52 protein-coding genes (1 of these 52 running past the window's edge) are annotated in these 56,324 nt (G+C 60.2%); 29 read left to right on the forward strand and 23 right to left on the reverse strand.

The features are described 5' to 3' along the window. On the forward strand, positions 1 to 228 hold a 228-nt coding region (locus KGA83_RS28870), incomplete at its 5' end, for a DUF523 domain-containing protein (protein ID WP_223531448.1). Positions 229 to 368: 140 nt separating this feature from the next. Here the strand turns inward: KGA83_RS28870 and KGA83_RS28875 are convergent. Further along, entirely contained in the window at positions 369 to 953 is a 585-nt protein-coding gene (locus KGA83_RS28875; protein WP_223531449.1) for a transporter substrate-binding domain-containing protein, read from the reverse strand. Positions 954 to 1,088: 135 nt separating this feature from the next. On the opposite strand from KGA83_RS28875, the gene KGA83_RS28880 reads away from it, so the two are divergent. Further along, on the forward strand, positions 1,089 to 1,511 hold the full coding sequence (locus KGA83_RS28880; RefSeq protein WP_108217113.1) for a DUF4399 domain-containing protein: 423 nt from the start codon (positions 1,089 to 1,091) through the stop codon (positions 1,509 to 1,511). A 61-nt stretch (positions 1,512 to 1,572) separates the two neighbouring features. Here the strand turns inward: KGA83_RS28880 and serA are convergent, their stop codons facing one another. Further along, positions 1,573 to 2,802, reverse strand: a complete 1,230-nt coding sequence (gene serA, locus KGA83_RS28885; RefSeq protein ID WP_108217112.1) for a phosphoglycerate dehydrogenase — start codon at positions 2,800 to 2,802, stop codon at positions 1,573 to 1,575. A 204-nt stretch (positions 2,803 to 3,006) separates the two neighbouring features. Here serA and KGA83_RS28890 point away from each other — a divergent pair, with 204 nt between their 5' ends. The 4 genes from KGA83_RS28890 (at position 3,007) to KGA83_RS28905 (ending at position 7,405) form a co-directional block, all read left to right on the forward strand. Next, complete coding sequence (locus KGA83_RS28890; protein WP_108217110.1) at positions 3,007 to 4,401, forward strand: FAD-binding oxidoreductase; 1,395 nt, start codon at positions 3,007 to 3,009, stop codon at positions 4,399 to 4,401. 39 nt (positions 4,402 to 4,440) lie between these two features. Further along, entirely contained in the window at positions 4,441 to 5,106 is a 666-nt protein-coding gene (locus tag KGA83_RS28895; RefSeq protein ID WP_015097256.1) for a fumarylacetoacetate hydrolase family protein, read from the forward strand. A gap of 268 nt (positions 5,107 to 5,374) precedes the next feature. Further along, positions 5,375 to 6,301: an SdiA-regulated domain-containing protein gene (locus KGA83_RS28900; RefSeq protein ID WP_108217109.1), complete on the forward strand. Its 927-nt coding sequence runs from the start codon at positions 5,375 to 5,377 to the stop codon at positions 6,299 to 6,301. Between the two features lie 186 nt (positions 6,302 to 6,487). After that, positions 6,488 to 7,405 (forward strand): SdiA-regulated domain-containing protein, encoded by a 918-nt coding sequence (locus KGA83_RS28905; RefSeq protein WP_108217108.1) that lies wholly within the window; start codon positions 6,488 to 6,490, stop codon positions 7,403 to 7,405. Positions 7,406 to 7,532: 127 nt separating this feature from the next. Here KGA83_RS28905 and rpiA read toward each other — a convergent pair whose 3' ends face one another. Further along, the gene (rpiA, locus tag KGA83_RS28910; RefSeq protein WP_007976402.1) at positions 7,533 to 8,207 is read right to left on the reverse strand and encodes a ribose-5-phosphate isomerase RpiA; all 675 of its coding nucleotides are present in this window, start codon (positions 8,205 to 8,207) and stop codon (positions 7,533 to 7,535) included. Between the two features lie 298 nt (positions 8,208 to 8,505). Between rpiA and ilvA the strand changes: the two genes are divergently transcribed. Continuing rightward, positions 8,506 to 10,020: a threonine ammonia-lyase, biosynthetic gene (gene ilvA / locus KGA83_RS28915; RefSeq protein ID WP_108217107.1), complete on the forward strand. Its 1,515-nt coding sequence runs from the start codon at positions 8,506 to 8,508 to the stop codon at positions 10,018 to 10,020. Positions 10,021 to 10,059: 39 nt separating this feature from the next. Then, positions 10,060 to 10,485, forward strand: a complete 426-nt coding sequence (locus KGA83_RS28920) for a DUF2269 domain-containing protein (protein WP_223531450.1) — start codon at positions 10,060 to 10,062, stop codon at positions 10,483 to 10,485. Between the two features lie 93 nt (positions 10,486 to 10,578). Here KGA83_RS28920 and KGA83_RS28925 read toward each other — a convergent pair whose 3' ends face one another. Next, entirely contained in the window at positions 10,579 to 11,235 is a 657-nt protein-coding gene (locus tag KGA83_RS28925; RefSeq protein WP_108217105.1) for an HAD family hydrolase, read from the reverse strand. A 143-nt stretch (positions 11,236 to 11,378) separates the two neighbouring features. Here KGA83_RS28925 and KGA83_RS28930 point away from each other — a divergent pair, with 143 nt between their 5' ends. Beyond that, on the forward strand, positions 11,379 to 11,858 hold the full coding sequence (locus KGA83_RS28930) for an RNA pyrophosphohydrolase (RefSeq protein WP_003229203.1): 480 nt from the start codon (positions 11,379 to 11,381) through the stop codon (positions 11,856 to 11,858). Positions 11,859 to 11,880: 22 nt separating this feature from the next. Then, complete coding sequence (ptsP, locus tag KGA83_RS28935; protein ID WP_108217104.1) at positions 11,881 to 14,160, forward strand: phosphoenolpyruvate--protein phosphotransferase; 2,280 nt, start codon at positions 11,881 to 11,883, stop codon at positions 14,158 to 14,160. A 127-nt stretch (positions 14,161 to 14,287) separates the two neighbouring features. Here the strand turns inward: ptsP and KGA83_RS28940 are convergent, their stop codons facing one another. Next, positions 14,288 to 15,034 (reverse strand): NRDE family protein, encoded by a 747-nt coding sequence (locus KGA83_RS28940; protein ID WP_108217103.1) that lies wholly within the window; start codon positions 15,032 to 15,034, stop codon positions 14,288 to 14,290. Between the two features lie 133 nt (positions 15,035 to 15,167). On the opposite strand from KGA83_RS28940, the gene KGA83_RS28945 reads away from it, so the two are divergent. The 3 genes from KGA83_RS28945 to KGA83_RS28955 all read left to right on the forward strand — a co-directional run bounded on the left by KGA83_RS28945 (position 15,168) and on the right by KGA83_RS28955 (position 17,875). Beyond that, positions 15,168 to 15,950, forward strand: a complete 783-nt coding sequence (locus KGA83_RS28945; RefSeq protein ID WP_223531451.1) for a sulfite exporter TauE/SafE family protein — start codon at positions 15,168 to 15,170, stop codon at positions 15,948 to 15,950. Between the two features lie 97 nt (positions 15,951 to 16,047). After that, the gene (gene lgt, locus KGA83_RS28950) at positions 16,048 to 16,854 is read left to right on the forward strand and encodes a prolipoprotein diacylglyceryl transferase (protein WP_108217101.1); all 807 of its coding nucleotides are present in this window, start codon (positions 16,048 to 16,050) and stop codon (positions 16,852 to 16,854) included. A 49-nt stretch (positions 16,855 to 16,903) separates the two neighbouring features. After that, a complete protein-coding gene (locus tag KGA83_RS28955; protein WP_223531452.1) occupies positions 16,904 to 17,875 on the forward strand; it encodes a thymidylate synthase in 972 nt (323 codons plus the stop codon). A 135-nt stretch (positions 17,876 to 18,010) separates the two neighbouring features. Here the strand turns inward: KGA83_RS28955 and cadR are convergent, their stop codons facing one another. Continuing rightward, positions 18,011 to 18,460, reverse strand: a complete 450-nt coding sequence (gene cadR / locus KGA83_RS28960; protein WP_108217099.1) for a Cd(II)/Pb(II)-responsive transcriptional regulator — start codon at positions 18,458 to 18,460, stop codon at positions 18,011 to 18,013. Positions 18,461 to 18,553: 93 nt separating this feature from the next. Between cadR and KGA83_RS28965 the strand changes: the two genes are divergently transcribed. From KGA83_RS28965 to KGA83_RS28990, 6 genes are all read left to right on the forward strand, one after another. Continuing rightward, positions 18,554 to 20,815: a heavy metal translocating P-type ATPase gene (locus KGA83_RS28965; protein ID WP_223531453.1), complete on the forward strand. Its 2,262-nt coding sequence runs from the start codon at positions 18,554 to 18,556 to the stop codon at positions 20,813 to 20,815. A gap of 16 nt (positions 20,816 to 20,831) precedes the next feature. Next, positions 20,832 to 21,695, forward strand: coding sequence for a LysR family transcriptional regulator (locus KGA83_RS28970; protein WP_223531454.1), 864 nt, complete (start codon positions 20,832 to 20,834; stop codon positions 21,693 to 21,695). Positions 21,696 to 21,914: 219 nt separating this feature from the next. Next, a complete protein-coding gene (locus tag KGA83_RS28975; RefSeq protein ID WP_108217096.1) occupies positions 21,915 to 22,991 on the forward strand; it encodes a putative 2-aminoethylphosphonate ABC transporter ATP-binding protein in 1,077 nt (358 codons plus the stop codon). After that, complete coding sequence (locus KGA83_RS28980) at positions 22,991 to 24,715, forward strand: putative 2-aminoethylphosphonate ABC transporter permease subunit (RefSeq protein WP_223531455.1); 1,725 nt, start codon at positions 22,991 to 22,993, stop codon at positions 24,713 to 24,715. The genes KGA83_RS28975 and KGA83_RS28980 overlap by 1 nt, the downstream gene beginning before the upstream one ends. Before the next feature lie 39 nt (positions 24,716 to 24,754). Then, positions 24,755 to 25,780, forward strand: coding sequence for a putative 2-aminoethylphosphonate ABC transporter substrate-binding protein (locus tag KGA83_RS28985; RefSeq protein WP_108217094.1), 1,026 nt, complete (start codon positions 24,755 to 24,757; stop codon positions 25,778 to 25,780). Positions 25,781 to 25,948: 168 nt separating this feature from the next. Further along, positions 25,949 to 26,506, forward strand: a complete 558-nt coding sequence (locus tag KGA83_RS28990; protein ID WP_108217093.1) for a phosphonate degradation HD-domain oxygenase — start codon at positions 25,949 to 25,951, stop codon at positions 26,504 to 26,506. A gap of 132 nt (positions 26,507 to 26,638) precedes the next feature. Here the strand turns inward: KGA83_RS28990 and KGA83_RS28995 are convergent, their stop codons facing one another. Both KGA83_RS28995 and KGA83_RS29000 read right to left on the reverse strand, forming a co-directional pair. Then, a complete protein-coding gene (locus tag KGA83_RS28995) occupies positions 26,639 to 28,015 on the reverse strand; it encodes a GTPase/DUF3482 domain-containing protein (protein WP_223531456.1) in 1,377 nt (458 codons plus the stop codon). Continuing rightward, on the reverse strand, positions 28,008 to 29,378 hold the full coding sequence (locus tag KGA83_RS29000) for a DUF2868 domain-containing protein (RefSeq protein ID WP_223531457.1): 1,371 nt from the start codon (positions 29,376 to 29,378) through the stop codon (positions 28,008 to 28,010). The genes KGA83_RS28995 and KGA83_RS29000 overlap by 8 nt, the downstream gene beginning before the upstream one ends. Before the next feature lie 85 nt (positions 29,379 to 29,463). Here KGA83_RS29000 and KGA83_RS29005 point away from each other — a divergent pair, with 85 nt between their 5' ends. Then, positions 29,464 to 29,976, forward strand: coding sequence for a dihydrofolate reductase (locus KGA83_RS29005; protein WP_223531458.1), 513 nt, complete (start codon positions 29,464 to 29,466; stop codon positions 29,974 to 29,976). Between the two features lie 99 nt (positions 29,977 to 30,075). On the opposite strand, the gene KGA83_RS29010 is transcribed toward KGA83_RS29005, so the two are convergent. Then, the gene (locus KGA83_RS29010) at positions 30,076 to 31,467 is read right to left on the reverse strand and encodes an L-cystine transporter (RefSeq protein ID WP_223531459.1); all 1,392 of its coding nucleotides are present in this window, start codon (positions 31,465 to 31,467) and stop codon (positions 30,076 to 30,078) included. A 240-nt stretch (positions 31,468 to 31,707) separates the two neighbouring features. Here KGA83_RS29010 and KGA83_RS29015 point away from each other — a divergent pair, with 240 nt between their 5' ends. From KGA83_RS29015 to KGA83_RS29030, 4 genes are all read left to right on the forward strand, one after another. Beyond that, on the forward strand, positions 31,708 to 32,763 hold the full coding sequence (locus KGA83_RS29015; protein WP_108217087.1) for a phosphorylcholine phosphatase: 1,056 nt from the start codon (positions 31,708 to 31,710) through the stop codon (positions 32,761 to 32,763). Positions 32,764 to 33,316: 553 nt separating this feature from the next. Then, on the forward strand, positions 33,317 to 33,604 hold the full coding sequence (locus KGA83_RS29020; protein WP_108217086.1) for a DUF6124 family protein: 288 nt from the start codon (positions 33,317 to 33,319) through the stop codon (positions 33,602 to 33,604). A gap of 186 nt (positions 33,605 to 33,790) precedes the next feature. Next, positions 33,791 to 35,266, forward strand: a complete 1,476-nt coding sequence (locus KGA83_RS29025; RefSeq protein WP_223531460.1) for a PAAR domain-containing protein — start codon at positions 33,791 to 33,793, stop codon at positions 35,264 to 35,266. Then, positions 35,263 to 35,880: a hypothetical protein gene (locus KGA83_RS29030; RefSeq protein WP_223531461.1), complete on the forward strand. Its 618-nt coding sequence runs from the start codon at positions 35,263 to 35,265 to the stop codon at positions 35,878 to 35,880. The genes KGA83_RS29025 and KGA83_RS29030 overlap by 4 nt, the downstream gene beginning before the upstream one ends. A 606-nt stretch (positions 35,881 to 36,486) precedes the next feature. Here the strand turns inward: KGA83_RS29030 and ilvD are convergent. Then, positions 36,487 to 38,328 carry a dihydroxy-acid dehydratase gene (gene ilvD, locus KGA83_RS29035; RefSeq protein WP_223531462.1) on the reverse strand — a complete coding sequence of 614 codons (1,842 nt, stop codon included), beginning with the start codon at positions 38,326 to 38,328 and terminating at the stop codon, positions 36,487 to 36,489. 469 nt (positions 38,329 to 38,797) lie between these two features. On the opposite strand from ilvD, the gene KGA83_RS29040 reads away from it, so the two are divergent. After that, positions 38,798 to 39,256 carry an REP-associated tyrosine transposase gene (locus KGA83_RS29040; RefSeq protein ID WP_108217082.1) on the forward strand — a complete coding sequence of 153 codons (459 nt, stop codon included), beginning with the start codon at positions 38,798 to 38,800 and terminating at the stop codon, positions 39,254 to 39,256. Between the two features lie 113 nt (positions 39,257 to 39,369). Here KGA83_RS29040 and KGA83_RS29045 read toward each other — a convergent pair whose 3' ends face one another. Beyond that, on the reverse strand, positions 39,370 to 40,566 hold the full coding sequence (locus KGA83_RS29045) for a class I SAM-dependent rRNA methyltransferase (RefSeq protein ID WP_103395796.1): 1,197 nt from the start codon (positions 40,564 to 40,566) through the stop codon (positions 39,370 to 39,372). Positions 40,567 to 40,719: 153 nt separating this feature from the next. Here KGA83_RS29045 and KGA83_RS29050 point away from each other — a divergent pair, with 153 nt between their 5' ends. After that, positions 40,720 to 41,589: an HDOD domain-containing protein gene (locus tag KGA83_RS29050; RefSeq protein ID WP_108217081.1), complete on the forward strand. Its 870-nt coding sequence runs from the start codon at positions 40,720 to 40,722 to the stop codon at positions 41,587 to 41,589. Between the two features lie 42 nt (positions 41,590 to 41,631). Beyond that, positions 41,632 to 42,444: a bifunctional DNA-formamidopyrimidine glycosylase/DNA-(apurinic or apyrimidinic site) lyase gene (gene mutM / locus KGA83_RS29055; protein WP_108217080.1), complete on the forward strand. Its 813-nt coding sequence runs from the start codon at positions 41,632 to 41,634 to the stop codon at positions 42,442 to 42,444. 100 nt (positions 42,445 to 42,544) lie between these two features. Here mutM and KGA83_RS29060 read toward each other — a convergent pair whose 3' ends face one another. From KGA83_RS29060 to KGA83_RS29080, 5 genes are all read right to left on the reverse strand, one after another. Then, positions 42,545 to 42,796 (reverse strand): YfhL family 4Fe-4S dicluster ferredoxin, encoded by a 252-nt coding sequence (locus KGA83_RS29060; protein ID WP_003195146.1) that lies wholly within the window; start codon positions 42,794 to 42,796, stop codon positions 42,545 to 42,547. Positions 42,797 to 43,002: 206 nt separating this feature from the next. Beyond that, on the reverse strand, positions 43,003 to 43,485 hold the full coding sequence (gene coaD / locus KGA83_RS29065) for a pantetheine-phosphate adenylyltransferase (RefSeq protein WP_108217078.1): 483 nt from the start codon (positions 43,483 to 43,485) through the stop codon (positions 43,003 to 43,005). A 115-nt stretch (positions 43,486 to 43,600) separates the two neighbouring features. Then, complete coding sequence (locus KGA83_RS29070; protein ID WP_108217077.1) at positions 43,601 to 45,196, reverse strand: GMC family oxidoreductase; 1,596 nt, start codon at positions 45,194 to 45,196, stop codon at positions 43,601 to 43,603. Positions 45,197 to 45,274: 78 nt separating this feature from the next. After that, positions 45,275 to 45,820, reverse strand: a complete 546-nt coding sequence (locus tag KGA83_RS29075; protein WP_108217076.1) for a twin-arginine translocation pathway signal protein — start codon at positions 45,818 to 45,820, stop codon at positions 45,275 to 45,277. Positions 45,821 to 45,847: 27 nt separating this feature from the next. Further along, on the reverse strand, positions 45,848 to 47,278 hold the full coding sequence (locus tag KGA83_RS29080) for a coniferyl aldehyde dehydrogenase (RefSeq protein WP_108217075.1): 1,431 nt from the start codon (positions 47,276 to 47,278) through the stop codon (positions 45,848 to 45,850). A 145-nt stretch (positions 47,279 to 47,423) separates the two neighbouring features. Here KGA83_RS29080 and KGA83_RS29085 point away from each other — a divergent pair, with 145 nt between their 5' ends. Continuing rightward, the gene (locus KGA83_RS29085; protein ID WP_108217074.1) at positions 47,424 to 48,095 is read left to right on the forward strand and encodes a TetR/AcrR family transcriptional regulator; all 672 of its coding nucleotides are present in this window, start codon (positions 47,424 to 47,426) and stop codon (positions 48,093 to 48,095) included. Between the two features lie 34 nt (positions 48,096 to 48,129). Continuing rightward, positions 48,130 to 48,984, forward strand: coding sequence for a sulfurtransferase (locus tag KGA83_RS29090; RefSeq protein ID WP_108217073.1), 855 nt, complete (start codon positions 48,130 to 48,132; stop codon positions 48,982 to 48,984). A gap of 109 nt (positions 48,985 to 49,093) precedes the next feature. On the opposite strand, the gene KGA83_RS29095 is transcribed toward KGA83_RS29090, so the two are convergent. From KGA83_RS29095 to KGA83_RS29125, 7 genes are all read right to left on the reverse strand, one after another. After that, positions 49,094 to 49,921: an AraC family transcriptional regulator gene (locus tag KGA83_RS29095; RefSeq protein ID WP_108217072.1), complete on the reverse strand. Its 828-nt coding sequence runs from the start codon at positions 49,919 to 49,921 to the stop codon at positions 49,094 to 49,096. 4 nt (positions 49,922 to 49,925) lie between these two features. Next, complete coding sequence (locus tag KGA83_RS29100) at positions 49,926 to 50,945, reverse strand: hydrolase (RefSeq protein ID WP_108217071.1); 1,020 nt, start codon at positions 50,943 to 50,945, stop codon at positions 49,926 to 49,928. A gap of 73 nt (positions 50,946 to 51,018) precedes the next feature. Next, the gene (locus KGA83_RS29105; protein ID WP_108217070.1) at positions 51,019 to 52,464 is read right to left on the reverse strand and encodes a M16 family metallopeptidase; all 1,446 of its coding nucleotides are present in this window, start codon (positions 52,462 to 52,464) and stop codon (positions 51,019 to 51,021) included. Next, a complete protein-coding gene (locus tag KGA83_RS29110) occupies positions 52,457 to 53,803 on the reverse strand; it encodes a M16 family metallopeptidase (protein ID WP_223531464.1) in 1,347 nt (448 codons plus the stop codon). The genes KGA83_RS29105 and KGA83_RS29110 overlap by 8 nt, the downstream gene beginning before the upstream one ends. A gap of 126 nt (positions 53,804 to 53,929) precedes the next feature. Continuing rightward, entirely contained in the window at positions 53,930 to 54,526 is a 597-nt protein-coding gene (rsmD, locus tag KGA83_RS29115) for a 16S rRNA (guanine(966)-N(2))-methyltransferase RsmD (RefSeq protein ID WP_108217068.1), read from the reverse strand. Then, positions 54,526 to 56,016: a M16 family metallopeptidase gene (locus KGA83_RS29120; RefSeq protein ID WP_223531465.1), complete on the reverse strand. Its 1,491-nt coding sequence runs from the start codon at positions 56,014 to 56,016 to the stop codon at positions 54,526 to 54,528. The genes rsmD and KGA83_RS29120 overlap by 1 nt, the downstream gene beginning before the upstream one ends. Further along, positions 56,009 to 56,324, reverse strand: partial view of a M16 family metallopeptidase gene (locus KGA83_RS29125; protein ID WP_108217066.1) — the final stretch only. The gene runs 1,040 nt beyond the window's last position; only the last 316 of its 1,356 coding nucleotides appear in the window; the start codon falls outside the window, past its right edge; it ends in the stop codon at positions 56,009 to 56,011. Before KGA83_RS29125 ends, KGA83_RS29120 begins: the two co-directional genes overlap by 8 nt.

The raw sequence follows: 56,324 nt of genomic DNA on the forward strand, positions 1-56,324 counted from the left end.
GGGGCGTATCAGGCTCTGGAACTGGTGCAAAAGCATGGCATCCGCATCGCCATCCTCAAGGCCAACAGCCCGTCCTGCGGCAATCTGCTGACCTATGACGGGACATTCAGTGGTGTGAAGGTCAGTGGCGAGGGCGTGACGGCGGCGTTGCTCAGGCGCCATGGTGTGCAGGTGTTCAGCGAGCTGGAGTTGCCACAAGTGGCGGCAGCCTTGGCCGCACAAGACTGACAATCACCATAGAACCACTGTGGGAGCGAGCCTGCTCGCGATGAGGCCAGTTCAGCCAACATGGATGTTGAATGTCAGGCCGCCATCGCGAGCAGGCTCGCTCCCACAGGATCAGCTTTCACTTCAGACCTGCAACAACTTCAAGGCTTCGGCACCACACCCGCATCCGCCCCCAGCCACTTCTGCTCCAGCGCTTGCAGTCGTCCATCATCCTTGATCCGCTGCAACGCGTTTTCCAGGCTGGCATGGAACGCCGGATTACCCTTCTGAAACGGAATCGCCAGGCTCACGGCCGGGTTGGTTTCAGGTTTCTCTTCCGTCAGCGACTGCACCAGCAGAATGGAGCGCGGCTGTTCTTTTTGCGCGATCAATTGCGCATGGGTTTGAATGTAGGGTTCGCTGAAGTCGAAACGATCCTGGAGGTCTGGGGTCACTGCTATGTGGTTGATGGCGATGTCGTATTTGCCACTTTCGACGCCAGTCAGCAGATCGCTGCCGTCGGTGACGACAAAGTCGGCCCGGACATCGAGTTCACTTGCCAGCAGTTGGCCCAGTTCGACTTCGAACCCCGTGAGTTTGTCGTCATCCCTGAAATTGAATGGGGGTGTGTTGGCTTCAACGGCAATACGCAATTCGCCTCGGTCGTTGACGTCATCTATCAGTTCGGCGTGAGCCAAAGGGCTCAAAAGGGGTAGCAGGCAGATCAGGCCAGGCAGAAAGCGCATGGTCACTCCTTTGAATTTTTATCGCGGACCCTCTGATTCAGGCTCGCTTTGCTATGGTTGTCGAGTGCCTTCGACAACGAATGGCCATGAAGTTGTCATGGTCACGCGAATTTTACGGAAAAACTGGAGAAGAGAATGAAAACCTTTATGTCACGTGCTGCTTTGGCTGGTCTGTTGATGGGTGTTTCGGTGCTGGCCAGTGCAACGCCGGCTCCGAAAGGCGCCGAAGTGTCCATTGTTTCTCCCGAGGACGGTGCGACGATTCCACAGACCGTCGTCGTCAAGTTCGCGGTCGAGAACATTGCCTTGGCACCGGCGGGCGATACCACCAAGAACACCGGTCATCACCACGTGCTGATCGACGTCGATCAGCTGCCAGCCGCCGGTACGCCGATCCCCAAGGATGCCAACCACCTGCATTTCGGCGGTGCGCAGACCCAGGCTGAAATAACGCTCACGCCAGGCAAACACACCCTGCAGCTGGAACTGGGCGATAGCAACCACATACCGTTCGAGCCGCCGATCGTTTCCGAGAAGATCACCGTCAATGTGAAATAAAAAAAGGGAGCCCCCTTCGCAGGGGCTCCCTTTTTATTACACGCAAGCTCGCCGCTGTTCTTTAGAACAGCACGCGGCTACGGATGGTGCCGTTGACGTGTTGCAGCTTCTCTTGCGCCAGGTCCGAGTACTCGGCGTCGACGTCGATCACCACGTAGCCGACCTTCTCGTTGGTCTGCAGGAACTGACCGGAGATGTTGATGCCGTTTTCGGCGAAGACCTTGTTGATCTCGCTCATCACGCCCGGGATGTTCTCGTGGATGTGCAGCAGGCGGTGCTTGCCAGGGTGAGCCGGCAAGGCCACTTCCGGGAAGTTCACGGACGATACCGAAGTACCGTTGTCGCTGTACTTGACCAGTTTTTCCGCCACTTCCAGACCGATGTTGGCCTGGGCTTCAGCGGTGGAACCACCGATGTGCGGGGTCAGGATCACGTTGTCCAGGCCACGCAGCGGGCTTTCGAACTCTTCCTCGTTGGAGCGTGGCTCCACCGGGAATACATCGATGGCTGCGCCGATCAGGTGCTTGTCCTTGATCGCGTCCGCCAGGGCGTCCAGTTCGACCACGGTGCCGCGGGCGGCGTTGATCAGGATGCCGCCTTTCTTGATCGCGCGGATTTCTTTCTCGCCCATCATCCACTGGGTGGCGGCGGTTTCCGGTACGTGCAGCGAAACGATGTCGGACATCGCCAACAGCTCGTGCAGCTTGCCTACCTGAGTAGCGTTACCCAATGGCAGCTTGGTGATGGTGTCGTAGAAGTACACCTGCATCCCCAGGCCTTCAGCCAGGACCGACAGTTGAGTACCGATCGAACCGTAACCGACGATGCCCAGCTTCTTGCCGCGGATCTCGAAGGAGTTGGCCGCGCTCTTGATCCAGCCGCCACGGTGGCAGGAAGCGTTCTTCTCAGGGATGCCACGCAACAGCAGGATCGCTTCGGCCAGCACCAGCTCCGCTACGGAACGGGTGTTGGAGTACGGCGCGTTGAACACGGCGATACCGCGTTCGCGGGCCGCGTCCAGGTCGACCTGGTTGGTGCCGATGCAGAAACACCCTACGGCCACGAGCTTCTTCGCGTGATCGAAGATTTCTTCGGTCAGTTGAGTGCGGGAGCGAATGCCGATGAAGTGAGCATCAGCGATCTTTTCCTTGAGCTGGGCTTCCGGCAGAGAACCGGTGAGGTACTCGATGCTGGTGTAGCCCGCCGCCTTGAGGACGTCGACAGCCGATTGGTGGACGCCTTCGAGAAGAAGGAACTTGATCTTGCTCTTATCGAGAGAAGTCTTGCTCATCTGCGTAAACCTGTATCCCGGAGAAAAATGGCAGGAAATGGTCAACAGACGCTGACCCGAGCGGCAGGAAAGCCGTCACCGCAGAACAGCCCTTGGGCACTATCCTGCGGGGTCGGTATGCTAGCATATGCGCCCCGCTAAACACTCATTCCTGCGACGTGAAGCGTTCTCAGGATGACCATGAATTGTTCGAGAGTTCTGTCGATGACCAATCCTGCCCTGATTGATGAGCTGAAGACCCTGGTTGAGCCTGGCAAGGTGCTGACCGATGCCGACTCTCTGAATGCTTACGGAAAGGATTGGACCAAGCATTTCGCCCCGGCCCCGACCGCCATCGTGTTCCCCAAGACCACCGAGCAGGTCCAGGCCATTGTCCTGTGGGCCAATAAACACAAGGTGGCACTGGTGCCGTCCGGCGGTCGTACCGGGTTGTCCGCTGCTGCCGTGGCGGCCAATGGCGAAGTGGTCGTGTCGTTCGACTATATGAACCAGATCCTCGACGTGAACCTCACGGACCGCACCGCGGTTTGTCAGCCGGGCGTGGTCACCGAGCATTTGCAGAACGTGGCCGAAGAAAAAGGCCTGTACTACCCGGTGGACTTCGCTTCGGCAGGATCGAGCCAGATTGGCGGCAATATCGGCACCAATGCCGGCGGGATCAAGGTGATTCGCTACGGCATGACCCGTAACTGGGTCGCCGGCATGAAAGTGGTCACCGGCAAGGGCGACGTGCTGGAACTGAACCGCGACCTGATCAAGAACGCTACCGGCTACGACATGCGTCAGCTGTTCATCGGCGCCGAAGGCACCCTCGGCTTCGTGGTCGAAGCGACCATGCGCCTGGATCGCGCGCCGAAAAACCTCACCGCAATGGTCCTCGGTACCGCCGATTTCGACTCGATCATGCCGGTGCTGCACGCCTTCCAGAGCAAGCTTGACCTGACCGCCTTCGAATTCTTTTCCGACAAGGCCCTGGCCAAAGTCATGGGCCGTGGCGATGTCCCGGCGCCGTTCGAAACCGACTGCCCGTTCTACGCGCTGCTGGAATTCGAAGCGACCACCGAAGATGTAGCCAACCACGCCCTGGAAACCTTCGAGCACTGCGTCGAGCAGGGCTGGGTACTGGACGGCGTGATGAGCCAGAGCGAAACCCAGCTGCAAAACCTGTGGAAACTGCGCGAATACATCTCCGAAACCATTTCCCACTGGACGCCGTACAAAAACGACATCTCGGTCACCGTGTCGAAAGTCCCGGCGTTCCTGAAGGAAATCGACGCGATCGTCGGCGAACACTACCCGGACTTCGAAATCGTCTGGTTCGGCCACATCGGCGACGGCAACCTGCACTTGAACATCCTCAAGCCGGATAACCTGAGCAAGGACGAGTTCTTCGCCAAGTGCGCCACCGTCAACAAGTGGGTGTTCGAAACCGTCGAGAAGTACAACGGTTCGATTTCCGCCGAGCACGGCGTGGGGATGACCAAGCGTGACTACTTGACCTACAGCCGCTCCCCGGTCGAGATCGAGTACATGAAAGCGGTCAAGGCAGTGTTCGATCCGAACGGCATCATGAACCCGGGCAAGATCTTCGCGGTTTGATCTGCAATCTTTAAGCATCCATGAAGGCAGGAATCGGTAATGAGCTATCAGCACCAGTATGTCGACGGTACGCGTATTCATTTCCCGCTGGGGAAAGTGGTGTGCATCGGCCGTAACTACGCCGAACACGCCAAGGAACTGGATAACCCGGTACCGACCGAGCCACTTCTGTTCATCAAGCCGGGCAGTTGTGTTGTGCCGCTGGAAGGCGGTTTCAGCATTCCGACCGAGCGCGGCTCGGTGCATTATGAAGCGGAAATCGCGGTCTTGATCGGCAAGCCGTTGTCGACCAGGCCGAGCCGCGAAGAAGTGCTCGACGCCATCTCCGGTTTCGCCCCGGCCCTTGACCTGACTCTGCGCGACAAGCAGGCCGAGCTGAAATCCAAGGGTTTGCCCTGGGAAATCGCCAAGTCCTTCGACGGTGCGGCAGTGATTGCTCCGTTCGTGTCCGGCAGCACGTTTGCCGATCTGACCGACATCGGTATCCGCCTGACCATCAACGGTGAGGTACGCCAGGACGGCAACAGCAGTGCAATGCTCAACCCGATCGTGCCGATGATCCAGCACATGGCCGGCTGCTTCTCGCTGCAGGCCGGTGATGTGATTCTGACTGGCACACCAGTGGGCGTCGGTCCGCTGAATGTTGGTGACGAGATCGTTCTGGAACTGCCGGGCGCGAGCCGCTTCACCAGCAGCGTTCGCTAATCCAGACACTGCCAAACCCTGTGGGAGCGGGCTTGCTCGCGATTGCGGTGTGTCATTCAACATCTTCGCTGACTGACACTGCCTCATCGCGAGCAAGCTCGCTCCCACAGTTGTTTCTGGTGGTCTTAAGTTTTGTACGCATCCAGATAGATCCTGTCATTTCCCGTTTTTTTCACATCCGGTCTGGATAATTTCAGGGCTGTTGGTCTCTGAGCCGGCCCCAAATTGTGCTATTACCCCTAGCCTGAATTTCTGGAACGCATCCCTGATGGCCACTTCTCCGCTTTCCACGCTTGAACCTGCCCGCCGCTCACGCTTCGCCCTGCGTTGGCAAATATGGCTACTGCTGGTGGTCGTTGTCGCCTACGGCGTTGCGTTTGCCATGCATTGGGATGCGCGGGGCGTGCTCTGGGTGAAAGAGCAATTCAAGAGCCCGGCCGAGCGTCAGGCCAGTATCTGGCTTCCCGACTATCGGGCGGTGATCGATGCCAAGCCGTTGCCGGGCATGGAGAAGGACGAAGCATCGGACTTGGCCTACGACCCCCAGACCAAGACCCTGTTTTCGGTCATGGGCAAGAACCCGTTTCTGGTCGAATTGAACTTGCAGGGCGATGTGCTGCGCAAAATCCCGTTGGTCGGCTGGAGCAACCCAGAGGGTGTCACCGTGCTGGGCGACGGCCGACTGGCTATTGTCGATGAGCGCGACCACCTGATCGCCATCGTCAAGGTCGATGCCGACACTCGCGAGCTGAACATCACTGATTTCCCGACATACGACCTCGGGCCTTCCAAAGACCAGAACAAGGCTTTCGAGGGTGTCACCTGGGATCCGCGCAATCAGCAGCTGCTGCTGGGCGAAGAGCGCCCGCCGGCATTGTTTGTCTGGAAAGGTGATAGCAAAGTCCTTACCGGCGCCAAGCTGAAGCTGGCCAGTCATGCGCTGGACATGCGCAACCTGTCGGCACTGGCCATCGACCCGCGGACCGGCCACATGCTGGTGTTGTCCGCCGAATCGCACCTGTTGCTGGAGCTGGACAATAAGGGTGAACAGGTCAGTTTCATTGCTTTGCTGCGTGGCTTCAACGGCCTGAAAAATACCATTCCGCGTGCCGAAGGCGTGGCCGTGGATGAAGCGGGCACGCTGTATATGGTGAGTGAGCCGAACCTGTTCTATCGCTTCGAAAAACAGAGGTAGTGCCTCTGTGCAGGAGCTGCCGAAGGCTGCGATCTCTTGACTCTGGCATCAACCAGATCGCTAAAGATCGCAGCCTGCGGCAGCTCCTACGCTGATTGCGTATGCGTAAAAGGCTCACGGCCATTAAGCTTCAGTTCAGACGGGCGTGATATTTCATCCGCCTGTATTGACCCTGAGCCCACCCGAATGCGTCGATTTGCCCGCCTCAAATCCCTGATTCTGATTCTGTCGGCGGTCTCGCTGATCGCGTTGATCGGGATCGCCCAGCACATGCGCCTGTTCGAGCGTGCCTGGTTCAATCTGCATACGCTGTGGCAGCCGGTGAGTCCCGGGTCCATCGGCCTGGGCCAATATCGGGTCGTGACCGAGGCCCAGGTGATCGATGGCCAGGTTGACAACGTTTCAGCATTGACCTACGACCCGGTGCGCAAAAGCCTGTTCACTGTTACCAACAAGCGAAGCGAGTTGATCGAGTTGTCCCTCGACGGCAGGATCTTGCGCCGTGTGGCACTGGTCGGTTTCGGCGATCCCGAGGCGGTGGAATTCATCAGCGAGAACACCTACGTGGTCACCGATGAAAGCCAGCAGCGGCTGATCAAAATTCATCTGGAGCAGGACACGACCTTCATCGACGCGGCAGACACCGAACAGATGACCATTGGCGTGCACATGGGCAGCAACAAAGGCTTCGAGGGGTTGGCTTACGATTCAGTGGGCAAGCGCCTGTTCGTGGCCAAGGAGCGCGACCCGATGCTGATCTACGAGGTGTACGGTTTTCCGCGATTCAATCCTGAAGAATCCTGGTCAGTGCACGTGGTCAACGACCCCAAGCGTGATGCCGGGATGTTTGTGCGGGACCTGTCGGGTTTGCAATACGACGAGCGTAGCGGGCATTTGCTGGCGCTGTCGGATGAGTCGCGATTGATTCTGGAGCTGGATGTGGATGGGCGTCCGCTGAGCACAATGTCATTGAGCAAGTGGCAGCACGGCTTGCAGAAAAGCGTACCGCAAGCGGAAGGGGTTGCCATGGATGACGACGGTACGCTGTACCTCGTCAGTGAGCCAAACCTTTTTTACGTTTTCAGGAAACCAGGACAGCCCTGAAGCTTGCCCGGCTCGTGTAGGAACTGGCTTGCCAGCGAAAGCGATGTAACGGCCAACATTGATGTTGAATGTTACGGCCTCTTCGCTGGCAAGCCAGCTCCTACAGAGTGCAAAGGTGGTGTGTGGCTTACTGCGCGCGCAGGGTTTTTACACCTTCGCTGGTACCCAGCAGCAGCAGGTCCGCCGGGCGCGCCGCGAACAAACCATTGGTGACCACGCCGACGATCGCATTGATCTGCGTCTCCAGCTCCACCGGATTGGTGATCTGCATGTTGAACACGTCAAGGATGATGTTGCCGTTGTCGGTCAGTACGCCTTCGCGGTAAACCGGGTCGCCGCCGAGCTTCACCAGCTCGCGGGCCACGTGACTGCGGGCCATCGGGATCACTTCCACCGGCAGTGGGAAAGTACCGAGGACCGGCACCAGTTTGCTGGCGTCGGCGATGCAGATGAAGGTCTTGGCCACGGCCGCGACAATCTTCTCGCGGGTCAGGGCGGCGCCACCGCCCTTGATCAGGTTCAGGTGTTCGTCGCTTTCATCGGCTCCGTCGACGTAGAACTCCAGGTCGCTGACGGTGTTCAGTTCGTACACCGGAATGCCGTGGCCCTTGAGGCGCGCGGCGGTGGCTTCGGAACTGGCGACCGCGCCGTCGAACGCACCTTTGTGCTGGGCCAGGGCATCGATGAAGCAGTTGGCGGTGGAGCCGGTGCCGACCCCGACGATGCTCTTGTCGTCGAGTTTCGGAAGGATGAAGTCGACGGCGGCCTGAGCCACTGCCTGTTTGAGTTGATCCTGGTTCATGCGGGCTCCGGGGTGCCGAGGAGGGAACGAAAGGCCGGCATTATAGGCCCCGCGGTGGTGCAGGGGGAAACACCTGTGGCGAGGGGGCTTGCCCCCGTTGGAGTGCGAAGCGCTCCCCTGCATCTGTTCAGACAGATCGCATGCACAGGTTTTACGACTGCTGCGCAGCCGAACGGGGGCAGGCCTCCTCGCCACAATGGAACTCCACACCCTAAAACCACCGGTTTAGTGTGGTCGTGTGGCTGAAAGCCGGGTTAGACTCCGTGGTCCCGCCCAACCCGCTCAGTGATGCTTTCCGATGCTTGAACAGTACGTCAAAAAGATCCTCACCTCGCGCGTTTATGACGTTGCCGTAGAAACCCCGTTGCAGTCTGCCCGCCAGCTCTCCGAGCGGCTGGGTAACAGCATTTGGCTCAAGCGCGAAGACTTGCAGCCGGTGTTCTCGTTCAAGATTCGCGGCGCCTACAACAAGTTGACCCAGTTGAGCGAAGAAGAACGCGCTCGCGGTGTGGTCACCGCGTCGGCGGGCAACCATGCCCAAGGCCTGGCCCTGGCGGCGAAGGTGTTGGGCGTGAAAGCGACCATCGTCATGCCCAAGACCACCCCGGAGATCAAGGTCGAAGGCGTGCGCTCCCGTGGCGGCAAGGTGGTGCTGCACGGCGATTCGTTCCCGGAAGCTCTGGCTTACTCGCTGAAACTGGTCGACGAAAAGGGCTATGTCTACATTCATCCTTACGACGATCCTCACACCATTGCCGGGCAGGGCACCGTGGCGATGGAAATTCTGCGCCAGCACCCGCAGCCACTGGACGCGATTTTCGTCCCGGTGGGCGGCGGCGGCCTGATCGCCGGCATCGCGGCGTACGTGAAGTACCTGCGCCCGGACATCAAGGTCATCGGCGTCGAACCGGATGACTCCAATTGCCTGCAAGCGGCCATGGCGGCCGGCGAGCGTGTGGTGTTGCCGACCGTGGGCCTCTTCGCCGACGGCGTTGCGGTGGCCCAGATCGGTCAGCACACCTTTGACATCTGCAAAGACCATGTCGATGAAGTGATCACCGTCAGCACCGACGAAATCTGTGCCGCCATCAAGGATATCTACGACGATACCCGCTCGATCACCGAACCTGCCGGCGCCTTGGGCGTGGCCGGGATCAAGAAATATGTCGAGCAGCGCGGCGTCAGCGGTCAGACCTTCGTGGCCATCGACTCCGGGGCCAACGTCAACTTCGATCGCCTGCGCCACGTTGCCGAGCGTGCGGAGCTGGGCGAGGGCCGCGAAGCCATCATCGCCGTGACCATTCCCGAAAAGCCGGGCAGCTTCAAGGCGTTCTGCGAGGCCATCGGCAAACGCCAGATCACCGAATTCAACTACCGCTACAACACCGGCAGCGAAGCGCACATCTTTGTCGGTGTGCAGACACACCCGGAAAACGACCCGCGCAGCGCGTTGCTCGCCAGCCTGAGCGAGCAGGGTTTCCCGGTGCTGGACCTGACCGACAACGAACTGGCCAAGCTGCACATCCGCCACATGGTCGGTGGGCGTGCGGCGCATGTGGTCGATGAAGTGATTCTGCGCTTCGAATTCCCGGAGCGTCCGGGCGCGCTGTTCAACTTCCTCAACAAGCTTGGCGGGCGCTGGAACATCTCGATGTTTCACTACCGCAACCATGGCGCTGCGGATGGCCGGGTCGTCGCAGGCCTGCAAGTGCCCCACGACGAGCGCCACCTGGTGCCAGCGGCGCTCGAAGCAATCGGTTACCCGTACTGGGACGAAAGCGACAACCCGGCCTATCAGCTGTTTCTTGGCTGAACGGCTACGCTGACGGGCAGGTTATAAGGAAATCTGACAATGGAAACGTTAACTGCCCTGAAAATGGCGCACATGGTGGCAACGGTTGTACTGCTGGCTTGTGCGTCGGGTCTGGGCGTCTGGGTTTTGCTTGCGCGGCGCAAGGGTGATGCGACGGCGGGAAGCCGCACCCTGCAACGGCCACGTGTATTTGTCTGGCTGTTGATGGGGTTGGCGCTGCTGAGCATGCCGTTTACCGGCTGGTGGATGGTGCATCTGGTGGGCTGGCCATTGGGGCAGACCTGGTTGCTGGCGTCCAGTGTGCTGTACACCGTGGCGGCGCTTGCGTGGTTCTGGTTGCTGGTGCGGCTGAACAAGCTGCGCAAGACGCCAGGTGGCGGGGGGAAATTCACCTTTGCCTTGGCGTTGTTCAGTTTTGTCTGTCTTGTGGCCATTGCCGGGTTGATGGGTGCCAAGCCTGTTTAAGGCTGAAGACTGTATCGACCCAATCGCGAGCAGGCTCACTCCTACAGGGGAACGCATTCCAATGTAGGAGTGAGCCTGCTCGCGATAGCAATTTTAGTCGCGCAACGAAATCACCGGCCAACCCCGCTTCTCGGCCTCGGCCCGCAGATTCGGGTCCGGATCGACCGCCACCGGATGGGCCACCTGCTCCAGCAACGGAAAATCATTCATCGAGTCGCTGTAGAAGTAGCTGTCTTGCAGCGTATACCCGGTTTCTTCCAGCCACCGATTCAAGCGCGTCACCTTGCCTTCGCGAAAGCACGGCACATCGGTGCTGCGCCCGGTGTAGCGGCCGTCGACCATTTCGCATTCGGTGGCGATCAGGGTTTCGACGCCCAGGCGCACGGCAATCGGCCCGGTGACGAAGCGGTTGGTCGCAGTGATGATCACCAGTTTGTCGCCGGCTGCGCGGTGTTTGGCCAAAAGGTCGATGGCCTTGGGCAGCACGATCGGTTCGATGCAGTCACGCATGTAATCGCTGTGCCACTGATCCAGCGTGGCCATTTCGGTGCGGCCGAGGACTTCCAGGCAGAAGTTCAGGTAAGCGGCATTATCGAGTTTGCCGGCCAGGTAATCCTGGTAGAACTCATCGTTGCGAGCCTTGTAGGCGACGGCGTCGAGAAAGCCGCGCTCGCACAGGTAATCGCCCCAAGCGTGATCGCTGTCACCGCCCAGAAGGGTGTTGTCCAAATCGAATAAAGCCAGGCGCATCGCAGTTACCCGCTGAAAAGTCAGTAAAAAGGCGACAAGAATACGGTCTTTTCACAAGAGTGCACATAAGGTAGGAACCTTCGTTGCCGCCTTCACAACCTTTGTGGAACAATGCGGCGACATGCGTTTGCGAGGTTGTTGCCGTGATCGACCCCGATGGTTTTCGCCCCAATGTCGGGATCATTCTGACGAATGACGCCGGCCAGGTGCTATGGGCTCGCCGAATCAATCAAGATGCCTGGCAATTTCCGCAGGGGGGAATCAACCCCGAAGAGACGCCGGAAGACGCCTTGTACCGCGAGCTGAACGAAGAAGTTGGCCTTGAGCGCGAAGATGTTGAAATTCTTGCCTGCACCCGGGGCTGGTTGCGCTATCGTTTGCCGCAACGTCTGGTGCGTACCCACAGCCAACCGCTGTGCATCGGCCAGAAACAGAAATGGTTTCTCCTGCGCCTGATCTCCAACGAGCAGCGGGTGCGGATGGATTTGACCGGTAAACCGGAATTCGATGGCTGGCGCTGGGTCAGCTATTGGTATCCGTTAGGCCAGGTGGTGACATTCAAGCGCGAGGTGTATCGACGCGCTCTCAAAGAGCTTGCCCCGCGCCTTTTAGCGCGCGACTGACGACGGAGTTCGACCCCGAGCCATGCTCAATACGCTGCGCAAGATCGTCCAGGAAGTTAACTCCGCCAAGGATCTCAAGGCGGCGTTGGGGATTATTGTGTTGCGCGTCAAAGAGGCCATGGGCAGCCAGGTCTGCTCGGTCTACCTGCTTGACCCCGAGACCAACCGCTTCGTGCTGATGGCCACCGAAGGCTTGAACAAGCGCTCGATCGGTAAAGTCAGCATGGCACCCAACGAAGGTCTGGTTGGCCTGGTCGGTACGCGCGAAGAACCCCTGAACCTCGAAAACGCTGCGGATCACCCGCGCTACCGCTACTTCGCCGAGACCGGTGAAGAGCGCTTTGCCTCATTCCTCGGGGCACCGATCATTCACCACCGCCGCGTTGTCGGCGTGTTGGTCATCCAGCAAAAAGAACGTCGCCAGTTCGATGAAGGTGAAGAGGCCTTCCTCGTGACCATGAGCGCGCAGCTCGCCGGTGTTATCGCCCACGCCGAGGCCACCGGTTCGATCCGCGGCCTGGGCCGTCAGGGTAAAGGCATTCAGGAGGCCAAGTTCATCGGCGTTCCGGGTTCGCCGGGTGCGGCAGTCGGTACGGCGGTGGTCATGTTGCCGCCCGCCGATCTGGACGTGGTGCCGGACAAGAACATCACCGACATCGATGCCGAACTCGGTTTGTTCAAGACCGCCATCGAAGGCGTGCGGGCCGACATGCGCACCTTGTCCGCCAAACTCGCCACCCAACTGCGCCCGGAAGAGCGGGCCTTGTTCGACGTCTACCTGATGATGCTCGACGATGCCGCGCTGGGCAGCGAAGTCACCACTGTGATCAAGACCGGGCAGTGGGCCCAGGGCGCTTTGCGCCAAGTGGTCACCGATCACGTCAACCGTTTCGAATTGATGGACGACGCCTACCTGCGCGAGCGGGCCTCGGACGTCAAGGACCTTGGTCGGCGATTGCTGGCTTACTTGCAGGAAGAGCGTCAGCAAACCCTGGTCTACCCCGACAACACCATTCTGGTCAGCGAAGAACTGACGCCGGCGATGCTCGGCGAGGTGCCGGAAGGCAAGCTGGTCGGCCTGGTGTCGGTACTCGGTTCCGGCAACTCCCACGTTGCCATCCTGGCCCGCGCCATGGGCATTCCGACCGTGATGGGCCTGGTCGACTTGCCGTACTCCAAGGTCGACGGCATCCAGATGATCGTCGATGGCTTCCACGGCGAGGTCTACACCAACCCGAGTGAAGTGCTGCGCAAGCAGTTCGCCGAGGTGGTCGAGGAAGAGAAACAACTGGCCCTCGGGCTGGATGCGCTGCGCGATCTGCCGTGCGTGACGGTCGATGGCCACCGCATGCCGCTGTGGGTCAACACCGGCCTGCTGGCGGACGTGGCGCGCGCGCAAAAACGCGGTGCCGAAGGCGTGGGCCTGTACCGCACCGAAGTACCGTTCATGATCAACCAGCGTTTCCCGAGCGAAAAGGAACAACTGGCGATCTACCGCGAGCAGCTCGCCGCGTTTCATCCGCAACCGGTGACCATGCGCACCCTGGACATCGGCGGCGACAAATCGCTGTCGTACTTCCCGATCAAGGAAGACAACCCGTTCCTCGGCTGGCGCGGCATTCGCGTCACCCTCGACCACCCGGAAATCTTCCTGGTGCAGACCCGCGCCATGCTCAAGGCCAGCGAAGGCCTGAACAATTTGCGCATCCTGCTGCCGATGATTTCTGGCATCCACGAGCTGGAGGAAGCCCTGCATCTGATCCACCGTGCCTGGGGTGAAGTCCGCGACGAAGGCTGCGACGTGCCGATGCCGCCGGTTGGCGTGATGATCGAGATTCCGGCCGCTGTTTATCAGACCAAGGAACTGGCGCGGCAAGTGGACTTCCTGTCAGTCGGTTCCAATGACCTGACCCAGTACCTGCTGGCCGTGGACCGCAACAACCCGCGGGTGGCCGATCTTTACGACTACCTGCACCCGGCGGTGCTGCAAGCCCTGCAAACTGTGGTGCGCGATGCCCATGCCGAAGGCAAGCCGGTGAGCATCTGCGGCGAAATGGCCGGTGACCCGGCGGCGGCGGTGCTATTGATGGCGATGGGTTTCGACAGCCTGTCGATGAACGCCACCAACTTGCCGAAAGTGAAGTGGATGCTGCGCCAGATCAACCTGAGCAAGGCCAAGGAATTGCTGGCCGAACTGATGACCATCGACAACCCGCAAGTGATTCACAGCTCGTTGCAACTGGCGCTGAAGAACCTCGGGCTGGCGCGGATGATCAATCCGGCGGCGATCAAGCCCCTCTAAAGGGCGGATGGCCTCTTCGCTGGCAAGCCAGCTCCTACAAAATTGAGTCGTTCGCGTATTTTGTGAGCGTCACGAAAACTGTAGGAGCGGGCTTGCCCGCGAAGGGGCCGGTCCTGACGACAAATATCTAAAGCCTGATCTCTACTTCCCCAAGATGCCCACCAAACGGTCCGAAACTCCTTTCGACCATATGCAACGTCCCATCCGCCTGCACAATCAACGCCGTACTCGCCCGCGTTCCATAACTCTGACTGGCAATGAACACACTCGACAGCAACGTCTCGGTGGCCAGTCCCACGCCGGTATCCGGCAACTCGGCAAGCGGAGCGGTCTGCGCATCGCTCAATAATGCCAGCAACGCCTGAGGCTGCGGATCATCCAGCACCTCGCTCAATGCCGCCTTGGCCTTGAGCAACTTCGGCCAGGGTGTATCCAGCCCTGCATTGGATAACCCGTAGATCCCCGGGGCCAACATTACCGCTGCCGGTTCCCGGGCATTGAAGTGCCAGAGTTCATTGGCATTGCCGACCAACAGGTTAAAGCCACCATATTCCTGCGAACGGTCGACAACGTCGGCTAAATAGTCGTCAATTGGCATTTCCCCGGTTAGAAAGCGCGCGACCAACTCCCCACGAGACTTGCTCCCTGGCGGTCGATTGGGATCTCGGATATTGGTCAGCGCCGCAAAACGTCCGTTGGCACCGACACCGAGCCAGGTGCCACCGGCCTCGAGGTCGCGCCCCGCATGTACGTGCGGCGCTTCGGGCCATGGCGCCAGAGGCAGGCTGGGGCGGGCGTAGAACTCATCGCGATTGGCCGCCACGACCAGCGGTTGGGCATGACCCGGTCGCCAGGCAAAAACAATCAGGCACATCAGGCTGTCCTTGTGTGTTTTTTGCTCACTCTACTCAGACATCGCTCATCGATCCATCGCCTTGCGCAGTGGAGCTTGAGGCCATGCATCCGTTACCATGCCGCTCCGGTTTTGGGATGCGGGCGAGACAACCATGGAATTTCTGCTCTATCTGGCGCTCGGCGCCTGTGCAGGTGTACTCGCCGGGCTGTTTGGCGTGGGCGGCGGGATCATCATCGTGCCGGTGCTGGTGTTCAGCTTCAAGGCTCAAGGGTTCGATCCGTCGATCCTCACGCACCTGGCAGTGGGTACCTCCCTGGCGACGATCATCTTTACCTCGGTCAACGCGGTACGAGAGCATCACCGCCGTGGCGCCGTGCGTTGGCCGATCTTCATGTGGATGACCGTCGGCATTCTGGTCGGTGCCGGATTCGGCGCGCTGACGGCGGAAGCGATTTCCGGCCCCAACCTGCAGAAACTCATTGGTGTATTTGCCCTGGTGATCGCCGCTCAGCTGGCGCTGGAAGTCAAACCCAAGGCCAGCCGAACCGTGCCGGGCAAACTCGGTCTGACCGTGGCCGGCAGCGCAATTGGCTGGGCTTCGGCGATTTTCGGCATCGGTGGAGGTTCGCTGACCGTACCATTCCTGACCTGGCGCAGCGTGCCGATGCAGCAAGCCGTGGCTACTTCGTCGGCCTGCGGTCTGCCGATTGCCCTGGCCAGTGCATTAAGTTTCATGATTCTGGGCTGGCACGATCCGTTGCTCCCGGCCCATAGTCTCGGTTTCATTTATTTGCCGGCGTTGCTGGGCATTGCCCTGACCAGCATGGTGTTCGCCCGCTTGGGCGCGCGATTGGCCCACAGGTTGTCGCCAAGGTTGCTGAAACGGCTGTTTGCCGCTTTGCTGTTCTGCGTCGGTCTGAACTTTCTAGTCTGAAGCATCTGCTCTGACCAGCAGCGCAATCCTGGCTTAATCCTGAGGTGGCAGCGTCGCCCGGGAATTTTTAAGATTTGAACTCTAACGAGGAGTCGCAATGCTGCCTTACCCGCAGATCGACCCGGTGGCCCTGGCCATCGGTCCGCTGAAAATCCACTGGTACGGTCTGATGTACCTGATCGGCATCGGCGGCGCCTGGCTGCTGGCGTCCCGCCGCTTGAACCGCTTCGACTCGACCTGGACCAGGGAGAAACTCTCCGACATGGTGTTCTGGATGTCGATGGGGGTGATCGTTGGCGGGCGACTGGGTTACGTGCTGTTCTACGATCTGAGTGCTTATCTGGCCAACCCGACGCTGATTTTCGAAGTGTGGAAGGGCGGCATGTCATTCCACGGCGGTTTCATCGGCGTGATGCTGGCGGCGTTGTGGTTCGGTAAAAAGAACAACAAGTCGTTCTTCCAGCTGATGGATTTCGTTGCGCCGATGGTACCGATTGGCCTGGGCGCCGGGCGCATCGGTAACTTCATCAACGCCGAGTTGTGGGGCAAGGCGACTGACGTGCCTTGGGCGATGATCTTCCCGACCGATCCGGCGCAACTGGCGCGTCACCCGTCGCAGCTGTACCAGTTCGCGCTGGAAGGCGTGGCACTGTTCGCCATCCTCTGGTTGTTCTCGCGCAAGCCGCGGCCGACCATGGCGGTATCGGGGATGTTCGCGCTGTTCTATGGCATCTTCCGTTTCATCGTCGAGTTCGTCCGTGTGCCGGACGCGCAACTGGGCTACCTGGCCTGGAACTGGCTGACCATGGGGCAGGTGCTGTGCGTGCCAATGATCGTCGGTGGGCTGCTCTTGATCTGGCTGGCGTATCACCGCGCTCCGTCGGCTCCAGCGGCAGCTGTATAAAATTCGAATCCCGGGGCTTCGGTCCCGGGTTCAAGGACACAGGTAACTCATGAAGCAATATCTCGAACTGGTCGCCCACGTCATCAAGAACGGCACCAAGCAGGCCAACCGTACCGGCGTGAACACCATCAGTTTTCCCGGTGCGATGCTGCGTTATGACCTGCAGGAAGGCTTCCCGGCGATCACCACGCGCAAGATGGCGTTCAAATCGGCCATCGGCGAAATGTGCGGATTCCTGCGTGGCGTGAACAACGCTGCCGAGTTCCGTGCCCTGGGCTGCAAGGTCTGGGACCAGAACGCCAACGAAAACGCCCAGTGGCTGGCCAACCCGTTCCGTCAGGGCGAAGACGACCTTGGCGAAATCTACGGCGTGCAATGGCGCAAGTGGCCGGCGTACAAGCAGATTCCGCTCAGCAACCCGGCCGCCATCGAGCAGACCCTGAGCCAAGGCTATCGTCAGATCGCCGAAGGCGAAGAGGATGGCCGGGCTTATGTGGTGCTGTACAAGGCGATCGACCAGATCCGCCAGTGCGTCGACACCATCATCAGGGACCCGGGCAGCCGTCGCATCCTCTTTCACGGCTGGAACGTCGCCCAGCTCGACGAAATGGCCCTGCCGCCGTGCCACTTGCTATACCAGTTCCACCCGAATGTCGAGACCAGGGAGATTTCCTTGACCCTCTACATCCGCTCCAACGACCTGGGCCTGGGCACGCCGTTCAACCTCACCGAAGGCGCCGCGCTGCTGAGCCTGATCGGTCGCCTGACCGGGTACACGCCGCGCTGGTTCACCTATTTCATCGGTGATGCCCACGTCTACGAAAACCACCTGGACATGCTCAACGAACAGCTCAAGCGCGAGCCGTTCCCGATGCCGAAACTGGTGATTTCCGAGCGTGTGCCGGAGTTTGCCAAGACGGGTGTGTATCAGCCGGAGTGGCTGGAGCTGGTGGAACCGGGCGATTTCTCCCTGGAAGGCTACGAGCACCACGCACCGATGACCGCGCCGATGGCGGTTTAACGCCTCACGCCGTCCCCCTGTAGGAGCGAGCCTGCTCGCGATGGACGTGAACGATGACGCGTACTGTCTGGAAAAATGCGTTGCCGTCGAATTCATCGCGAGCAAGCTCGCTCCTACAGGGGTTAGGTGGTGTGCTTAGTGGCCGTGACTGCGGCCGACATGGGAATGCTCCACCTCCGTCGTCACAACCCCGCCATTCACTTCCAGCCGCTGCAAAATCCCGCATTGATCGATACCTGGCCCCTCGTCGCAGCGTTGGCGCAGGTCGAGCAGTTGTGTCTGCAAGGCCAGCAAGCCGTCGATCCGCGCCCTGACGTGATGGATGTGCTCGTCGATCAACGCGTTGACGCTTTCGCACTGGTCCTGCGGACTGTCGCGAAAGGCCAGCAGGCTGCGGATTTCCTCAAGCGTCATGTCGAGGGTGCGACAGTTACGGATGAAGGTCAGGCGCTCGGCGTGGGCCTGGGTGTAGAGGCGATAATTGCCATCACTGCGTGCCGGTTCCGGCAGAAGGCTCTCGCGCTCGTAGTAGCGGATCGTTTCCACGGCGCAGTCCGTGAGTTTCGCCAATTCTCCAATTTTCATGACGCCAATCTCCAAAACTCCAGAAAGGGTGCTTGACCCTATAGTGGCTACAGGGTCTTTACTTGGCAACAGGCACTCTTATGGACGCAACCAATGAGCGATTCCCTGCATTCACACAAACCCGGGCCTGAACACGGGCACAACCACAAGCTCAAGCCCGTGCAAAAACATGACCACGGCGGTCACGGCGATTCCTGCTGTTCATCCAGGGCGGCGGCGCCCGCGTTGATAAGACTGAGCGAATCGTCGACGCCCGGAGCCCGACTGAGCAGTTTTCGCATCGAGGCGATGGACTGTCCAACCGAACAGACGCTTATCCAGAACAAGCTAAACAAACTGACCGGTGTGCAGCAGCTGGAGTTCAATCTGATTAATCGGGTGCTTGGCGTGACCCACGATTTGCCCGGTATCGAGCCGATCGTCGAAGCCATCAAATCCTTGGGAATGCAGGCCGAGCCGATGGACCAGGGTGCTGAAACCCCGACACCGGTGCCCCGGCAAAAGCCATGGTGGCCCTTGACACTGTCCGGTGTTGGTGCATTGCTGGCAGAAGTTATCCACTTCACCGGTTCCGCGCCGAACTGGGTGGTGGCGGTTATTGCGCTTGTTTCGATCCTCTGCGGTGGCCTCGGTACCTACAAAAAAGGCTGGATTGCCCTCAAGAACCGCAACCTGAACATCAATGCGCTGATGAGCATTGCCGTGACCGGCGCGGTGCTGATCGGCCAGTGGCCGGAAGCGGCAATGGTGATGTTCCTGTTCACTGTGGCCGAGTTGATCGAAGCCAGGTCCCTCGATCGCGCGCGCAATGCCATCGGTGGCCTGATGCAGATGACCCCGGACACGGCAACGGTGTTGCAGGCTGACGGGAGCTGGCTTGAGCAGGATGCCAAATCCATTGGGCTCGGCGCGCGGGTGCGGGTCCGCCCCGGTGAGCGCATCGGCCTGGACGGCGAAGTGCTGTCCGGTCGCTCGACCATCGATCAGGCGCCAATCACTGGTGAAAGCATGCCGGTGGAGAAAACCGTCGGCGACAAAGTATTCGCCGGCACCATCAATCAGGCCGGATCCCTGGAATATGAAGTAACCGCTGCGGCCGACAACTCGACCCTGGCCCGCATCATTCACGCGGTCGAACAAGCGCAGGGCGCGCGGGCGCCGACCCAGCGTTTCGTCGACAGCTTCTCGAAAATCTACACCCCGGTGGTGTTCGTTCTGGCTCTGGTCGTGGCGGTGATCCCGCCTTTGTTCATGGGCGCGTTGTGGTTCGACTGGATTTATCGGGCGCTGGTGCTGCTGGTGGTGGCCTGCCCCTGTGCGCTGGTGATTTCCACGCCGGTGACCATCGTCAGTGGCCTCGCGGCGGCAGCGCGCAAAGGCATCCTGGTCAAGGGCGGCGTCTATCTGGAGGGCGGTTACAAGCTCGACTACCTGGCCCTGGACAAGACTGGCACCATCACCCACGGCAAACCGGTGCAGACCGATTACCTGTCGCTGGATCCGACCGCCGACGATTCGGCGCCTGCCATTGCCGCCGCGCTGGCCAGGCGCTCGGATCACCCGGTTTCCCAGGCCATTGCCAAAGCGGCTGTGGATAACCCAACCGCGACGCTTATTGTGGATAACTTCGAAGCGCTGGGCGGGCGCGGTGTGCGCGGCGAAATCAACGGCCAGCTCTACCATTTGGGCAACCATCGACTGGTGGAGGATCTGGGGCTGTGCTCGCCGGCGCTGGAAGAGAAACTGTTCGCCCTGGAAAAACAGGGCAAGTCGGTGGTGCTGCTGCTTGATCAGTCCGGGCCATTGGCACTGTTCGCCGTCGCCGATACGGTAAAAGCGTCCAGCCGCGAAGCCATCCGGCAACTGCATGACCTGGGCATCAAAACCCTGATGCTCACGGGCGATAACGTCCACACTGCGCAAGCCATTGCCGCGCAAGTCGGCATCGACGAGGCCAGGGGCGACCTGTTGCCGGGTGACAAATTGCAGGCCATCGATGCCCTTTATGCCCAAGGGCATCGGGTCGGTATGGTCGGCGATGGCATCAATGACGCTCCGGCACTGGCGCGCTCCGAGATCGGTTTCGCCATGGCCGCCGCAGGCACCGATACCGCGATCGAAACCGCCGATGTCGCCCTGATGGACGACGATCTGCGCAAAGTCCCGGCATTCATTCGCCTGTCGCGCCAGACATCGAGCATCCTCAAGCAGAACATCGTCCTGGCTTTGGTCATCAAGGCGATCTTTCTTGGGGTAACCTTCGCCGGGCTCGCTACCATGTGGATGGCCGTGTTCGCCGACATGGGCGTGAGTTTGCTGGTGGTGTTCAACGGTTTGCGCCTGCTGCGCAAGTAAAGGATGAGGGACGGTTGTGCTGAGTGCCGAGCTGAAGGCGTTTTACATGGTGGCCCGCCTGGGCAGCATTACCCAGGCTGCAAAAAAGCTCGGCCTGAGCCAGCCGACGGTGACGACGCAGATCCGCAACCTCGAAAGTCAGTATTCGGTCGAGCTGTTCTACCGTGGTGGCCGGCGTCTCAGTGTCAGCGAAGAGGGCGCGCGGCTGCTACCGATGGTCAAGGTGCTGATGCAACAGGCGGCCGACATCGAGTTTTTCCTGCGTAACTGCGGCCAGGTCCAGGGCTCATTGCGCATTGCCGCTACGGCGCCATATTACATCCTCGACCTGGTGAAAACATTCCGCGAACGTCTGCCGCAAGTGGAGGTGTCGGTGGAAATCGGCAACTCCCAACAGGTGCTTGAAGCGCTGGAGGATTATCGGGTCGATGTCGCGGCGTCGTCGCAATTGCTCGATGACGCGCGGTTGATTCGCCGGGTGCTCGGCAGTGATCCGCTGGTGCTGGCGGTGCATCGCAATCATGCGCTGGCGGTTCACGATCGCATTTCGCTCAGTGCATTGGCCGGGCATACCCTGCTGATGCGCGAACCGGGTTCGACCACCCGTCGTTTGACCGAAGAGTTGCTGGCCAGCGCCAGCGTGTGTTTCGGCCCGCGGCTGGAAATCGGCAGCCGCGAATCGATTCGCGAAGCGGTGCTGCGCAATATCGGTATCAGCATCATTGCCCGCCAGGAAGTGCCCCATGATCCGCAGTTGCGGGTGCTGACCATCGAGAATGCGCCGCAGATTCCCGAGTATCTGTACTGCCTCAAGGAGCGCAAAGGCGCGCGGCTACCGGCGGCGTTTCTGGGGTTGGCGCAGGAAATGGCGCCGGCCTAAAGGTCTTTATCGCCTGTCCCGGCCTCATCGCGAGCAGGCTCGCTCCTACAGTTGACCGCATTCCCCTGTAGGAGCGAGCCTGCTCGCGATGGCGGTAGATCAGCCAGCACAGGAATAACCAAAAATCCTGAATACCACTATCGGCGGTTTTTGCCTTACTGCCACATGACGGACTCATTACAACTCTAGGATGGCCCATCTGCCAGATGAGGTCCGTCCATGAACAACCCTATCGCAACTGCCCTGACCAACCCCGGCGCACCGATGAAAGTGTGCGGCGTACAGAAGCGTTTTGGCGCCTTCACGGCGCTGGATAACGTTTCCCTCGACGTGGCGGCCGGTGAGCTGGTGTGTCTGCTCGGTCCTTCGGGCTGTGGCAAGACCACCTTGCTGCGCTGCATCGCCGGTCTGGAAAAGCAGGACAGCGGCGAGTTGTACCTGGGTGATCGCAACGTTTCCCACCTCGCACCCCAGGCGCGGGACTACGGCATTCTGTTCCAGTCCTACGCGTTGTTTCCCAATCTCACCGTCGAAGCGAACATTGCCTACGGCCTCGCCAGCAATGGCCGCGACCAGATTCGCCAACGTGTCGGTCAGATGCTGGAACTGGTCGGCCTGACCGGCAGCGAGAAAAAATACCCGGGCCAGCTGTCTGGCGGTCAGCAGCAACGTGTGGCACTGGCCCGCGCTCTGGCGCCTGCGCCTTCGTTGTTGTTGCTGGACGAACCGATGTCGGCCCTCGATGCCCGGGTACGCGAGCATCTGTGCACCGAACTGCGCCAGCTGCAACGCAACCTCGGCATCACCACCCTGATGGTCACCCACAATCAGGACGAGGCCATGCTGATGGCCGACCGTATCGCCGTGATGAACAACGGCAAGGTCGAGCAGTACGCCACGCCGCTGGAAATCTACAATCGCCCGGCCACGCCATTCGTGGCGGAGTTCGTCGGCCAGGGTAACTGGTTGCCGTTCCAGCGCAGCAGCGACAGCCACGCTCAGGTCGGTGCAATGAGCATGCGACTGGCCGATGGCGGCGCCAAGGCCGCGTCGGGCCGTTTGTTCTGCCGTCCGGAAGCGATCAACGTCAACCCGCTGGTGCATGAGGAAAACCTGTTCCCGGCCAAGGTTCGTGAAATCACCTTCCTCGGCAACCGCTGCCGCATGAGCTTCGAACTCGATCAATTGCCGGGCCACGCGCTGTTGGCGGAACTGGCGCCGGAAGCCATGCCGCGCCTTGGCGCCCAGCAGATCATGGTCGCCTTGCCGCCGCGCAGCCTGCAGGTGTTTGCCTGATGAGCGCGAACATCGCGCTGCCGCTGCCGCAAAAGCAGGTTCGGCAGACCACCCGCGCCGAGATCGGTGACCGGTTGTTCGTGCTCGGTGGCAAAGTCCTCATGCTGGTGTTGTTGGGGGTTGCCGTATTGATGCCGTTGCTGGCGATCTTCTGGCAGGGTTTCAGCACTGAGGCTGGGCAGGGCGGTGGCTGGGTCGCAGCGAAAGAGCTGGTGACCAGCGAGAACTTCCACTGGTTGCTCGGTAACAGTCTGAAAGTTTCCCTCAGCGTCGCAGCCATCGTCGTACCGTTGGCCTACCTGTTTGCCTACGCCCTGCAACGCACCTTGATTCCGGCCAAAGGCATCTGGCGTGGCATTTCGCTGCTGCCATTGATGGCACCATCGATGCTGCCCGGCATCGCGCTGGTTTATCTGTTCGGCAACCAGGGCATGCTGCGTGGCCTGCTCTCGGACAACATCTACGGCTTCTGGGGCATTGTGCTCGGCGAAGTCATCTACACCTTCCCCCACGCCTTGATGATTCTGCTGTCGGCCCTGTCCCTGGCCGATGCGCGGCTGTTCGATGCCGCCTCCAGCATGGGCGCAAGTCCTGCGAAAGCTTTCCGCAGCATCACCTGGCCGGCGACCCGTCAGGCTGTGTTCGCCGCGTTCTGCCTGGTGTTCACCCTGACCATCACCGATTTCGGTGTGCCGGTGGTGGTCGGTGGCGACTATCAAGTGCTGGCGCTGGAAGCCTACAAAGCCGTGGTCGGCCAGCAACAGTTCGGTCGCGGTGCGTTGATCGGCATGGTGTTGCTGCTGCCGGCGCTATTCAGTTTCGGCGTCGATGCCTGGTTGCGTCGGCGCCACGGCGACTCCATGAGCGGTCGCGCCCAAGTGTTCAAGCCCGCGCCGTCGAAGCTGCGCGACGGCTGCTACCTGGCCATCGTCCTGCTGATCTGCACCGCGTTGCTGCTGGTATTCGGCATGGCGGTGTTCTCGTCCCTGGTGAAGTTCTGGCCGTACAACCTGTCGCTGTCGCTCAACCATTACCAGTTCAATGAAACCGCCGGCGGTGGCTGGCTGGCCTATGGCAACAGCCTGGAGATGGCCTTGGGCACCGCACTGATCGGCTCCATGCTGATCTTCACTGGCGCCTACCTGATGGAAAAAACCAGGGGCCAGCGTGGTCTTAACCTGACCTTGCGCATGCTCAGTTTCGTACCGATGGCGGTGCCAGGCCTGGTGTTGGGGTTGGGTTACGTCTTCTTTTTCAACCTGACCGGCAACCCGCTGCACGTGCTTTACGGCAGCATGACGCTGCTGATCGTCTGCACCATTGCGCACTATTTGACCACCGCGCAAATGACCGCCACCACCGCGCTGCGTCAACTCGATGCCGAGTTCGAAGCCGCCGCGCTGTCGCTCAAGGCGCCGCTGTACCGCCACTACCTGCGAGTCACCGTGCCGATCTGCCTGCCGGCGTTGCTGGACATCGTGCGCTACCTGTTCGTCTCGGCCATGACCACCGTTTCGGCGGCGATCTTCCTCTACAGCCCCGACACCATCCTCGCGGCAGTGGCGGTGCTGAACATGGACGACGCCGGCAACGTCGGCGGCGCGGCGGCGATGTCGACCCTGATTCTGTTCACCTCGGCGGGCGTGTCCCTGCTGCTGGCCTGGGCCTCGCGCGGTTTGCTGCGCCGCTCCCAGGCCTGGCGGCAGACCGCGCCCGGTCATTGAATCTGCACAACCCCTCAACTCAAAAAACAGGAAAAGATCATGTTCAAGCCTATGGCCCTGGCCGCTGCTGTTCTCACCGCTTTCAGCCTGAACGCCTTCGCGGCGAAAACCGAGTTGACGGTGTACACCGCCCTCGAAGCCGAACAACTGAAGACCTATAAAGAAGCTTTTGAAAAGGCCAACCCGGACGTCGAAATCAAATGGGTGCGTGATTCCACCGGCATCATCACCGCCAAACTGCTGGCCGAAAAAGCCCGTCCACAGGCGGACGCTGTGTGGGGCCTGGCCGCTTCCAGTCTGGCTATTCTCGATCAGCAAGGCATGCTGCAAAGCTACGCACCGAAAGACCTGGCCAAGATCGGCGCCAACTACCGCGACGCCACCAACCCGCCAGCCTGGGTCGGCATGGACGTCTGGGCCGCGACTATTTGCTTCAACACCGTCGAAGCCGAAAAGCAGGGCCTGACCAAACCCGTGAGCTGGCAGGACCTGACCAAGCCTGAGTACAAAGGCAAGATCGTCATGCCGAACCCGGCATCGTCTGGCACCGGTTTCCTCGACGTCAGCGCCTGGCTGCAAACCTTCGGCGAGAAGCAGGGCTGGGCCTACATGGACGGCCTGCACCAGAACATCGGCCAGTACGTTCACTCCGGTTCCAAACCTTGCAAACTGGCCGCCGCCGGTGAATTCCCGATCGGTATTTCCTTCGAATACCCGGCCGTTCAACTGAAGCGCCAGGGCGCACCGCTGGACATCATCCTGCCGAAGGAAGGCCTGGGCTGGGAGATCGAAGCGACTGCCGTGATCAAGGGCACTGCCCACGAAGACGCGGCGAAGAAACTGGCTGATTACTCCGCGAGCCCTGAGGCAATGGAGCTCTATAAAGAAAACTTTGCCGTACTCGCCCAGCCTGGCATCGCCAAGCCACAGACTGAACTGCCAGCCGACTACGAACAGCGCCTGATCAAGAACGACTTCGCCTGGGCTTCGAAGAACCGCGACGAAATCCTGACCGAATGGCGCAAGCGCTATGACGGCAAATCCGAGAAAGTGGCGGCCAAGTAAGATCTTTATCGACTGACAGGGCCTCTTCGGGGGCCTTGAGTTCAGGGCACCTTTAGATGACGCAACACAACGACATGCTGATCAGCCCGACGCCCTATGGCGAGCTGATCATTGGCGATTCGCACCATTACGGTAGCGATCCGTCGCTACGGTACTGGAGGAAATCTGATGGAGCGCAATAAGCAAGTGATTGCCGAGGCGTTCGGTTTGTACGAGCGCTTTGGCGACAGCGACTACATCGGTGAGCCGGTGTCGCAGATCGAGCACATGTCCCAGGCGGCGCAATTGGCCATGGCCGAAGGCTTCGACGATGAAGTGGTGCTGGCGGCGTTCTTTCATGACATCGGGCATATCTGCACTGAAAGCGCGGAGAACATGGGCGGCTTCGGTGTGGTCAGTCATGAGCGCCTGGGTGCGGATTATCTGCGCCGCGCCGGATTCAGCGAGCGTATGGCGCGGCTGGTCGAACACCACGTACAGGCCAAGCGTTATCTGACGCTCAAGGAGACGGGATACTACGAGTGCCTGAGCGAAGCCAGCCGCCGGACCCTGGAATATCAGGGCGGGGTGATGACGGCTGAAGAGGCCGAGGCGTTCGAGCAGGACCCGCTGTGTGCCGTGAGTTTGCGCATGCGCCAGTGGGATGAGCTGGCGAAAGAGATGCATGTGCCGGTGATTGATCTGGCGGTGTTGAAGGACAAGGCGGTGCGGTTGTTGGCTGCATAAAGCCTGTGATACCGAGTTGCTGCCATCGCGAGCAGGCTCACTCCCACATTGGATCTGTGGTCGACACAAATCCCCTGTAGGAGCGAGCCTGCTCGCGATGGCGTCAGTCCGGCCAAAGCAAGTGTTCTGTCTCTACAGCTGCTGTGCCAGAGCCTCGATCTGCTCCTGCCGCTCCGCCTGATTCAATTTGGAATGAGGATTGAGCGACGACCACTGCGGATGCGCCCGCGCCTTGTTCAGCGCTTCGGGCAGTTTGCCTTCGCGCCAACTCTTGTCCTGTGGCGTGGCGACCTGGATGCTGTCCATCGCCGCGTGCCCGCGGGCATTGAGCGCTTGCAGCAATTGCCGCTGGCGCAGTGCCAACAGCCGCAGCACGTTGCCGTCCATCGTCAGTTCGCGTTGGCCCTTCACCTTGCCGAGCAAGCGGCTGCCGTAACTGCGCGCGGTTTGCAGTGCGCCGCCGGCGATGGCACCGGCCAGAGCGGCAGCGCCGAGGGTAATGCCGCCCACCAGCAAATCGACCCCAGCCCCTGCAGCAGCCCCCGCCGCGATCCCGCCACCGACGCGCACGCCCAGTTGCTTGAGGGTTTCCGGGTTGAACAGGTCATCGCCCCAACGGCCGTCGAGCAACGGCAACTCACTGGCCGCGGCATCCTGTGGGCGGAAAGCGTAGAGCTTGAGCAGGGCCTCGACGCAACGCTGCTCCCGTTGCCGCACGGCCTTGCGCAGTTCGCTGATCGCCTGTCGTTCCTGTTCGTCATCACTGACCACGCTGCGTCGGCAGGCCGCGCAATCGATCAATAATTCGGCAATCAACCGCACCGCACTTTGCTGGCGGGCCAAACGCTGGGCTTGCTGATCGCAAATCAGGCGTTCCAGTTGTGGCCGGGCAGACTCCAGTAACAGGGCGAGACTTTCATAGAGCCGACGCTCGCCATCCTCCGGCGGCGCGACGCTGTCGAAGCGCACCAACGCATGCAATCCCAGCCGCGCCAGCGCTTCACGCCATGCCGGCTCGCGGTGGTTGGCGCTGCTGACGAAGTTCAGCACCGGCAGCAAGGGTTTGCCGCAATTGGCCAGTACTTCCAGCTCGTCGCGATACTTGGCCAGCACCGGCTCCCGGGCGTCGATCACATAGAGCCCGGCGTCCGACGCCAGCAACTGGCGCAGCACCTTGGCCTCCTGTTCGAAGCGTTGCCGGGCTTCGCTACCATCGAGGAAGCGCGCCAGACGTGCCGGGCCGTCGAGGCGTTCACCGGGACGCTCCAGGCGTTCGAGGTAATCGAGCAGGGCGATGGCGTCTTCCAGTCCGGGGGTGTCATAGAGATCGAGCAACGGCTCGCCGTCCACCGACAACCGTGCGCCCTCGACATGCCGCGTGGTGCTGGGGCGATGGGACACTTCACCGAAGCCGACGTCGCGAGTCAGGGTACGCAGCAACGAGGTTTTGCCGACATTGGTGTGGCCGACCACGGCGAGTTTCAGAGGCTGTTTCCAGGTGTCAGTCATGACCTGTCTCCAGCCAGTTCATCGGTGCACAATCGGCAAACGGCAGCTCAAGCTGTTGCAGCGCCACGTGCCAGTCGCCCAGGCGTTCGGCGTCCAGCGCTTCACCGGGAGGCGCCTGCAACAACCACACGCGGGTGGCGCTGGCGCTGCGGGCCAGTTCGGCAATCAAGGCCAGACTGCCGCGATCCGGCGAGCGCCGTGGATCGCAGGCGATGGCCAGGCGCGCCGGGGGGAAACGGCTCAATTGTTCGAGGAGTTTGTGTCGCGATTCGCGGCTGTCGAGGATGCCGGCGTTGCTCACGTTTTTCGGCAATTGCGGTGGCCACGGGCGCTGGTCGTCCAGCTCGATGGCGACCAGTAACGCACCGTCGCTTTGCTGTTCAGTCACGCCGCTTTCCACGCGATGCAGCTGCGCGGGTGCGATATCGCTGACGCCGAGGCGCTCGCTGGTGGGCATCAAGCGTTCGCGCAGTTGTGCGTAACCGGGCAGGTTCAAATCCAGACGCAGTGCCGTTTGCCCGGTATTCCAGCGCCACAGGCAAAACAGCGCCAGCAGCAGGCGCGGCACAACACCGTAGACCAGCAAGACGCCGACCAGCCACGCGGCCCAGGCCTGACGGGCACTTTCGATGTTCAGAGCGGCATCGCCACTGGCGCGGATCATTTCCTCGGTCGGCACGCTGAAGCCAAACAGGGCCGGCAATGTACCAAGCGCCTGGGTCACGGCAATAAAGGTGTCGGCACTGAGGATCGTGGTTTCCCAGACGAAGCCGTAGCGCCGGGTCGCCATCAACATCAGCAGGATCACCAAAGCGCTGAGCATCGCCAGCAACCACAGGCTGTTGACCAGCACACCGATGGCCAAGCGATTGAGTTTCCGGCGTTGCAGCAACAGAAGCAGGGCCGGTGCCAGTTGTGCGGCTTTGGCGTCCCGGGCGAGCTTTTCGCTAAGCCACAGCCACAGGCGTGCGAGGCTGGCGCCTTGTTCACCGGCGAACACCAGGCCCAAGGCCCAGCTCAGCAGCAGGATCAGATTGAGCCCGAGCAGGCTGCCCAAGGCCCAGAACACATTCACCGGGTGCAGGCCGTCGCCCAGTGCAGCAAAGGCCAGGCCGGCGCCGCTGATCACGGCCAGCACCGCCATGACGATCAGCGCCAGTCGTGCGCTTTGCAGCCAGTGTTTGAGGGCCGCAGCCAGGCCATCGCGTTCAGCCAGCCACAGGGCCCGGCGTTGAATGCGCGACGGCAAATCGCCGCCGGCGCTGCGGGCCAGTCGGTTGGCTTCAAGGTCTTCCAGGGGACCTGCGTGTTCTTCGCGCAGTCGAATGGTTTCTGTCAGCCAGAGGGTATTGAGTTCAGTCACGCGGCATCCCGTCGCTTAATTGAGCTGTGAGCATAACCGCTGTGGCGCTTATCGGCGAAAGCCCGGCTCTGCTATCCTCGCCGGCATGACTAAATCACTCCCCCTCAGCCTGATCGCAGCCCTCGGTGAAAACCGCGTGATCGGCGTCGACAACAGCATGCCCTGGCACCTGCCGGGGGACTTCAAATACTTCAAGGCCACCACCCTCGGCAAGCCGATCATCATGGGGCGCAAGACTTGGGATTCTCTGGGTCGCCCATTGCCCGGCCGCTTGAACATCGTGGTCAGCCGTCAGACGGATCTGGTGCTGGAAGGCGCGGAGGTTTATCCGTCGCTGGAAGCCGCCGTCGTTCGCGCCGAAGCATGGGCGAAGGAGCAGGGCGTTGATGAGCTGATGCTGATTGGTGGTGCGCAGTTGTATGCGCAAGGGTTGGCGCAGGCCGATCGCTTGTACCTGACCCGCGTGGCGCTGAGCCCGGAAGGGGATGCATGGTTTCCGGCGTTTGATTTGACCCAGTGGAAACTGGTGTCCAACATCGAAAATCCGGCGGCGGAAGACAAGCCCGCATACAACTTCGAAGTCTGGGAAAAAATCTAAAAGCATCGCGAGCAGGCTCACTCCTACAGGGGATTTGTGTCGATCACAGATCCAATGTAGGAGCGAGCCTGCTCGCGATAGCGGTCTGTCAGACGCTACTCAAGCCTGCGCCAACGCCGAATGCTCATCCGCATCCAGCAATGCCTTATCGGTCTGCTGCATCACCTGACTGGTAATCGCCCCCGCCGTCATCGAACCACTGACGTTCAACGCCGTACGCCCCATATCAATCAGCGGCTCGACCGAAATCAGCAACGCCACCAGTGACACCGGCAAGCCCATCGCCGGCAGCACGATCAACGCCGCAAACGTCGCACCGCCGCCAACCCCGGCCACACCGGCCGAACTCAGCGTGACAATCGCCACCAGCGTTGCGATCCACAGCGGGTCCAGCGGATTGATGCCCACGGTTGGCGCCACCATTACCGCCAACATCGCCGGGTACAGGCCGGCACAACCGTTCTGGCCAATGGTCGCGCCGAACGAAGCGGCGAAGCTGGCGATGGACTGCGGGATACCCAAACGACTGGTCTGCGCCTCGATGCTCAGCGGAATCGTCGCAGCGCTCGAACGGCTGGTGAAAGCAAACGTCAGCACCGGCCAGATCTTGCGGAAGAAGCGCAGTGGATTGATCCCGGCAGCCGACACCAGCACGCCATGCACCACGAACATCAGGCCCAGGCCGATGTAGGACACCACGACAAAACTGCCGAGCTTGATGATGTCTTGCAGGTTGGAGCCGGCGACCACTTTGGTCATCAGCGCCAGCACGCCGTACGGGGTCAGCTTCATCACCAGACGCACCAGTCGCATGACCCAGGCTTGCAGGGTGTCGATGGCGTTGATCACTTTCTGACCTTTCTCGGCATCATCCTTGAGCAATTGCAGGGCCGCGACACCCAGGAACGCGGCGAAGATCACCACGCTGATGATCGAGGTCGGCTTGGCCCGTGCCAGATCAGCAAACGGGTTCTGCGGGATGAAGGACAGCAGCAACTGCGGCACGTTAAGGTCGGCGACTTTGCCTGCGTAATCGGTCTGAATGGTTTGCAGGCGCGCCATTTCCTGGGTGCCGGCCACCAGGCCTTCAGCGGTCAGACCGAACAGGTTGGTCAGGCCGATGCCGATCAGCGCTGCAATGGCGGTGGTGAACAGCAGCGTGCCGATGGTCAGGAAGCTGATCTTGCCCAGAGACGAAGCGTTGTGCAGACGGGCCACGGCGCTGAGGATCGAGGCGAATACCAGCGGGATCACGATCATTTGCAGCAGCTGCACATAACCGTTGCCTACCAGATCGAACCAGCCGATCGAGGCTTTCAGCACCGGGTTGCCAGCACCGTAGACAGTGTGCAGGACCACGCCGAACGCTACGCCCAGCACCAGTGCGAGCAGGACTTTTTTCGCCAGGCTCCAAGTGGTGTGGCGGGTTTGCGCCAGGCCCAGGAGCAGGGCGAGGAACACCAGCAGATTGAGGATCAGCGGCAGATTCATTGGAACTCCCATTAGACTTTTGCCAACTGCCTTCCGGGGCAGCTGCGAACGGGCAAGCCTAACAGCTTGAAAAATAATGAATTAATATCAAAAACGCATGGTATTCGTCGCTTTTGGAATAAGCGGATGTCGCTGTCAGAAATGCAACTGGCGCGAAAGGGACGTGGGCGGTCGCTGACAGACGAGGACTGTCACACTTATTTGTTAGCGTCGATCTCTTTCATTCAGGGAGAAACGCAGATGAAATTAGCACCGAAACTACTGGCCGCAGCACTTTGCCTCGGCCTCGCCGGCCAGGTTCTCGCAACGGATCTGAAACACTGGCCGGCCGATCAGGCCAAGGCGCTGGACGCGATGATCGCCGCCAACGCCAACAAGGGTAACTACGCGGTGTTCGACATGGACAACACCAGTTACCGCTACGACCTGGAAGAGTCGTTGCTGCCGTTCATGGAGAACAAGGGCCTGATCACCCGCGACAAGCTCGACCCCTCCCTGAAGCTGATGCCGTTCAAGGACACCGCCGACCACAAGGAAAGCCTGTTCAGCTACTACTACCGCCTCTGCGAAGTCGACGACATGGTTTGCTATCCATGGGTCGCCCAAGTGTTCTCCGGCTTCACGCTCAAGGAACTCAAGGGCTATGTCGACGAGATGATGGCGTCTGGCAAACCGGTGCCGGCCACTTATTACGAAGGCGATGTGGTCAAGAAACTCGACGTCAATCCGCCGAAAATCTTCACCGGCCAGCAAGAGCTGTACAACAAACTGATGGAGAACGGCATCGAGGTCTACGTGATGACCGCCGCCTCCGAAGAACTGGTGCGCATGGTCGCGGCCGATCCCAAGTACGGCTACAACGTCAAACCGCAAAACGTGATCGGCGTGTCGCTGCTGCTCAAGGACCCGAAGACTGGCGAACTGACCACCGCGCGCAAGCAGGTCACCGCCGGCAAATATGACGAGAAGGCCAACCTCGGCCTGGAACTGACCCCGTACCTGTGGACCCCGGCGACCTGGATGGCCGGCAAGCAGGCGGCGATCCTGACCTACATCGACGAGTGGAAAAAACCGGTGCTGGTGGGCGGCGATACTCCGAGCAGCGACGGCTACATGCTGTTCCACAGTGTTGACGTGGCCAAGGGCGGCATCCACCTGTGGGTCAACCGCAAGGACAAGTACATGACCCAGATCAACGGCATGATGGCCAAGAATGCCGCGGCCCAGACCAAGGAAGGCTTGACCGTGACTGCCGACAAGAACTGGGTGATCGTCAAGCCTGAAGAAATCCAGTAAACCGGGTTGCAATTACTGTAGGAGCGAGCTTGCTCGCGATGGTCGTTAACGATGACGCGTGCTTTCTGGTGCAGCGCGTCGTCCTTGCATCCATCGCGAGCAAGCTCGCTCCTACAAAGATCTCGGGTAAAGCACAAATTGTGTGAGCACTCAGGACCCCTGTGGGAGCGGGCTTGCCCGCGATGGGGCCAATCGGTGCAATGAAAGACTCCGCTTGAACGACATCTCCTTACAGTCGCAACCTACGCATTCTTGCGTAAGGGACTACGACTGCGCCAGAATCCGCCGGCTTGTGCACCTTACTCCCGGACTCTACCGTCTACCTGTCGCTGAACATCAGTGATCGGGTTTGGTAGCCCGGCTGTGTAGGGTGCAAAGCATCATGATTTGCAGACGTTCTTACGTCTCTGCTTTTTATGGTGGTCATGCACAGGGCGTTTTCGGGCGCGCCGGTTTCCTTACACCCCGGTCTACCAACCTGCGCATGGCCGCCACCTTTCGTTTGGTAGCGAGGGTGATGGCTCCTTGTCTTATGGTGTAAGGAGTTTTATCTATGCTGAAAATTACCCCCGATCCCCCAAATACCGACAACCTCTGCGCCCACATCAACACCAGCCCGCGCAAACCCAGCCGAACATTCTTGATCGCCCCCGGCCTCGACACCGAAACCCTGTTGGCCCACGCCTGCGAATCACTCGCCTCGGCCAATGTCATGGCCAGCGATTTCGCCGGCCTGCTGGAAGGCTCGCAACGCAGCACAATGCTGGGGATTGCGCAGGTCATCATGCTGGGCGAGCTGGCGGTGAATCAGGCACTGGATAACCTCGACCCGCAGGATTAACGCTCGCAAAAAATGCCCCGCACTTGGCGGGGCATTTTCATGTTCGACGGTTAACGCCAGCACACCGACGTCCATATCCAGTCTCATTTCAGAATTAACCTACATCAATCAAGGAAGCGTCTGATTTTTCCTCCACTTCGCATCTTCTAGCGTGCGTCCTTTCGATCTGACAAGGACACATTTCGCATGAAGCGCTATCACATCACTGTCGGTGCTAGAACCACCGTCGGTGGCACCGTGCGTACGGGCTATCAGTACAGCACCATCGAAGACCAGGCCATGGCCCGCGAAGGTGATGAAGTCTATTGCCCGAAGTGCGACGGCATCGGTGTGATTGTCCTCGACGGCCCGCACTTGGTGGATGAGATGGACGGCCGCCAGGCTGCCTTGGACAACGATCTCTGCAGATGCAAATGCGACCCGCCACCCAGGTTGATTGCTAACCAGACACTCCGTTCTCAACAGTTCGACGATGTGCAGGTCGCCTCGGGGACAAGAGCCGCCGCCCAATCTGCCGCGCCGTCTGCAACCAGTCCCGCGCGAGCGGCACCGGGTCCCTCTGGTCTTGCACCTGCCGCAAGCCCCGCGACACCGTCTTTCGGCGATTTACCGGGGCCGGTTTGCGAGAACTTGTGGCGCGGCTACCAGCAAAGAGCCGAGGCCATCGTGGCACCGGGTGGCATCTTGATTGCCGACCCAAAGGCGCGTAATCGCGCGATCAATGCGGCGTACGCCCGATGGTGGCTGGAGGATCAGCGCTTTCAATGGGCCGGTCTTGCGGCGTTCGCTTCCAAGCAGGTGGGCTGTGGGTTGTTGCATGCTGCGGAATCGATCGAAAAGATCGATGCGGAAAAGGAGGCAAAACAACGACGGGTGGAGGCGCACAGGAAAAAGCCCGCTGGCTTGTTCGGCTGGTTCAGCAAGAGTGAAAGGCAGGCCACAGCACGGGACCTTGAGCAGGCAGAACGGGATTACGAGCAGGCCCGCCGCAACAATCCGACGTGGTGGCTCGACGTGCGGAGCCCGAACGAACCGTTGTCGCTCGTGCAGAAGCAACTTCAGTACGTTCACGACATGCTGGCGATGGGGAATACCACGCTGTTTCTGGATGTGTTTCCGCTGCATGCGTTTTACAAGGAGCGTGGGTTGTTCGCGCTCAAAACCTGCCTGGAATCACGTCAAAAAATTTATGGCCACGATCAGTATCCAGTCCTGTGGCCGATTGAGCAGGAGAGGTTGAGATTCGGTGTTGATCACAAGGAAATCCTGCAAGCCTTCGAAGCCATGGATGCAGGCAATATCGTCGAAAGCGTTGTGTTTCTTGCCGAGCATGAACAGAAGAACATCCTGCAACCAGCGATGTACAGCAACGAGCAATTGGTACGTTTGCTACGTAGTAACCATTTCTTCTATGTCACGAATGTCCCCTCCGGTGCTGCGGCAGCGGTCGAGCTGACTCTGGCCAGCCAGTGTCATCCAAGCGAAGACGGGCGCACCGTGGGCTTCAGCAATGATTACTTTGCCAACCTGGCCGATATCCATCAGCGCATGCCTTTCGTACTCAAGGCCGCGGCGCAATTTGATGAGCTGCTACGACGCTCTGATCGCCACCTGATCGAACAGGCGATCCTGGACATTGCCGCAGGCCGGGGCGTGCGATGAGTCTGCTACGACGAATAGATTGGCAACGCAAGGTTTTGGCAATCGTAGTCGCGGTTCTGTTGATCGTGGCGATGGTTCGAGCGCTTTCGGACGAGCCTGTGATCGCGCTGATGATTGGCGAGCCTTGGGAAGCCATGCGTCAGCGCTCCAGCGCGGTTATCGCTCCGGCTTTTCCTGGATACTCTTGGTTCAACATGCCCAAGTCTGATGCGCGCCTACGTTTTATCGACCCTCAACTCGGATTTGAGACCCCGCTAGCTCGCTTTTTCACGGTTAGTTTCGATAAGGATGGGTTAGTCAGCAGTGTCCGTATGTCCCCGCAGATAGAGCCGCTATTGCTCGACGACACGCTCAAAGTCCTGTTGGGTCTGCAGGAGCAATGGCGTCAAGGCGGTTGGACACCAATCCGGCTCAATGACTTTCCGTCATTCGCCGATACTCCTCAATGGCGTGCCCGATTACGAGATGTAAACACTGGCGGCACTGCTTACTGGCGAGCTGACGACAAATATCAGGTACTGCTGGGGGTTAATCGCTTCAGGGACGATAAGCGTCCCACAGAAGAGCGCTATCTCATCACGTTGCAGCTTGCCACGCCCTGGGGAAGCCCATGACCCAATGGTCGCGACAATGGTTCGGACCCAGCCATAGTTAACGGCTTGTGAAATTTAAAACATCTGTAAGCCCGAGAGTTTATTCAGTTCAACGAATTAATTTAATGGAGTAGGTATATATGGATGCATGCATTTTTCGGTCACTTATATATGTAGTTGGAGGTGTCTTGCCTGCCTCGGGATTGGCGCTACTCAGTCTGGTTTTTATGGGGTCCGGTAAAGCTTTTTTCATGCTGCTCAGCACGCTCGCATGGCTAGGGACCTGCGGACTTATTTTGGCGGCATCAAACAAACCCACTGATACTGAGCCACGACGTAGGCTGGTTATAACAGCAATGTTAACGATGGGATTGCTCGCTATGTCTCCTCTGCTGTTTTTTTTGTTCACAGCGTACAGCGACGAAATATGGATTAATTGGGCAATTCTGGGGCCAACACTTCTGGCACTTCACTACATGTGGCAAGTTGTGCGGATTCACTGCTCCGGAAAATGCCGATTTTTTGCCTATGGCTCGTTAGAGCTCACAAGGAGGTCATCGGTTGATAAATGATCCCAAAAAAATACCCCGCACTTGGCGGGGCATTTTCATGTTCGACGCTTAAGTCTTACAGCCCGTCAAGCATCGCCTTGTTACGTACAGCACCCTTATCGGCACTGGTGGCCAGCAGGGCGTAAGCCTTCAACGCGGTGGTCACTTTACGTGGCCGCACTTCCACCGGCTTCCAACCTTTCTTGTCCTGCTCGACCCGGCGTGCCGCCAGTTCTTCATCGCTGACCAATAGGTTGATCGAGCGGTTCGGAATGTCGATCAGCACCTTATCGCCGTCCTGTACCAGGCCGATCGCGCCGCCAGCAGCGGCTTCAGGCGAAGCGTGGCCGATGGACAGACCGGACGTACCGCCGGAGAAACGGCCGTCGGTGAGCAGGGCGCAGGCTTTGCCCAGGCCTTTGGATTTCAGGTAAGAGGTCGGGTAGAGCATTTCCTGCATGCCCGGGCCGCCTTTCGGGCCTTCGTAGCGAATGATGACGATGTCGCCTTCCTTCACTTCGTCGGCGAGGATGCCACGTACGGCGCTGTCCTGGCTTTCGAAGATCTTGGCGTTGCCTTCGAACACGTGGATCGACTCGTCGACGCCAGCGGTTTTCACCACGCAACCGTCCAGGGCGATGTTGCCGTAGAGCACGGCCAGGCCGCCTTCTTGCGAGTAAGCGTGTTCGACACTGCGGATGCAGCCGTTTTCACGGTCGTCGTCGAGGGTTTCCCAGCGGGTCGACTGGCTGAACGCGGTTTGCGTCGGGATGCCTGCCGGACCGGCCTTGAAGAAGTGGTGCACCGCTTCGTCGGTGGTCTGGGTGATGTCCCACTTGGCGATGGCTTCTTCCATGCTGCGGCTGTGCACGGTCGGCAGCTGGGTGTGCAGCAAGCCGCCACGGGCCAGCGAACCGAGGATGCTGAAGATCCCGCCAGCGCGGTGCACGTCTTCCATGTGGTACTTCTGGATGTTCGGCGCGACCTTGCACAGTTGCGGCACGTGACGGGACAGGCGGTCGATGTCGCGCAGGTCGAAATCGATCTCGGCTTCCTGGGCAGCGGCCAGCAAGTGCAGGATGGTGTTGGTGGAACCGCCCATGGCGATGTCCAGGGTCATGGCGTTTTCGAACGCTTCGAAGTTGGCGATGTTGCGCGGCAACACCGACTCGTCGTTCTCGCCATAGTAACGCTTGCACAGCTCGACGATGGTGCGCCCGGCCTGCAGGAACAGCTGCTCGCGGTCACTGTGGGTGGCCAGGGTCGAACCGTTACCCGGCAATGCCAGGCCCAGGGCCTCGACCAGGCAGTTCATCGAGTTGGCGGTGAACATGCCGGAGCACGAACCGCAGGTCGGGCAGGCGCTGCGCTCGTACTCGGCGACTTTCTCGTCAGAAGCGCTGGAGTCGGCGGCGATCACCATGGCGTCGACCAGGTCGAGGCCGTGGGAAGCGAGTTTGGTCTTGCCGGCTTCCATCGGGCCGCCGGAGACGAAGATCACCGGGATGTTCAGGCGCAGGGCGGCCATCAGCATGCCAGGGGTGATCTTGTCGCAGTTGGAAATGCACACGATGGCGTCGGCGCAGTGGGCATTGACCATGTACTCGACGGAGTCGGCGATGATCTCGCGGCTTGGCAGCGAATAGAGCATGCCGTCGTGGCCCATGGCGATGCCGTCGTCGACGGCGATGGTGTTGAATTCCTTGGCCACGCCGCCAGCGCGTTCAATCTCGCGGGCGACCAATTGCCCCAGGTCTTTGAGGTGCACGTGGCCCGGTACGAACTGGGTGAACGAGTTGGCAATGGCGATGATCGGCTTCTTGAAGTCGTCATCTTTCATCCCCGTGGCGCGCCACAGTGCACGGGCGCCGGCCATGTTGCGGCCGTGGGTGGATGTTTTCGAGCGGTAATCAGGCATGAAGCACTCCGGGCGGCTAATCAGGTATCAAAAGGGAAGTGAGCTTCTATTGACGTCTGGAACACTCAGAAATGGCCGCGTGTCCGGAAGTTGCCGATAACTTTGCGGGATCGCCGCGCGCTTCAGCTTGAGCTCATAAACCCGCCGGGGATGACTGGCGATGAATGTTCGCGATTCTACACGGCTGGCGGCTGGAGGGAATGCCTGCAAGCGGGGAGGCAGCATTCACAAGACGTGCGGGCAGGCCTGCGGAACTTAATGGAACGATTTTCTGTAGGAGCGAGCTTGCTCGCGATGAACCTGAGGGGAACGCATTCATCCAGGGTGAGCGGGTTATCTTTGACGACCATCGCGAGCGAGCTCGCTCCTACAGGGAGATTTGTTCGATACATCCAGATCCACTGTCATGGCGACAAACCCGTTCGCCCCACCTACCGTTTATCTTCCATTCGCCAAGGAGGACAACGGAATGTCCAACCCGAACCATGGTTATCGCTTACGCACAGGTCGACAGTCAGAGTCTGGTCGTATCTATCTGCTGACTGCTGTCACACACGGACGGCAACAATTCTTTAAGGATTGGAGGATGGGTCGTTTGGTGGTGCACGAATTCAGAAGAGCTCAGGAGTCTGGCAATGCCACTTCGATAGCCTGGGTGGTCATGCCGGATCATTTTCACTGGCTGGTTGAGTTGCACAACGGTGATTTACCGAAGTTGATGCAAACGACGAAGTCTCGAAGTGCTCGTGCCATTAACAAGGAGAGAGGTTGCCACGAGACGCTATGGCAAAAAGGTTATTTCGACCGGGTGCTACGCCGAGAGGAAGACCTGAAAGCCGCTGCCCGATACATTATTGCCAACCCATTGCGAGCCGGACTTGTTACCAGTGTTCGTGACTACTCACTGTGGGATGCCATTTGGCTCTGATCTGTAGGAGCGAGCTTGCTCGCGATGAACCCGAGAACACCGCTGGGTGTCAGGCACCCAGCGTTATCGTTGACGACCATCGCGAGCGTGCTCGCTCCTACAGGAGCAGGGGTTTAGCTATTCGGCAACAACCGGCAAGTAATGCTCTTGATATACCGCGTCTCTGCAATGGCCGGATGCACCGGGTGATCCGGGCCCTGGCCACCGCGTTCGAGCATCTGGATGTTGCGATCCAGGTGACGGGCGCTGGTCAGCAGGATGTTCTGCAGGTCGTCTTCCGGCAGGTGCATCGAGCACGATGCGCTGACCAGGATGCCGTCCTTGGTGAGCAGGCGCATGGCTTGCTCGTTCAGGCGGCGGTAGGCGCCTTCGCCGTTTTTCATGTCTTTCTTGCGTTTGATGAACGCCGGCGGGTCGGCCACGATCACGTCGAAACGCTCTTCGCTGGCTTTCAGCTCTTTGAGGGCTTCGAACACGTCGCCTTCGATGCAGGTCATTTTTTCGGCGAAGCCGTTCAGTGCGGCGTTGCGCTCGACACCGTCGAGGGCGAAGGCCGACGCATCGACGCAGAACACTTCACTGGCGCCGAACGCGGCAGCCTGTACGCCCCAACCGCCGATGTAGCTGTACAGGTCCAGCACGCGTTTGCCCTTGGCGTACGGCGCCAGGCGGGCGCGGTTCATGCGGTGGTCGTAGAACCAGCCGGTTTTCTGGCCTTGAATGACTGGCGCTTCGAATTTCACACCGTTCTCTTCGAGGGCAACCCACTCCGGCACCAGGCCGAATACGGTTTCGACGTAGCGGGTGAGGCCTTCGGCGTCACGGGCAGCGGAGTCGTTCTTGAACAGGATGCCGCTTGGCTTGAGCACTTGGGTCAGCGCCGCGATCACGTCGTCTTTATGGGCTTCCATGGTCGCCGAAGCGATCTGTACTACGAGGATGTCGCCGAAACGGTCGACCACCAGGCCCGGCAGCAGGTCGGAGTCGCCGTAGACCAGGCGATAGAACGGCTTGTCGAACAGACGATCGCGCAGGGACAGGGCCACATTCAGGCGGTGCACCAGCAGCGATTTGTCCAGCGGCAGCTTGATGTCGCGCGACAGCACTCGGGCGCAGATCAGGTTGTTCGGGCTCATGGCAACGATGCCCAGCGGCTTGCCGCCGGCGGCTTCGAGGATCGCCTGGTCGCCGGCCTTGAAACCGTGCAAAGGTGTAGCGGCTACATCGATTTCGTTGCTGTAGACCCACAAGTGACCGTTGCGCAGACGACGGTCGGCGTTGGCTTTGAGGCGCAGGCTAGGCAGGGACATGTCGTCGCTCCGGAAAAAAGAGCGGGAGTATAGCGTGTTGAGCCCCCGGATTGGCCTGCGAATGGACATGTGGCGAGGGTTGTCTTGCGATTTGGTATGTCGGATCCAACTTCATAAAGGTTAGAATCGGCGTCTGACCAAGAGTGTGCACAAATGTCCCAAGAGCTGACCTCCGAACAGATCCAGCAAGCCCTGCAGGGCATCAGCGTACCGGCCCAGCCGCAAATCATGGTGGATTTGCAGATGGAGCAGTACATGCCCGACCCGGATCTGGAAGTCATCGCCAAACTGATTTCCCAGGACCCGGGTCTTTCCGGGTCCCTGCTGAAGATCGTCAATTCGCCGTATTACGGCCTGAGCAACAAGATTGCCTCGATCCAGCGCGCGGTGAATCTGCTGGGCAGTCGCTCGGTCATCAACCTGATCAACGCGCAGTCGATCAAGGGCGAAATGAATGACGACACCATTGTCATCCTGAACCGTTTCTGGGACACCGCCCAGGACGTGGCCATGACCTGCCTGACCCTGGCCAAGCGCATCGGCGTTGAAAATGGCGACGAAGCATATGCCCTGGGCTTGTTCCACGACTGCGGCGTACCCTTGATGCTCCAGCGTTTTCCCGACTACATGGGCGTTCTGGAGCAGGCCTATGCCAGCGCCAGTGCCGAATGCCGGGTGGTGGATACGGAGAACCAGGTGTTCAATACCAACCACTCGGTGGTCGGGTATTACACGGCAAAGTCCTGGCGCCTGCCGGAGCACGTGAGCGCGGCGATCGCCAATCACCACAATGCTCTGGCGATCTTCAGCGATGAGTCGTCGCGCAACAGTTCGCTGAAGAACCTGCTGGCGATACTGAAAATGGCCGAGCATATTTGTGCTTCTTATCGGGTGCTGGGCAACCAGACCGAAGATCACGAGTGGAACAGCATCGCGCCGCTGGTGCTCGATTATGTCGGCCTCTCGGACTACGACTTCGAGACCCTCAAGCAGACGATCCGCGACCTCGGCACTCATCGCTGAGTGTCGGAACCTTCCAGGCCATGCACCTGATCCGAGAGCACCATGCCTGAATTGCCAGAAGTCGAAACCACCCGTCGCGGCATCGCTCCGTACCTGGAAGGCCAGCGTGTCAGCCGGGTGATCGTGCGTGATCGTCGCTTGCGCTGGCCGATTCCCGAGGACCTCGATGTGCGCCTGTCCGGGCAGCGCATCGTATTGGTGGAGCGGCGCGCCAAGTACCTGCTGATCAACGCCGAAGTCGGTACCTTGATCAGTCATTTGGGCATGTCAGGCAATTTGCGCCTGGTGGAGGCCGGGCTGCCGGCGGCCAAGCATGAGCATGTGGACATCGAACTGGAGTCGGGCCTGGCACTGCGTTACACCGACCCGCGGCGCTTCGGCGCGATGCTCTGGAGCCTCGATCCGCTCAATCACGAATTGCTGATTCGCCTGGGGCCGGAACCGCTGACCGACCTGTTCGACGGCGAGCGTCTGTTCCAGCTGTCCCGTAGCCGTTCGATGGCGGTCAAGCCATTCATCATGGATAACGCGGTGGTGGTGGGCGTCGGCAATATCTACGCGACCGAAGCGTTGTTCGCCGCCGGGATCGACCCGCGCCGCGAAGCCAGGAGCATTTCCCGTGCGCGTTACTTGAAGCTGGCCATCGAGATCAAGCGCATCCTGGCGGCTGCCATCGAGTGTGGCGGTACGACGCTGCGGGACTTTATCGGTGGCGACGGTCAGCCCGGTTATTTCCAGCAGGAACTGTTCGTGTACGGCCGTGGCGGTGAACACTGCAAGGTCTGTGGCACGGGGCTGCGGGAAGTGAAGCTCGGGCAGCGCGCCAGCGTTTTTTGCCCGCGTTGTCAGAGCTGATACGTCAAGCAAGATCAAAAGATCGCAGCCTTCGGCAGCTCCTACCGGGTTTTTGTGTACACCCGTAGGAGCTGCCGAAGGCTGCGATCTTTTAAGCTAATCAGGCCTTGCCGGTAATTTTCCGGTACTTCTCCATCAACTGCTCTTCAGTCTCCGGATGAGCTTCGTCCAGTGGAATGCAATCCACCGGGCAGACCTGCTGGCACTGCGGTTCATCGTAGTGGCCGACGCACTGGGTGCACAGGTTCGGGTCGATCACGTAGATCTCTTCGCCTTGGGAAATGGCGGCGTTCGGGCACTCGGGTTCGCAGACGTCGCAGTTGATGCAATCGTCGGTGATGATCAGGGACATGCTAACTCCAGCCGGGGCGGCAAGCCCGGGCGCAATAAACCAATGCGCATAATTGTGCCGCATTGGCGCCTGCGTTGCACGCAGGTGCGACATACTGTAGGAGCCAGCCTGCTGGCGAAGAACCCGAGAACGCCGCGAGGTGTCAGGTTTCCCGCGTTATTGTTGACGTCCATCGCGAGCAGGCTCGCTCCTACAGTTTGCGGGGGTTATTTCTTCTTGAAGCGCTCGGTCAGGGCGTCCGCCACCACAGGGTGGACGAACTTGGTGATATCGCCGCCCAGGGCTGCGATTTCACGGACCAGCGTCGAGGAAATGAACGAGTAACGCTCGGAAGGGGTCAGGAACAGGCTTTCCACGTCCGGCGCCAACTGGCGATTCATGTTGGCCAGCTGGAACTCGTATTCGAAGTCTGACACCGCGCGTAAACCACGCAGGAACACGTTGGCATTCTGCTCTTTGGCGAAGTGCGCGAGCAGCGTCGAGAAGCCGACGACTTCAACGTTCGGCAGATGTTTGGTGACCTCGCGCGCCAGTTCCACGCGCTGTTCCATTGGAAACAGCGGGTTTTTCTTGGGGCTCGCGGCAACGGCAATGATCACGTGGTCGAACAGGCGCGAGGCGCGTTCGACCAGATCGCCATGGCCCTTGGTAATAGGGTCGAAGGTACCTGGGTACAACACTCGGTTCATCGCGTCGTCCTGGCGGGAATCCGTTGGGGAGTCGGATGGTATCGCAGCCTTCCCGGTCGGCCAAGTCGCCTGTTGGGTAAGAAAGCACTATAGACGATGGGAATAATCGTCATTTTCATGGATTTTTTAAACGTTCGGCCAGGGATGTCGCCAGTTGCGCCGTCAGTCCGTAGACCGACAGCTGCGGATTGGCGCCAATGCTGGTGGGGAACAGCGAACCGTCGTGGATCGACAGATTGCCCAGTTGATGATGCCGGCCGAGACTGTCGGTCACCGCGTTTGTCGGGTCTTCACCCATGGCGCAACCACCCATCACATGGGCACTGCCCAGGCGTGTGCGATACAACTCCAGGCTCAGGCCATCGATCAGCGTGCGGGCTTGGGCGAGTGTCTTCACGTAACTGGCATCGGCGTGCATCGGCATAACGGCCTTGGCGCCACCGGCAAACTGAATTTCGGCCATGGTATGGAATGCCCGGCGCAATCCATCCCAGGCGTAAGGCGAGAGCTGATAATCCAGCACCGGCGTGTCATCGCTGCGCAATTCAACGCTGCCACCGGGGCTGTCCGGGTGAAACCCGTCCCGCAGTAACGCCAGCATGGCGTGGGTATGCGGCAGATTGGCCATGTGCTGCGAGTTTTCCTGGCCGAAACCACCGAGCAACGTCGTGGCCAGCGCCGGGTGCAGGGGCGGGACTTCCAGTTTGAAGGACATCTTGCCGGTGGTGCCGTCCTGCCATTGGAAATGGTCGGAGTAAATCGACTGCGGCGCGCCGTAGAACGGGTTGACCACTTCGTCGAACAGCGCGGCGGACATGTTCACCGGGTGCAGGAAGGTGCGTTTGCCCAGGCGTTTGTGCGGGTCGGGTGCCCCGGAGCGCATCAGCAAGGCCGGGCTGTTGATGCCGCCACCGGACAGCACGAAATGCCGCGCCTTGACCGTGATGGTGCGCCCGGTCGGTGCGACGCAGCGTTCATCCATCGCCGAACATTGCAGGCCGGTGACTTTGTCACCGCTGATGTTAAGTTTTTCGGCGCGGGCCAGGTAAAGCAGCTCGCCACCTTTTTCCAGGGTCGCCGGAATGGTCGTAACCATCATCGATTGCTTGGCGTTGGTCGGGCAGCCCATGCCGCAGTAGCCGAGGTTCCAGCAGCCGCGAACGTTGCGCGGGATGACATGCCATGAGTAATTCAGTGCTTCGCAGCCCTTGCGGATCACATCATTGTTGGCGTTGGGTGGCACCATCCACGGCGCGACGCCCAGGCGTTGCTCCATTTTTTCGAACCATGGCGCCATTTCCGCCGGGCTATGGCCCTTGACGTTGTGCTCTTTGGCCCAGTGTTCCAGGGTCGGTTCCGGAGTGCGGAAACTGGAGGTCCAGTTGATCAGCGTGGTGCCGCCCACCGCCCGGCCCTGGAGGATGGTGATCGCGCCGTCCTTGCTCATGCGGCCGATGCCTTCCTGATAAAGGCTGCTGTAGGCCTGGTCTTCGAGCAGCTTGAAGTCGCTGCTGGTCTTGAGTGGGCCTTCTTCGATCAGCAGCACTTTGTAGCCGGCCGCGCTGAGGATTTCGGCGGTGGTGCCGCCGCCGGCTCCGCTGCCGATGATCGCCACGTCCGCTTCGAGTGTCAGGTCCTGGGTCAGTTGCGAGCCGTTGTAGGTTTTCCAGCCTCGGGCCATGCCTTCGCGGAACGGATCGGGTACGGGCATCTTCGGGTTCTCTTTTTATTATTGAGGTACACGGTCAAGTGTGGGAGCGAGCCCGCTCGCGATAGGGGCGACTCGGTTTCAGACGGTAGGCGGCCCGGGATACCCGCAATGCGCCCACGATTCCTTGCGGCCGTACCAGGCCATCATCACCAGTTGCAGCAAAGAACTGTGACCCATGCGCAACAGGCTCAACGAGCTGTTTTCCCAGCGGTTCAGAAACAGCCGGATATCGTCGGCGCTGGCGTTTTCCCAGCTGCCCCAGATTCCGGTTAGCGGTCCACGGGTCACGGCCATGCCCAGCACATCGAACAGTTGCCGGATCAACTTGAGCATTTCCGGTGACAAGTGAGCGAGGTTGTAATCAAGGCTTTTCAGTGTGCCCTCGACAGCCTCGGGCATCCGTTCGGAGGTTACGGCTCCATCGAGCATGACTGGAATCAACGCCCGTAAAAACAGCAGGTCGCCGCTGCGTAACGTGACGAAACCACTGGCCGGAACACTCGGCGAACAGCCGCTGAGGCTGGCGCCCAATCCGGCAGTGGCGAGAAAGGCGCTGGCGCCGAGGCTGAATTTAAGTAGCCCGCGGCGTGACAGCGCGGGTGTATCACAAAGGCTGGGGTTCATTATTGTTATTACCCGACGGAGAGATCGTTAGCGGATGAACAGCTTCTGGATCAGCTTCTGGATCGATTTGCCATACGGCGGGTAAATCAGTTTCGCCGCGTTGAAGCGCTGCTTGATCAGCACGCCCTTGGCCTTGCTGAAGGTCAGGAACCCTTCATGGCCATGATAATGACCCATGCCCGAGGCACCGATACCGCCGAACGGCATGTCGTCCTGGGCGACGTGCAGCAGCGTGTCGTTCAGGCACACGCCACCGGAATGGGTTTCGTGCAGCACGCGCTGTTGTTCGCGCTTGTCGTAACCGAAGTAATACAGCGCCAGTGGGCGAGGGCGCTGGTTGATGTAGGCAAATGCCTGGTCCAGATCCTTGTACGGCACGATCGGCAGCAGCGGCCCGAAGATTTCGTCCTGCATCACCGTCATCTCGTCCGTAACATTGAGCAGCAGGCTATGGCCCATGCGGCGGCCCTGGCCCTGGTCGAACAGCGGCATCAGCAGTGCACCCTTGCTGGTGGCGTCGCTGACGTAACCGTTGAGACGGGCCAGTTGTCGCTCATTGATGATCGCGGTGTAGTCCGGGTTGTCGGTCAGCGTCGGATAAAACCCGCGGACAGCTGTGCGATAGGCTTCGATGAAACCTCCGACGCGATTCTCCGGCACCAGTACGTAGTCAGGGGCCACGCAGGTCTGGCCGGCGTTCAGGGTCTTGCCGAAGGCGATGCGCTCGGCGGCGTCCTTGAGCGGCACGTCGCGCGAAACAATGGCCGGGGACTTGCCGCCCAGTTCCAGGGTTACCGGGGTCAGGTTTTCCGCGGCGGCGCGCATGACGTGTTTGCCGATGCTGGTGGCGCCGGTGAACAGCAGGTGATCGAACGGCAGGCGTGAAAACGCCACGCCCATATCAGCCTCCCCCAGGACCACGCAAACCAGGTCTTCGGGGAAGATTCGCGCCAGCAGTTGCTTCATCAGCAGGCCGGTCGCGGGGGTCGACTCACTGAGCTTGAGCATCACCCGATTGCCCGCCGACAGCGCGCCGACCAGCGGGCCGATGGCCAGGTACAGCGGGTAGTTCCACGGCACGATGACCCCGACCACGCCCAGCGGTTGGTAAACCACTTTGGCCGAAGCCGGCTGGAAAGCGGCGCCAACCTTGCGCCGCGACGCTTTCATCCAGCCCTTGAGGTGTTTGCTGGCGTAATGGATGCCGTGCAGGCTGGGCATCAGTTCGGCGAGCAGGGTTTCATCGGCGCTACGATGGCTGAAGTCCTGGCTGATCGCATCGATCAGGGCCTGACGTTCATTGTTCAACAAATCCTTCAGCGCCTTGAGCCATTGTTGGCGCTGCGCGGCGGGTGGCATCGGGTTGGCGGTGTAGGCGGCACGCTGGGCGTCGAACAGGGCCTGAAGCTCTTCCAGCGGCTGCTGTAGTTTCTGCAGGTAGGAAATTTCAGCAGTCATGGTCGGCTCCGGATTTATTGTAATGAGGAGCTTTTTAGAGTCTATACTCTAAAAAGTCAAATGACATCCTGTAACAGGTTTGTTTTATCCACTCGCGGATAGATCTAAGATGCCCGCCAACGCACTCTGAATTAAAGCTCAAGCCATGGCCCCACGGATCAAAACCAGCGAGCGCATCGTGCAGAACAGCCTGGAGCTGTTCAATCAACAGGGCGAGCGCAGCATCAGTACCAACCACATTGCTGCCCATATGGAAATTTCCCCGGGCAACCTGTACTACCACTTCCCTAACAAGCAGGCGATCATCGCTGTGCTGTTCAGCGAGTACGAAAGCCTGGTGGACAGCTTCCTGCACCCGCCCCAGGGCCGTGCTGCCACGGTGGAAGACAAACGCTTCTACCTCAAGGAGCTGCTGGCGGCGATGTGGCGTTACCGGTTTCTGCATCGCGATCTCGAACATTTGCTCGACAGCGATCCGGACCTGGCCGACCGCTATCGACGCTTTTCCCAGCGCTGCCTGATCCAGGGTTCGGCGATCTACGAAGGCTTCGTCGCCGCCGGCATTCTGAAGATGGACAAGGTGCAGATCGAATCCCTGACCCTCAATGCCTGGATTATCCTCACGTCCTGGGTGCGCTTCCTGTGCACCACGCGGGAGAATTCCAGCCACCTCAGCGAGCAGGCCATTAAACGCGGGGTGTATCAGGTGCTGGTGCTGGAGGCCGGGTTCGTCACGGATGAGGCCCGCGATGCGGTCAACGCCTTGTTCGAAGAGTTTTACGTGCCCCTGGCCCAGGCGCTTGAGGAAGTGTCGTAGGATCGAAGTCCGATAAAAATCACAGGAGCCCGTTATGCCCATTGCGCAACTGATCAGCCCGCAAGCACTGGACCTGAAAAAGGACCAGCCGGGGCTGGTGATTCTGGATTGTCGTTTTGCCCTCGAAGACCCGGATTACGGTCAGCGCAGCTATGCCGAAGGGCATATTGCCGGTTCAAGCTATGCCGACCTCGAGCGTGACCTGAGTGGCGCCGTGGTGAAGGGTGTGACCGGACGTCATCCGTTACCCGAACCCGCGCAACTGATCGAGCGCCTGCAAGCCTGGGGCATCAATGCCGATAGCGAAGTGGTGTTGTACGACGACGGCCCGGGTGCCTATGCGGCGCGGGCCTGGTGGTTGCTGGCCTGGCTGGGCAAGCGCGATGGCGTATTCATCCTCGATGGCGGGCTCAAGGCCTGGCATGCGGCGGGGTTGCCGTTGAGCCTGGATACGCCGGCGATCACCCGTGGTTCCTTCACCGGCAGTCCTGACACGGCGTTGCTGATCAGTGCCGAGCAGTTGCAAAAGCGCCTTGCGCGGCCGGAACTGACCCTGCTCGATGCCCGTGCATTGCCGCGTTTCAAGGGTGAAGTGGAGCCGATCGATCCGATTGCCGGGCATATTCCTGGCGCCCAGTGTGCGGCGTTTACCGACAACCTGGGCGCAGACGGGCGCTTCCTGCCGGCCGATCGGCTCAGGCAGCGTTTCGCCGCGAAACTGGGTGATCGCTCGCCAACCGATCTGGTGGCGTACTGCGGTTCCGGCGTGACGGCGTGCCACAATCTGTTTGCGTTGTGTCTGGCCGGTTATCCGTTGGGTTCGTTGTATGCCGGGTCTTGGAGCGAATGGATCAACGAGCCTGCGCGGGGCATTGCCACCGGCGAATGAGACAAAAGAAAAATCAAAAGATCGTCCGAACGCGGCCCGAGCCTTCGGCAGCTCCTACAGATGTACTCATGCCATGTAGGAGCTGCCGAAGGTTGCGATCTTTTTGTGTCTAAAGCCGCGCACTGCGATACGCCCCCGGCCCGACCCCATACACCTGCTTGAACTGCCGGCTCAGATGGCTCTGGTCGGCAAACCCAAGTTGCATCGCGACTTCCAGCGGCAGACAACCACTTTGCAGCAACGCCCGCGCCCGGGCGATGCGCTGTTGCATCAGCCAGGTGTGCGGCGGCATGCCGGTGGCCCGGCGGAACACCCGGGCGAAATGGAATGGCGAGAGATTGACCGCCGCCGCCAGCGCCTCCAGTGAGGGCGGTTCTGCCAGTTGCGCCTGCAGCAATTCCTTGGCCAGGCTCACGGCCCGGTGTTCCTTGCCGGGTTTGCCGGCATCGGGCACCGCCGCATGCCGCTGCAACAGCGACAGCACCAGTTCGCGCCAGACCGTTTGTTGCTGCAATGCGGTGGCGGGGCTTTCCAGCAGACGGTGGAGTTGGCAGAAGCCGTTCACCAGATCCTGATCGCGATACAGCGTGGCACCGAAGGCCGGCAAGTGGCGGGTCGGCAATTCGAGTTCGGCCAGCAGCGAGGTTATCTGTCCGCTGTCCGGATAAAACGCCCGGTAAAGCCAGCCATCCTCGGTACCTTTATGACCGGTGTGCAATTCATCGGGATTGATCAGCACCAGTGTGCCGCTGCCCGCCAAGTGTTCGGCACCGCGATAGCGATAACGCTGGGCACCGGCCATGATCATGCCGATCACATAGCCGTCATGCACATGGGGCGCGAAACGATGATCGATGTAGCGGGCGGACAATAACTCGACCCCGGCCAGTGGTGCGGTTTGCCAGAAATGAATCGACTCGCCCTGATCGCTGACCATGGCTTTACTCGCGAGCCACGGCGACCAGCCACTCGGGGATGCGCCGTTCCAGGTAATAACCCGGTTGCCTGAGCGTGCCGTCTACGAAACCGACGTGCCCGCCCTTGGCTTGCAGTTCAAGTTGCGTACAGGCGGACAATTCATCGACGTGCGGCAGGCTGTGGGGAAATACGAAGGGGTCGTCGGCCGCCTGAATCATCAGGGTCGGCGTGCGAATTTCGCCGAGGAAGTAGCGGCTCGATGCGCGACGATAGTAATCCTCGGCATCGACAAAGCCGTTCAGCGGTGCGGTAACCCGGCCATCGAAATCCCAGAACGTGCGCATGTTTTCCAGCGAGCCAAGCGCGGCCAATGCGGCCAGGCCATCCTCGCGTCCGTCATGCTGGAACTGCCGCTGTTTGTTCTTGATGTAGGCGAGCATCTCGCGCATGAAATGCGCCTGATAGACCTTTGAGAAACCCTGGTCGATACGGTCGGCGCACTGGTCCAGGCGGAACGGCACCGACACCGCCACGGCGCCCATCAAGTCGCTGTCGCTGCCGGTTTCGCCCAAATGCTTGAGCAGGATATTACCGCCCAGGGAGTACCCCACCGCATACAGTGGCGCGAGAGGCCGTTTGGCCCGCAAGTGCCTGATGGTTTCGGCCAGGTCTTCGCTGGCGCCGGAATGGTAGCTGCGCGGCAACAGGTTGGGTTCGCCCGAACAACCGCGCCAATTCAGCGCAACGCTGGCCCAGCCTCGGTCGCCCAAGGCTTTTTGCATGCCGGCGACATAAGGCGAATTCGAGGAGCCGGTGAGCCCGTGCAGCACGAGCACCAAGGGTGCGTCGGCGCTGTGCGGGCCATGCCAGTCGAGATCGAGAAAATCGCCGTCTTCAAGCCAAAGACGTTCGCGTTCGCGGTCGATGTGCACGGTTTTACGCCACAGAGGCCCCCACAAGGTTTGCAAGTGCGGATTGCCGATGCCAAAGGCGGGGGTAAAGGACGGCGGTGAGGCCGGTGCGGGGTGCGATTGCACAGTCATTCTCGGTGGAAGTGTTCATGAGTCTGCCCGAAGACGCGGCGCGGCAGCGCCGCGACCGCGTCATCATGGCTGTCTAACTTGCCACAATCTTGTCAGGTACGCGACACATGCTATCGGTCGCGCTTTCACTCGGAGCCGGCAGCGGTTGTTGATCTGTCTTCGGCCCCAGGATGACAACGCGCCATTGGTCGGCGTGGTAATGCCGGTTGAGTGCGCTTTTGATTGATACAAGGTTCAGCTTCAAGGCGGCTTGCGTGGCAAAGTCGAGGTCTAGCGGCAGATTGTGGGCGCTGATGGCGTGTAACTGTCTCAGAATCTGCACATTGGTAGCGCTGTTCAACGGCGCGCTACCGGCCAGTTGCTGTTGGCTGTCTTCGAGTTCCTGTTGGGTCGGCCCTTGGGCGAGAAAGTCGGTGAACATCGTCTTGATATGGGTCAGCACGGCATCGGTGTGCTCTGGTCGGGTCTGCAATTTGATAGTCAGCAACCCTTGTGCCTGAAAGGCTGAGAGGTCGGCTTCAACGTGATAGGTCAGACCTCGGCGTTCACGCAGTTCATTGGTCAGTCGGTTGGTGAAAATCCGCATGGCCACCTGTAGCGCGACGTAGTCCGGGCTGTTTCGCAGGACACTTGGCTGGGCAAGGCGCAGGTAAGCCTGGGTCGATGGCCGCTCAATGCGCAGCAGACTTGGAGCGGCTGGGCTTTTAACTGGCTGGATCGCGGTAGTGGCCGGTCCCAGGGGCAAGGCCGCGGATATCTGCGCACCAATATGTTGGGCTTCTTCCTCGGTGAGGTCACCGACCAGTGTGATCTGGGCATTGCCCGCGGAATAAGCCTTGCGATGAAAGTCTTGCGCCTGGGTGCGGGTGATAGAGGCAAGCCCGGCCCGGGTTCCGTAGAAGGACTGAGCATAACCGTGGTCGGGAAACAGCTGGCCGAAATTGGCTTTTTGGGCTTGAGCGGCGTGGGACTGATCTTCAAGGTCCAGAAAGTACTGCAATTGGGATTTCAACTTAGGCAGGGACCCTTGCGGCAACAGCGGTTTGCCGAGTACCTGGGCAAGCAGTTCCAGGGCTGGAGTGCGCCGTGATTCGTCACTCAAGCTACGCAGGGAAATCCAAGTCCGGTCATGGCTGATACCCATATCTATCCTGGCACCCAGATTATCGAACGTCGCCAGTATGGCATTGATGTCTTTGCCAGCCACACCCTCATTCAAAAGGCTAAAGGTCATCGCTGCCAGGCCGGGTTGGTGCGGGGTGTGGGCGCTGCCGGCAGCAAAACTCACCTGGGCATCGAGCATCGGCAGGCCAGGGGTGCGGATGAACAGGATCTTCGTTCCGCTGAGCGTTTTGTAACCCTTGATCGACAGCGCGCGGTGGATCGTCGGAGACTGTGGTTCGTTGAGCGATTGCAGCACTGGTTTCTGGGGCGCCGTGGTTGCAGCGGCAGGGGTCTGTGCACTCAACAGCATGCCGGCCAGGATCAATCCATTGATGAGGCCTTTGAGCTTATCCATTGTTTTTCTCCGGCAGGACTGTCGCGGTACTCAAGCGCTCACGCGTCAGGTACGTCTTTGCGACTTGTTGAATATCCAGGGGAGTGACCTTGTTCAGCTCATCCGTATCCTGATCGGCCAGCCGCCAGTCGAGGCCGATGGTTTCCAGCATCCCCAAGGTGCTGGCCTGCCCTTCCAGATTATCCTGCGCATAAACCGTGTTGGCGATCAGGAGGTTTTTCGCGCGCGCCAGTTCTGTCGGTTCCGGTGCCTTGCTCTTCAGTGATTCGATCACTTGCCACAGACGGGCGAGGGCTTCGTCAGCGTCATTGAGCTTGTCCGGGTTGAGCTGGGTGCTGATGGTCAGTAACGAATCGCCGCGATTGAAGGCGTCGTACTCTGAGTCGGCCGCGGTGAATATCGCCTCGCTCAGTTGCAGTTGCTGTTTGATCCGCGCGCTGTTAGACCCGGCCAGTAACCTATCGAGCAGGCGCAGGGCATGGGCAGTCCGACGATCCGTTGCCGTGGTCAGGCTGGGCGCGTTGAAACTCATGATCAGGCGCGGGGATGCTATCGGTGCATACAGGGTCAGTGACCGTTCTCCGGCAGAAGCCAGCTCGACGGGTGTAGGCGCCACAGGTGTCGCTCGCCGCTCAAGGTGGCCGAAGTGCTGCTGTGCCAGGGCCTTGATCCGTTCAGGTGCAACATCGCCAACGACCACCAGCGTCGCATTGTCCGGCGAATACCAGGCCTGATACCACCGCTGCAATTGCACGGCGTTCATGCGTTGCAGATCGTGCATCCAGCCAATCGTCGGGGTGCGGTAGCCGCTGGCCGGGTGGGCGATGCTGTTCAGTCGTTCGTGAGCCAGCACGGTGATGTCATCGTCAACAAGCATCCGACGCTCTTCCTGAATGACCTTGAGCTCGGGTGTGAAATCCTGTGCATCCAGCTTGGCCGTACTCATCAGGTCGGCCAGTATTTCGAACGCGACGCCAGTGCGGCCGGAAGGCAGGGTCTGGTAAAAAACCGTGAAGTCGGTGCCGGTGAATGCGTTTTGCCTGGCGCCAAGCTTATCCAGTATCGCCTCGAACTCTGCGGCGCAGGCCTTGCTGCTGCCTTTGTAAACCATGTGTTCGAGGGCATGGGACAGGCCCGACTGGCCGGGCGGTTCATAGCTTGAGCCGACCTTGATCCAGAGTTGGGCTGTGACGATGGGGGAGCGATGGTCCTCGCGCACGACAACCTTGAGGCCGTTATCCAGTACGAAGTCTTGTGTTGCAGGGGGTGTCGCCGCGCTGGCCATGAGCGGCAGACAGGCGATAAAGGGCAGCATGAATAGGCTGCGGGAGATGTTCATCCGTGTTCATCCTCAGTGGTTTGCAGGTTATTGCGCAAGCCACTGTGGATGATCCGTAAGGATGTCAGGCGGTAACTATGTAGTGCACTTCACAACCAGGTTGGGGGCAGTCGTCTCGCCGAAACGTCAGGCGCTGCGCTGCCACAACGAGTAATACACGCGTCCGGATTTCTGCTCCCGGTGCAGTCGCCAGTTCTCCGGCAGGCCCAGGGTCGACGGCGCGGACTCGCTTTCGGTGTACACCCAGGCGTCTTCGGCCAGCCATTGGCGCTCTTCGAGCAACTTGCAAACAGCGGGCAGCAGGTTCTGGTTGAACGGCGGGTCGAGGAATACCAGGTCGTAGGCCGTCGCGGTCTGGGTTTCCAGGTAGCGCAGGGCATCGGCGGTCTGGACCTGGCCATTGGTGCACCGCAATGTGCCCAGGTGCTCTTTCAGGCTGGACACCGCGATACTGCTGGCGTCCAGCGCCTGACCCATGGCCGCGCCACGGGACAGGGCTTCGAGGAACAGCGCGCCACTGCCGGTGAACGGGTCGAGCACCTTGGCGCCCGGCACGTAAGGCGCGAGCCAGTTGAACAGGGTTTCACGCACGCGATCCGGCGTCGGGCGCAGGCCCGGGGCGTCAGGGAAGTTCAGCTTGCGGCTGCGCCATTCGCCGCCGATGATGCGCAGCTGGTTCACGCCGTTGTGGACGTTTTTGGCGGGTTTTTTTGGGCTTGCCATTAATGCTCCGGAACCCCGAGCGGTTGCTCGGAAGGTTTGTCAGTAGGGGCCGGTAACGGCTTTTGCGGCACGGTCGGGCCAACGCTGACGATGACCATTTTGTCCGTGTCCAGGTGTTTGTTCATGGCGGCTTTGACCTGCTCGATGGTCAAGGCCTGGGACTGTTGCATGAAGTCTTCCAGATGACTCAACGGCAGGTTGTAGAAACCGATCGCGCCCAGTTGGCCGACGATATCGGCGTTGCTCGCGGTGGACAGCGGGAAACTGCCGGCCAGCTCGCGCTTGGCGTCGTCGAGCTCTTTTTCAGTCGGGCCGGTTTCAAGGTAGTCGGCCAGTACATCCTGCACCAGTTTCAGGGTGCCTTCGCTCATCTCGGCGCGGGTCTGCAGGTTGATCATGAACGGGCCACGCGCCTGCATCGGCGTGAAGCCCGAATACACGCCGTAAGTCAGGCCACGCTTCTCGCGCACTTCGCTCATCAAGCGGGTGCCGAAGCCGCCGCCACCAAGAATCTGGTTGCCCATGGACAATGCCGCGTAGTCCGGGTCATCACGGTCGATGCCCAGTTGCGCGAGCATCAGGTTGGTCTGCTTGGACGGGAACTCGATATGGCCGACGCTGGCCTTGGGCTCGACCGGTTGCGCGATTTTCGGCAAGGCCGGGCCTCTGGGCAGGGCGCTGGACACCTGGGCGGCAATCGCTTCGGCTTGCGCGCGGGACAGGTCGCCGACCAGCGCGATTACCACGTTACCGGCTGCGTAGGCTTTCTCGTGAAAAGCACGCAGTTGGGCCACGGTGATCGCCGGGACGGTTTTCGCCGTGCCGTCGCTGGCGTGTGCGTACGGGTGATCACCGTACAAGCGGTTCATCAGTTCCAGGCTCGCCAGTTTGCCCGGGTTCTGTTTCTGGTATTCAAAACCGGCGAGCATCTGGTTCTTGATGCGGGCAAACGAGTCGGCGGGGAAAGTCGGTTTGCCGACGACTTCGGCGAACAGCTTCAGGGCCGACTCGCGCTTGTCCTTGTCACTGAGGCTGCGCAGCGACGCGATGGCCATGTCCTTGTAAGCGCCATTGCCGAAATCGGCGCCCAGGCCTTCGAAGCCCTGGGCAATGGCACCGACGTCTTTGCCGGCCACGCCTTCGTTGAGCATGGCGTTGGTCAACACCGCCACACCCGGTGCGTCACCGTCCTGGCTACTGCCGGCGGCGAAGATCAGGCGCATGTCGAACATCGGCAACTCATGGGTTTCGACGAACACCACTTTCGCACCTTCGGCAGTGCTCCAGGTTTGTACGTCCAGCTTGCGGTGGTCCGGCGCCTTACCGTTGAGTTCGGTCAGCGACTGCAGTTTCTGGCTGGCCTTGGCCTTGTCCAGGGCTTCGCTGGCATTGGTTTCGCCAGGGCGCGACAAATAGAACGCGGTGGAGCCGATAACGGCGACGGCGACCAGGCCGATCAGGGCCAGGCGGGAGGGTTTACGCTCACTCATGAGTCGTCTCCAGAGGCAGTACATGGGCGACGCTGAGACGTTCGCGGGTGAAATACAGCTTGGCGGCTTTCTGGATGTCTTGCGGCGTGACGCTTTCCAGATCGGCCAGTTCGGTGTCCATCAGCTTCCATGACAGGCCGACGGTTTCCAGTTGGCCGATGGCGGTGGCCTGGCTGGTGATCGAGTCACGCTCGAAGACCAGGCCGGCGATGACTTGTGCGCGTACGCGTTCCAGCTCTTCAGCGGTTGGCGCCGTGGTTTTAAGCTGGTCGAGCAGCTTCCACAAACCGGCTTGCGCCTGGGCGATG

It is taken from the genome of Pseudomonas sp. GL-R-19 (assembly GCF_019956375.1).
Taxonomy (GTDB): domain Bacteria; phylum Pseudomonadota; class Gammaproteobacteria; order Pseudomonadales; family Pseudomonadaceae; genus Aquipseudomonas.

Excerpts from the sequence above, each read along its gene's own strand:
- KGA83_RS28875 (WP_223531449.1), bottom strand. The coding sequence starts at position 953 with ATGCGCTTTCTGCCTGGCCTGATCTGCCTGCTACCCCTTTTGAGCCCT.
- KGA83_RS28880 (WP_108217113.1), top strand. The coding sequence starts at position 1,089 with ATGAAAACCTTTATGTCACGTGCTGCTTTGGCTGGTCTGTTGATGGGT.
- serA (WP_108217112.1), bottom strand. The coding sequence starts at position 2,802 with ATGAGCAAGACTTCTCTCGATAAGAGCAAGATCAAGTTCCTTCTTCTC.
- KGA83_RS28890 (WP_108217110.1), top strand. The coding sequence starts at position 3,007 with ATGACCAATCCTGCCCTGATTGATGAGCTGAAGACCCTGGTTGAGCCT.
- KGA83_RS28895 (WP_015097256.1), top strand. The coding sequence starts at position 4,441 with ATGAGCTATCAGCACCAGTATGTCGACGGTACGCGTATTCATTTCCCG.
- KGA83_RS28900 (WP_108217109.1), top strand. The coding sequence starts at position 5,375 with ATGGCCACTTCTCCGCTTTCCACGCTTGAACCTGCCCGCCGCTCACGC.
- KGA83_RS28905 (WP_108217108.1), top strand. The coding sequence starts at position 6,488 with ATGCGTCGATTTGCCCGCCTCAAATCCCTGATTCTGATTCTGTCGGCG.
- rpiA (WP_007976402.1), bottom strand. The coding sequence starts at position 8,207 with ATGAACCAGGATCAACTCAAACAGGCAGTGGCTCAGGCCGCCGTCGAC.
- ilvA (WP_108217107.1), top strand. The coding sequence starts at position 8,506 with ATGCTTGAACAGTACGTCAAAAAGATCCTCACCTCGCGCGTTTATGAC.
- KGA83_RS28920 (WP_223531450.1), top strand. The coding sequence starts at position 10,060 with ATGGAAACGTTAACTGCCCTGAAAATGGCGCACATGGTGGCAACGGTT.
- KGA83_RS28925 (WP_108217105.1), bottom strand. The coding sequence starts at position 11,235 with ATGCGCCTGGCTTTATTCGATTTGGACAACACCCTTCTGGGCGGTGAC.
- ptsP (WP_108217104.1), top strand. The coding sequence starts at position 11,881 with ATGCTCAATACGCTGCGCAAGATCGTCCAGGAAGTTAACTCCGCCAAG.
- KGA83_RS28940 (WP_108217103.1), bottom strand. The coding sequence starts at position 15,034 with ATGTGCCTGATTGTTTTTGCCTGGCGACCGGGTCATGCCCAACCGCTG.
- KGA83_RS28945 (WP_223531451.1), top strand. The coding sequence starts at position 15,168 with ATGGAATTTCTGCTCTATCTGGCGCTCGGCGCCTGTGCAGGTGTACTC.
- lgt (WP_108217101.1), top strand. The coding sequence starts at position 16,048 with ATGCTGCCTTACCCGCAGATCGACCCGGTGGCCCTGGCCATCGGTCCG.
- KGA83_RS28955 (WP_223531452.1), top strand. The coding sequence starts at position 16,904 with ATGAAGCAATATCTCGAACTGGTCGCCCACGTCATCAAGAACGGCACC.
- cadR (WP_108217099.1), bottom strand. The coding sequence starts at position 18,460 with ATGAAAATTGGAGAATTGGCGAAACTCACGGACTGCGCCGTGGAAACG.
- KGA83_RS28965 (WP_223531453.1), top strand. The coding sequence starts at position 18,554 with ATGAGCGATTCCCTGCATTCACACAAACCCGGGCCTGAACACGGGCAC.
- KGA83_RS28975 (WP_108217096.1), top strand. The coding sequence starts at position 21,915 with ATGAACAACCCTATCGCAACTGCCCTGACCAACCCCGGCGCACCGATG.
- KGA83_RS28980 (WP_223531455.1), top strand. The coding sequence starts at position 22,991 with ATGAGCGCGAACATCGCGCTGCCGCTGCCGCAAAAGCAGGTTCGGCAG.
- KGA83_RS28985 (WP_108217094.1), top strand. The coding sequence starts at position 24,755 with ATGTTCAAGCCTATGGCCCTGGCCGCTGCTGTTCTCACCGCTTTCAGC.
- KGA83_RS28990 (WP_108217093.1), top strand. The coding sequence starts at position 25,949 with ATGGAGCGCAATAAGCAAGTGATTGCCGAGGCGTTCGGTTTGTACGAG.
- KGA83_RS28995 (WP_223531456.1), bottom strand. The coding sequence starts at position 28,015 with ATGACTGACACCTGGAAACAGCCTCTGAAACTCGCCGTGGTCGGCCAC.
- KGA83_RS29005 (WP_223531458.1), top strand. The coding sequence starts at position 29,464 with ATGACTAAATCACTCCCCCTCAGCCTGATCGCAGCCCTCGGTGAAAAC.
- KGA83_RS29010 (WP_223531459.1), bottom strand. The coding sequence starts at position 31,467 with ATGAATCTGCCGCTGATCCTCAATCTGCTGGTGTTCCTCGCCCTGCTC.
- KGA83_RS29015 (WP_108217087.1), top strand. The coding sequence starts at position 31,708 with ATGAAATTAGCACCGAAACTACTGGCCGCAGCACTTTGCCTCGGCCTC.
- KGA83_RS29020 (WP_108217086.1), top strand. The coding sequence starts at position 33,317 with ATGCTGAAAATTACCCCCGATCCCCCAAATACCGACAACCTCTGCGCC.
- KGA83_RS29025 (WP_223531460.1), top strand. The coding sequence starts at position 33,791 with ATGAAGCGCTATCACATCACTGTCGGTGCTAGAACCACCGTCGGTGGC.
- KGA83_RS29030 (WP_223531461.1), top strand. The coding sequence starts at position 35,263 with ATGAGTCTGCTACGACGAATAGATTGGCAACGCAAGGTTTTGGCAATC.
- ilvD (WP_223531462.1), bottom strand. The coding sequence starts at position 38,328 with ATGCCTGATTACCGCTCGAAAACATCCACCCACGGCCGCAACATGGCC.
- KGA83_RS29040 (WP_108217082.1), top strand. The coding sequence starts at position 38,798 with ATGTCCAACCCGAACCATGGTTATCGCTTACGCACAGGTCGACAGTCA.
- KGA83_RS29045 (WP_103395796.1), bottom strand. The coding sequence starts at position 40,566 with ATGTCCCTGCCTAGCCTGCGCCTCAAAGCCAACGCCGACCGTCGTCTG.
- KGA83_RS29050 (WP_108217081.1), top strand. The coding sequence starts at position 40,720 with ATGTCCCAAGAGCTGACCTCCGAACAGATCCAGCAAGCCCTGCAGGGC.
- mutM (WP_108217080.1), top strand. The coding sequence starts at position 41,632 with ATGCCTGAATTGCCAGAAGTCGAAACCACCCGTCGCGGCATCGCTCCG.
- KGA83_RS29060 (WP_003195146.1), bottom strand. The coding sequence starts at position 42,796 with ATGTCCCTGATCATCACCGACGATTGCATCAACTGCGACGTCTGCGAA.
- coaD (WP_108217078.1), bottom strand. The coding sequence starts at position 43,485 with ATGAACCGAGTGTTGTACCCAGGTACCTTCGACCCTATTACCAAGGGC.
- KGA83_RS29070 (WP_108217077.1), bottom strand. The coding sequence starts at position 45,196 with ATGCCCGTACCCGATCCGTTCCGCGAAGGCATGGCCCGAGGCTGGAAA.
- KGA83_RS29075 (WP_108217076.1), bottom strand. The coding sequence starts at position 45,820 with ATGAACCCCAGCCTTTGTGATACACCCGCGCTGTCACGCCGCGGGCTA.
- KGA83_RS29080 (WP_108217075.1), bottom strand. The coding sequence starts at position 47,278 with ATGACTGCTGAAATTTCCTACCTGCAGAAACTACAGCAGCCGCTGGAA.
- KGA83_RS29085 (WP_108217074.1), top strand. The coding sequence starts at position 47,424 with ATGGCCCCACGGATCAAAACCAGCGAGCGCATCGTGCAGAACAGCCTG.
- KGA83_RS29090 (WP_108217073.1), top strand. The coding sequence starts at position 48,130 with ATGCCCATTGCGCAACTGATCAGCCCGCAAGCACTGGACCTGAAAAAG.
- KGA83_RS29095 (WP_108217072.1), bottom strand. The coding sequence starts at position 49,921 with ATGGTCAGCGATCAGGGCGAGTCGATTCATTTCTGGCAAACCGCACCA.
- KGA83_RS29100 (WP_108217071.1), bottom strand. The coding sequence starts at position 50,945 with ATGACTGTGCAATCGCACCCCGCACCGGCCTCACCGCCGTCCTTTACC.
- KGA83_RS29105 (WP_108217070.1), bottom strand. The coding sequence starts at position 52,464 with ATGGATAAGCTCAAAGGCCTCATCAATGGATTGATCCTGGCCGGCATG.
- KGA83_RS29110 (WP_223531464.1), bottom strand. The coding sequence starts at position 53,803 with ATGAACATCTCCCGCAGCCTATTCATGCTGCCCTTTATCGCCTGTCTG.
- rsmD (WP_108217068.1), bottom strand. The coding sequence starts at position 54,526 with ATGGCAAGCCCAAAAAAACCCGCCAAAAACGTCCACAACGGCGTGAAC.
- KGA83_RS29120 (WP_223531465.1), bottom strand. The coding sequence starts at position 56,016 with ATGAGTGAGCGTAAACCCTCCCGCCTGGCCCTGATCGGCCTGGTCGCC.